This is a genomic window from Mycobacterium sp. IDUB_1 (genome assembly GCF_055419625.1).
Genome location: NZ_JBVAYA010000006.1, coordinates 172,323 through 228,280 on the forward strand (window position 1 = coordinate 172,323; position 55,958 = coordinate 228,280).

The following is a 55,958-nucleotide window of genomic DNA, read 5'->3' on the forward strand; positions in this document are numbered from 1 at the left end:
AGGACGGCCAGCGTGGTCGGGGCGACGGTGTGTGCCAGCGCAATACCGGCCATCAGCGCGCCGAGCACGCTGATGCCGGTGGCTGCGGCGGGGGCCGCTGCGGCGACGGCTGCCGGTGCGGCCGCGCGGTCGATCGCATGCCCCCAGCGCCGCTGCTGGGCGGCGGCGTCGGCGAGGATGCCGGGGAGGCGGCCGGCGACCCTCAGCTCGGCCGCATGCTCCAGTGCGAGGAGCGCTGCCGTGTCGCGGTCGGAATGGTTTTGCGCAGCAACGGCTTCAGCCTGCCGGGTGGCACGCGCCGCCACCGCTGGAGCGGCCACGCCTGCGAGCAGGAGGCTGGCGGCGAGCATGGCTGCCGCGGTCGGGGAGATCAGTCCCACGGTGATCACGGCGGCGATCCCGAGAACGCCGGCGACGCATATCGGCACGACGGCACGCACCAGCACGTCGGCCACGTCGTCGACGCCGGCGCCGATGCGGGCGACGAGATCGCCGCTGTGCCTTCGGGTCACGTCGTCGTCCGGGACGGCGGCCAACCGCGCGAACACGCGTTCGCGGGCCGAGGCGGCGGCTCGCAACGCGGTGTCATGGGAGGCCAGCCGTTCGCAGTAGCCGAACACGCCGCGGGAGATCCCGAAGGCACGCACGGCGACGACGGCGATCGTCAGGTCCAGGACGGGGGGCATCTGCCATGCGCGCGTGATCAACCACGCCGACACCCCGGCCAGGGCCAGCGCGCTGCCGAGCGAGAGGATGCCGAAGGCGATCGCCAGCAGCAGGCGTGACAGACGCGGTCGCAGCAGGTCATACACCCACATGTGCAGGCACCCCCATGTCGATGACGCTGTCGCCGATCGCCAGCACCGTGTCGCGGTGCCCCACCACGACGACCGTCGCACCGTCGGTGGCGCGGGTGCGGATCGCCGCCAGCACAGCGTGTTCGGTCTGCTCGTCGAGATGTGCGGTGGGTTCGTCGAGCAGCAGCACCGGCGCCGGCGAGCCCAGGACGCGGGCCAGCCCCAGCCGCTGACGCTGTCCCAGTGACAGGCCGACCCCGTTCTGCCCGATCCTGGTGTCCAGGCCGTCGGGCAGGTCAGCGAGCACGTTATCGAAACGTGCTGCGCGACAGGCATCCTCGAGATCGGGCAGTGGCCCGAAGAGCTCGAGGTTCTCGCGCACGGTGCCGGGGATCACGACAGGGCGGTGCGCCAGCCACGCGACCTGGCGCCACCACCACGTCGGGTCGAGGTCGGCGACGTCGACACCGTCGATCCGCACGCGGGCATCCGATGCCTGATCGAGTCCGAGCACGGCCTGCAGCAGTGTCGACTTGCCGCACCCGTTGGGTCCTGTCAGGACGGTGATCCGGCCCGGTTCGGCGAGTAAGGCGGGCCTGCCCACCGCGATGGTGACCGCGCCGCTGTCGAGGACGCGAGAGCCGGCCTGCGACGGCTGGACGGAGTCGAGGAACGCGAACGCGGCCTGCACTGCGGTCTTGCCGTCCTGCGCGCTGTGGAAGGCCGCACCCACCCGGCGCAGCGGCCAGAACACCTCGGGGGCGAGCAGCAACGCGGTCAGCGCGGTCGCCAGCGGAATGTGGCCGTACACCAGTCGCATTCCGACGCTGACTGCCACCAGGGCCACCCCGAGAGTGGCCAGCAGTTCGAGCACGAGCGCGGACAGGAACGCGATGCGCATCGTGGCCATCGCCGAACGGCGATGCGCCGCACCCAGTTCGGCGACCTTCGCGATCGCCCCCTCGGCGCGGCCCAATGCCCGCAGCGTCGGCAGTCCCGCGACGAGATCCAGCAGGCGGGCCTGCAGCGTGGTCATCGCGGCCAGTGCCGCCGCCGACCGGTCCTCGGTGGCCAGACCGATGAGGATCATGAAGATCGGGACCAGCGGCAGGGCGACGAGCACGATCGCCGCGGCCTGCCAATCCACGAACGCGATCACGACGACGGTGGCGGGGGTCAGGATCGCCGCGAGGAACAGCGACGGCAGGTAGGCGGTGAAATACACACGGAGACCGTCGAGTCCACGGGTGATGACGGCGGCCGCGTCGTCGCGGCGCCGCGCCAGCTCCCGCGGGGGTGCGTCCGTTGCGGCGCGCAGCACCTGGTCACTCAGGTCGGCGATGACGTCGCTGGCGCCGTGCTGTGCCAGCCGACCCTGCTGCCACTGCGTCAGGACGCGGACGATCCACAGCGCGGCCAGCAGCGTGATCGGGGCGGCCAGCGCACCGACGGTCCGGGACGCCGGGTCGGTGATGATCCGGGCGACCAGGCCGGCGAGCACCACAGCCGATCCGATCGTGGCGCCGGCGATCACCACCCCGCACACGGTGGTGGCGACCAGGAACCGGCGCATCGCCACCGAGACCCGCCACAGCCGCGGGTCGATCGGGGCGCGCGAACTCGTCGTCAGGACGTGTGCCTCGTCAATCCGATGGAGGCCGGGATGGCCGCGGCGGTGATGCGCTGGCGGAACACCCAGTACGTCCACGCCTGGTACCCCATGACGAGGGGGAGCAGCGTCAGCGACGCCCAGCTCATGATCTTCAGCGTGTACGGCGTCGACGAGCCGTTGTAGATGGTCACGTTCCAGTCGGGATTCAGGGTGGAGGGCAACAAGTTCGGGTACATCGAGCCGAACAGCAGCACCGCGACTGCGGCCACGACGATCATCGTCGCGACGAATGCCCGGCCCTCGCGCTCACCGCGCCACACCAGCGCGACGGCGCCCAGAAGTGCGACCACCGCGACCGCCAGCGCCCACCAGGTCCACGACTTTCCGTGTGCCAGCTGTGTCCACAAGCCGAAACCGCCGGCGAGCACGACCGCGGGGGCGGACAGGATGCGGCCGAACCGGAAGGCGTCCTCGCGCACCGGGCCTGAGGTCTTCAACGCCACGAACACTGCGCCGTAGAACGCGAACAGCGACGCGGTCGCGAGCCCGCCGAGCAGTGTGTAGACGCTGACGACGTCGGTCAGCGTGGCCTGCGAACGCCCGTCGGCGTCGATCGGGAGGCCCTGCACCAGGACGGCGAACGCGACACCCCAGAGGATGGCGGGTAGCCAGGACCCGGCCGCGATGCCGATGTCGGCCCAGCCGCGCCACCGGGGATCGTCGATCTTGCCGCGCCATTCGATGCCGACGACACGCAGGATCATGCCGACCAAGATCGCCAGCAGGGGCAGGTAGAGCGAGGAGAACACCGTCGCGTACCAGACCGGGAACGCGGCGAACATCGCTGCGCCCGCAGTGATCAGCCAGACCTCGTTGGCGTCCCACACCGGTCCGATCGTGTTCAGCGCGGCCCGGCGATGCTGCTCCGAATCGCCCTGCCCGACCGCGCCGAACGGGATCATCAGCATGCCGACGCCGAAGTCGAACCCTTCCAGGACCAGGAAGCCGAGGAACAGCGCCGCGATGAGGAAGAACCAGAGTTCTTGCAGTCCCATGGTTTTCGCGTCCTCTCAGTAGGCGAACGACAGGGGAGCGACGTCGTCGGAGCTGGGTGGGGCGGGCGGGGCCGGTTCCGAATCGTGGTCCTGGGGACCCTCGACGACGTAGCGGCGCATCAGCCAGAACCAGACCACCGCCAGAGCGCCGTAGAGGAGCGTGAAGGTGCCCAGAGAGAACAGCACCAAACCCACGGAGTGCCCGGAGACGCCGTCCTGCACCGTCATTCGCACCATCTGGTCGCCCGTCGGGTTGGGTACCACCACCCACGGTTGGCGGCCCATCTCGGTGAACACCCAGCCGGCCGAGTTCGCCAGGAACGGCGCCGGAATGGTCAGGATGCCGAAGCGGCCGTACCAGCGCTGGTCGGGAATGCGTCCGCGCCGGGTCAGCCACAACGTGGCGAGGGCGAACGCGACGGGGACCATGAGCAGACCGATCATGGCGCGGAACGCCCAGTAGGTGACGAACAAGTTGGGTCGGTAGTCGCCGGGCCCGAACTTCTCCTGGTACTGCTCCTGCAGATCCTGCACGCCCTGCAGCGTCACGCCGCTGAACTTGCTCTCGGCGAGGAACGGCAGCACGTAGGGCACCTCGATGAGGTGGCTGACGCTGTCACAGTTGTTGTGGGTGCCGACGGTCAGGACCGAGAACATGGGGTCGGTCTCGGTGTGGCACAACGATTCGGCCGAGGCCATCTTCATCGGCTGCTGGACGAACATCAGCTTGCCCTGGATGTCGCCGGTGAAGAACAAGCCGCCGGCCGCGACGAGCGCCACGACCGAGCCGAGCATCGCGGCGGGCCGGTACATCGCGCGGCTGTCTGCGGGGCCGTCAGAGCGCTTCGAGCGCACCATCAACCAGGCCGAGACGCCGGCGACGAACGCGCCGGCAGTCAGAAAGGCGCCGGTGACGGCGTGCAGGAACGCCCAGATCGCGGTGTTGTTGGTCAGCAGTGCGGCGAAGTCGGTCAGCTCGGCGCGGCCGGTCTCGGGGTTGAACTTCGCGCCGACGGGATGCTGCATGAACGAGTTCGCGGCGATGATGAAGAACGCCGAGGCGTTGACACCGAAGGCGACGACCCAGATGCACGCCAGGTGCAGCGCGCGAGGCAGTCGGCTCCAGCCGAAGATCCACAAGCCGATGAAGGTCGATTCGAAGAAGAAGGCGATCAGACCTTCGAACGCCAGTGGCGCTCCGAAGATGTCACCGACGAACTTCGAGTACTCGCTCCAGTTCATGCCGAACTGAAACTCCTGGACGATGCCGGTGGCGACGCCGATCGCGAAGTTGATCAGGAAAAGCTTTCCGAAGAACTTCGTGAGCCGGTACCAGGCCGTGTTGCCGGTGACGTGCCAGACCGTCTGCATGACGGCGATCAGCGGCGCCAAACCGATGGTGAGAGGGACGAAGATGAAGTGGTAGACGGTCGTGATGCCGAACTGCCACCGCGAGACGTCCAATGCGTCCATGTGCCACTCCCTCGTCCACCCACACTCTACGACAGAGTGTAGTAGCGCGGTGGGCTCTGCGGGCTAGGGACTTTCGACCCTGGTCTGAGGGCCTGTGTGCTCAGGGCCGTGTGCGACTGCCTTGCGCAATCCGATCGCCGAGGCGACCTCGAAAACGCCCAGGACGATCAACCAGATGCCGACCACCATCGCCAGGGTGGCCAGTGAGGTGAACGGCGAAGCAAGCATGACCACACCGGCGATCAGGCTGACCACGCCGATGACGATCGCCCAGCCACGTCCGGGAAGCGTCGGATCGCTGATCGCCGAAACGGCCGTGGCCACGCCGCGGAAGATGAAGCCGATGCCGATCCAGATGGCCAGCAGCAGGATCGAGTTCTGCAGGCTGCGGAAGCACAGCACTGCGAGGATCAGCGCTGCCGCTCCGCTGACGAACAGCAGGACCCGACCGCCGGCCGACACGTGCAGGCTGAAGGCGAAGACGACCTGCCAGATGCCCGAGATCAACAGGTAGGCGCCGAAGAAGATCGCGGCGACGACGATGGTGATGGCCGGCCACGCGAGAACGCAGATGCCGAGGACCACCGCGAGGACGCCCGAAATCAGCGCCGTCTTCCATAAATGCGCAAGCATGCTTGGGGGAGCAGGGGTTTCCATCCGCGCAGTGTGGCACAAGCGGTGTCGCAGATTCGGGATAGCTCGCGTTCCCCTGCTACAGCGTTACAGCTCCACTACTGTTCCGTTACCGGCGCTGCGCGCCGGGTCATCGGTCGTTAACGTCCTTGGCTGGACATGCCGGAAAGAAAGTAGAGGCGACTGTGTTGGGTGAAAAGCAAGACCGCCGGACCAAGATCTGGCGGGCTGTGGCGGTATTCGCCGCAACGGGAGCCCTGGCGTTGTCGGGCTGTGCCAGCGGCGGCGACTCGGGCGGCGGTGGCGGCAGCTCGTCGACCAGCGCCGCTCCGGCGGAGAAGGTGGAAGAGATCGCCAACACCGTGCCCGAGGCCATCAAGTCCTCCGGCAAGCTGGTGATCGGGGTCAACATCCCCTACGCCCCGAACGAGTTCAAGGATGAGAGCGGCAAGATCGTCGGCTTCGACGTCGACCTGATGAACGCGATCGCCGGCACGCTCGGCCTCACCCCGGAATACCGGGAAGCCGACTTCGCCAAGATCATCCCGTCCATTCAGCAGGGCACCTTCAACGTCGGGATGTCGTCGTTCACCGACAGCAAGGAGCGCGAGCAGTCGGTCGACTTCGTCACCTACTTCTCGGCGGGCACGGCGTGGGCGCAGAAGCTGGGCGCCGGCATCGATCCGAACAACGCGTGCGGCAAGAGGGTGGCGGTGCAGGCCACCACGGTCCAGGAGACCGACGAGCTGCCGGCCAAGAGCAAGAAGTGCACCGACGAGGGCAAGCCGGCGATCAGCATCGTGCCGTTCGACGGCCAGGACGCGGCCACCAATGCGGTGGTGCTCGGCCAGGCCGACGCGATGTCGGCTGATTCGCCGGTGACGCTGTATGCGATCAAGCAGACCAACGGCAAACTCGAACAGGCCGGTCAGACCTTCGACTCGGCGCCCTACGGGTGGCCGGTGGCCAAGGGCTCGCCCCTGGCGCAGTCGCTGCTGCAGGCTCTCGAGCATCTGATCGAGAACGGCAAGTACAAGGAGATCGCCGGGAACTGGGGCCTGGAAGCGGGCATGATCGACAAGCCCGTGATCAACGGCGCGGTCTCCTAGGCGAAAGCGAAACTGATGAGTGATGCCGGCGCGCCGCCGCAGACCATCGACGCGGTACCGCTGAAGCACCCGTGGCGGTGGGTGGCGGCGGCCGTCATCCTCATCCTGGCCGGCCTGTTCGTCTACGGGGCGGCCACCAATCCGGCCTACCGATGGTCGGTGTTCGCCGAGTACCTGTTCGACAAGCGGGTGCTGACGGTCGGACTGGTCAACACCCTGCAGCTCACCGTGTACTCGATGGTGCTCGCCGTCGCGCTCGGAGTGCTGCTGGCCGTCATGCGGCTCTCGCCCAACCCGGTGTTCCGCTGGGTGGCGTGGGTGTACCTGTGGATCTTCCGCGGCACCCCGATCTACGTGCAGTTGGTGTTCTGGGGCCTGATCCCGACGATTTACCAGCAGGTGCGCCTCGGGGTGCCGTTCGGCCCGTCGTTCTTCCAAGTCGACCTGCAGAGCCTGTCCATCCCGTTCCTGCTCGCCACGTTGGGCCTGGCCCTGAACGAGGCGGCCTACATGGCCGAGATCATCCGCGCGGGCATCTCGTCGGTGCCCGAGGGCCAGCTCGAGGCGTCCACCGCGTTGGGAATGTCGTGGGGGCTGGCGATGCGGCGTACGGTGCTGCCGCAGGCCATGCGGGTCATCATCCCGCCCACCGGCAACGAGGTCATCAGCATGCTGAAGACCACCTCGCTGGTGACCGCGGTGCCGTTCACCTTGGACCTGTTCGGCATCACCGCCCGCGAGATCGCCGCGCGCACCTTCGAACCGGTGCCGCTGCTGATGGTGGCCGCGTTCTGGTATCTGGTGGTGACCAGCATTCTGATGGTCGGCCAGTTCTACCTGGAGCGGTACTTCTCCCGAGGCGCGTCACGCAAGCTGACGACCAAGCAACTCGAGGCGCTGGCCAAGGCGCAGGCAAGTACAGGTGGGATGTGACACAGGCAGCAGAGTCGGCAGTGGAGTCGGTCAAGCCCATGGTGAAGGCCGAGCTGGTGTGCAAGGACTTCGGCGCGCTCAAGGTCCTCAAGGGCATCACGCTGGAGGTGCAGAAGGGGCAGGTGCTGGTGCTCGTCGGGCCGTCGGGCTCCGGCAAGTCGACGTTCCTGCGGTGCATCAATCACCTGGAAACGGTGACCGCGGGCCGGCTCTACGTCGACGGCGAACTCGTCGGGTACACCGAGCGCGGCGGCAAGCTGCACGAGATGAAGCCCAGCGAGGTCGCCAAGCAGCGCCGCGAGGTGGGCATGGTGTTCCAGCACTTCAACCTTTTCCCGCACCGCACCGCACTGGGCAACGTCATCGAGGCGCCGATCCAGGTCAAGGGCGTGAACAAGGCCAAAGCCAACGCGCGGGGCAAGGAACTGCTCGACCGGGTGGGGTTGGCCGACAAGGCCGGCGCCTACCCGGCTCAGCTGTCGGGCGGACAGCAGCAGCGGGTGGCGATCGCCCGTGCCCTGGCGATGGATCCGAAGCTGATGCTGTTCGACGAGCCCACCTCGGCGTTGGACCCCGAACTGGTCGGCGAGGTTCTCACGGTGATGAAGACTCTCGCGTCCGAGGGCATGACGATGGTGGTGGTCACCCACGAGATGGGTTTCGCGCGTGAGGTCGCCGACGAGCTGGCCTTCATGGACGCCGGCGTCGTCGTCGAGCGTGGTGACCCGCGCTCGATCATGGCCAACCCCCAACACGAACGGACCCAAGCGTTTCTCTCCAAGGTGATGTAGCGCCGGATCCGGTCACCCCGCTCTGGCGGGCTGCCCAGGTGTTCCGGCTCCTCAGCTGCCTCTACGCGCTGGGCTTCGGCCTCGCGGTCAACGACGAGCTGGCCCGGCCGCTCGGCGGCTGGGTGGTCTTCGCGGCGCTGGTCGGCTGGAGCGTGGCGTGCGCGGTCGCCTACCTGCAGGGGTTCGGCCGCCGTCCGGCGTGGGTGCTGGCCGAGCTGGCGGTCGTGGTCGCCCTGGTGATGTGTACCGAGTTGGTCGCCTCGGATGCGTGGATCGCCGACAACCAGTCGCTGCCGACGACACTGTGGGCTACCAACGCGACGATCTCGGCAGCCATCCTGTTCGGTCCGGTGGGCGGCATGCTGACCGGTCTGGTGGTGATGTCGCTGAGCGCTGTGCTCAAGGGGTACGTCAACGTCGACGTGAGCCGCAACGCCACGATCGTCATCGAGCTGGCGGTGGGTCTGGCGATCGGGATGGCAGCCCAAACCGCACGGCGCGCGCACGCCGAACTGGAACGGGCCGCCCGGTTGTCCGCGTCGGTCTCCGAACGCGAACGGTTGTCCCGCCATGTGCACGACGGCGTCTTGCAGGTGTTGGCGCTGGTGGCTCGTCGGGGTCATGAGATCGGCGGTGAGGCAACGCAATTGGCGGAGCTCGCCGGTGAACAGGAGCGCGCGCTGCGACGCCTGGTGGTGGCGGGGGACCAGACCGCCGGCGGCGGAGCGCAGGCCGACCTCGCAGCGATGCTGCGTCGCCGGGCCACCGACCGGGTGTCGGTGAGTGTGCCCGCACACGCGGTGCTGCTGGAATCCGCGGTCGCCGACGAGCTCTGCGCCGCGGTCGGCAACGCGCTCGACAACGTCGAGGCGCACGCCGGCGACGGTGCCCGCGCGTATGTTCTGCTGGAGGACATGGGCGACGCGGTGACGGTGAGCGTGCGCGACGACGGTGTCGGAATCCGTGACGGGCGGCTCGCCGAAGCCGTGGCGGAGGGCCGCATCGGTATCGCGAAATCTATTGTGGGACGGTTGGATTGGTTGGGCGGCCGGGCGGAGTTGCACACCGGCCCGGGGATGGGGGTCGAATGGGAGCTGACGGTACCGCGATCACGGTGATGGTCGTCGACGACCATCCGATCTGGCGCGACGCGGTGGCGCGGGATCTGGCCGACGACGGTTTCGAGGTGGTCGCGACGGCGGACGGGGTGGGTTCTGCCGCGCGCCGGGCCGCAGTGGTCCATCCCGCGGTGGTGGTGATGGACATGCGGCTCTCCGACGGCGACGGCGCGCAGGCCACCGCACAGGTGCTGGCGGTGTCACCATCGTCGCGGGTACTCGTGCTCTCGGCGTCCGACGAACGCGACGACGTGCTGGAGGCCGTCAAGGCGGGAGCCACCGGTTACCTGGTCAAGAGTGCCTCGAAACAGGACCTCGCCGACGCAGTGCGGGCGACGGCCCAGGGCCGGGCGGTGTTCACCCCGGGCCTGGCGGGTCTCGTGCTGGGGGAGTACCGGCGCATCGCGCGCGACGAGCCGGGCCCCGCACAACCGAGCCTGACCGAGCGGGAGACCGAGATCCTGCGCCACGTCGCGAAGGGGTTGACCGCCAAGCAGATCGCCACCCGGCTGTCGCTGAGTCACCGCACCGTGGAGAACCACGTGCAGGCCACGTTCCGCAAGTTGCAGGTGGCCAACCGCGTGGAACTCGCGCGCTACGCGATCGAACACGGGCTCGACGAGTAGTTGTACTCATCCGCTGTGGGCATTCGATTGCCACCATGGCGTCATGACCGAACCGCACGCCCCCGTCGTCGCCCGGTTGTCCGCGGAGTTCACGACGCTCTCGCAGCAGCTGGCCCGGGTCTCGGCCGACCTCGCCGAACTCGACCGAATTCTCTCCGCGCGGCCTGCACAGCCACTGTCCTCACCTCCCCGCTACGCGCCGGCGCCGATGCCTGCCCCGGTGCCCATGCCGGTAACCCCGCCTCCCGCGTGGACACCCCCGGCACCTCCGCGGGAGCGTTCCGAGGGCTGGATCGGCAAGCTGCTGGCGGTCGCCGGTGTCGCGGTGACGCTGATCGGTGTCGTGCTGCTGCTCGTGCTCGCCGCCCAAGCCGGCATCTTGGCGCCCGAGTTCCGCGTCGCCGGTGGGGCGGTGCTCGCCGTCGCGCTGGTGGGTGCGGGATGGCGGCTCCACGGCCGTCCCGGAGGGCGCGTCGGCGCGATCGCGCTGACGGCCACCGGGATCGCGGCGGGCTACATGGACGTCATCGCCGTCACGACGATCTACGGATGGGTTCCCGCGGTGGTGGGGCTTCTGCTGGCCTCGGCCGTCGGCGGTGCGGGCCTGACGCTCGCCCGCCGCTGGGACTCCGAGCAGCTCGGCCTGCTGGTGCTCATCCCGCTGACCGTGCTCGCTCCGGTCGTCACCGATGGCGACACCCTGCTGTTCGTCGGCTTCATGCTGGCGCTCGCCGCCGCCTCGCTCCCGGTGCAACTGGGCAAGGACTGGGGGTGGCTGCATGCGGCGCGTACCGCCGCGGCGACGCTGCCGCTGCTGTTCGCGCTCGTGGTGCGCCACATCGACGGGCGAGACGACCTCTGGGTGGCCGGCGGCTGCGCCATCGCCGCGGTGCTGGCCGTCGTCGCGGCGGTGATCCTGCTGCCCGGCTCCCGTCGTGCGGCCGCCCTTGCGCTGCTGACCGCTGCGGGGGTGACGCCGCTGCTGTGCGTCGGGTTGGTCGTCGAGCGCGTGGTGGCCGCCCTGATGATCGCCGCGCTGGCGGGCGTCCTACTGGCCATCGTGCTGGTCGGCGATCAGCTGCCGGGCATCGCGGGCATCGCCCGCCGGGTGTTCTCCGCCCTGTCCGCAGTGACCGCCCTTATCGCGGTGACTGTCGCCTTCGACGGACCGGTGGCGGGCCCGGTGCTGCTCGCGATGGCCGTCGTGGTGGCGGTCGCTGGGCGGCGGGACATCGTCGCCCGCTGTGCCGCAGGACTTTTCGCCGGCATCGGTGCGCTGATGCACCTCGCCTATGCTCCGCCGAGCACCGTCCTCTCCGCATCCGCAACTATGGAGACCGCAGACGCGTCGACCCTGGTGTCGAGCGTGCTGATCGGAATCGCCGCTGTGACGATCGCGTGGTCGTGGTCAGGCCCGCAGCGCGCGGTCGGTGCGGCTGCCGCGGCCGGGGTCGTCGCCTACGCGGTGACGTCGTTCGCCGTCACCGCCGGTGTGCTGATCGGTGGTGAGGGCCACGGCTTCTTCGCGGGCCACATGGTCGCGACCATCTGCTGGATCGCGATGGCGGGGGCGCTGCTCGGCCACGCCGTGCGTCTCCCGCGGGTCGACCGGTCGGTGCCGATCGCCGGGGGTCTCGGTCTAGTGGGCGCCGCGGTGGCGAAGCTGTTTCTGTTCGACCTGGGCACGCTCGACGGGATGTTCCGGGTGGCGGTGTTCATCGTCGTCGGGCTGATTCTGCTCGGGATGGGAGCGGGCTATGCGCGGCTGCTCGAGCGCCAGGACCAGGTGACGACCGACACGCACTAGACTGGATTGAGTCCAGAAAAGGAGATGTTGTCATGGGTATGAACACACTGTCGCAAACACGGCGGACCGACGCCGAGATCGCCGGCTTCCAGGCATCACCCGCACTGACCGAGGCGCTGCAGCGCGTGCTCGTCGACGTCATCGAACTGCACCTGCAGGGCAAGCAGGCGCACTGGAACGTGGTCGGCACCAACTTCCGCGATCTCCACCTGCAGCTCGACGAGGTCGTCGACTTCGCCCGCGAGGCCAGCGACACGGTCGCCGAACGCATGCGCGCGCTCGATGCGGTGCCCGACGGCCGCTCCGACACCGTCGCCGCGACCACCTCGCTGCCCGAGTTCCCCGCTTTCGAGCACAGCACCGCCCAGGTCGTCGACCTCGTCGCCACGCGCATCTACGCGGTCGTGGCCACGCTGCGGGACGTGCACGACGTGGTCGACGACGAGGACCCCAGCACCGCCGACATCCTGCACCAGCTGATCGACGGGTTTGAGAAGCTCGCGTGGCTGCTCAAGTCGGAGAACCGGAAGGTGTGACCGCGGGAGCCCGATGTCCCACCAGATACCAGGTGTGCATCGGGCCTTTGCCTTTCACGTCGACGATGCCGCGCTCTTCGAGCACGAACCGGTTTCGCAGCCGTTCGTACACGTCGTCGGGCACCTGGATCCTGCCCTCGACGTCTGTGGTCTCCATGCGCGAGGCGATGTTGACCGCATCGCCCCACACGTCGTAGAAGAACTTCCTGGCGCCGACGACGCCGGCCACCACCGGCCCGCACGCCATCCCGATCCTCAGTGGCACCGCCCGTCCCTGGGCGTCGGTGAGTCCCGAGACGGCGTCGGCCATGTCGAGTGCCAGTGAGGCAAGAGCCTCCAGGTGATCGACACGTGGAGTGGGGATTCCGCTGACCACCATGTAGGAATCCCCGCTGGTCTTCACCTTCTCGAGCCCGTGCTGGTCCACCAGCGCGTCGAGATCGGTGTAGAGCCGGTCGAGGAAACGGACGAGTTCGGCCGGGGCGGTGTCGCTGGCGCGTTTGGTGTAACCGGCGATATCGGCGAAGAGGATGGACGCGTCGTCGTATTTGTCGGCGATCACCGAGCGCGCCGGATCCTTGAGCCTGTCGGCGATGGTCACAGGCAGGATGTTGGCGAGTAGCCGTTCGGAGCGCTCGTACTCGGCCTCCATCGCGCGTTCGGCGCGCTCGGTCTCGCGCAGCGTGTACCAGAGCGTCGCCACGATCATCACGACCGACGACACCACCGATGAGATGAAGCCGACTCTGAGGAACCACGAGGGACCGAGGCCGCGATCGTCGGGCACGGTCAGCTCGAGCACGATGATGAGGACGACTCCGGAGCCGGCGATCACCGAGGCCAATGCGATCCGTTCGATGCCCAGCACCAGGACGGTCAGCGACGCGGCCACCAGGAAGTAGAACTGAAGCCCCGAGTCGGTGCCCATCGTGTAGCAGAAGAATCCGACCGAGACATACGCGAAGACCACGAACGTCACGGGTGCGACGACCTCGCCGAGCGGACAGAGCCGCGGGATGCTCAGGAAGGCGAGCCCGCACAGGATGTTGACGATGCCCAGCCACGCGAACCCGCCGCCGACGACGACCTGGAACGAGCCGAACAGTAGCGAGACCGCAGCGGCGATCCATCCAGCGATGGTCAGCACCCTGACCCGGCGCGACACCGCCTCGGCGCGGTGGCGGCTGAGCGAGGTCGCGCGTCCCTCGAGTGCCACCTCGGGCACGCAGACGGATCGCACGTTGCGCACGGTGCGGAGCTTATCGCCGATCACGGCGATAGCCTGCTCGAATGACGGGTATCGCGTGCTGCCAGATCGATCCGCGGATCGGTGACCTCGACGGCAATGCCGAACGTATCGCCGCGGCGATCGCCGACGCTCGGGCGGCCGGCGCGGACATCATCGTGCTGCCCGAATTGGTCACATCGGGATACATGCTCGCCGACGATGCCGAGGCCCGCTCGGTGGCGCAGACTCCCGATGACCCCCGGTTCGCGGAATGGGCTGCGGCAGCGGGGGATTCGTGGGTCGCACTCGGGTTCTGCGAACTGGGCGAGGACGGCGTGCTGTACAACAGCGCGGCGGTGCTCGATGGGGGCGGGGTATCGGCGGTCTACCGCAAGACCCACCTGTGGGACCGGGAGAAACTGATCTTCACCCCCGGACGCGATCTGCCACCTGTCGTGCAGACCCGACACGGGACGGTGGCCGTGATGCTCTGCTACGACCTGGAATTCGCGGAATTGACCCGCCGAGCCGTCGTCGACGGCGCTGACCTCATCGTCGCGCCGGTCAACTGGCCGCTGTTCCCGCGTCCGGAGGGCGAACATCCCGGTGAGGTCATCACCGCGATGTCGACCGCACGCACCAACCACGTCGCCGTCGCAGCGTGCGACCGTGCCGGTATCGAGCGCGGTCAGCGTTGGACGGAGGGCACGGCGATCGTCGGCGCCGACGGCTGGGTGGTGGCCGAGGCCGGGCCGGGGGCGGCTGTCGCGATGGCCGACCTCGATCTGTCTCTGAGCCGCGACAAGAACCTCACCGAGCACGTTCATCTTCTCGACGATCGTCGGTTGGACCTCTACTGAGCAGCAGGCGGACGCCCACCGCCACCTGCCACCCGATGATCGTGTAGATCGCCACCCGTTCGGACAGTCCCCGGGGCAGATCGGTGGCGATCAGCGCGCAGGCAGCGATCAGGCCGAGGGCACCGAGCCCGTAGCCGAGGACGCGGGAAACGCGTGAGCGGTCGGGGAGTCCGATGATGGCGGCCGCAAGGAGTGCGAGGTTGCCTCCGACGATCGCCGCCGTCGCACCCGCGACATGAAGTAGCTGGGCAGGCTGGCTGCCTCCGCTGGGGACCAGGCCGACGACGACCGAGCCCGCCCCGTACAGGCACGCGAACACGGTAAAGGTCAGCGCGCCGCGCGCAGGTCGCACCGTCGCGACCAGCGCGGCTGCAGTCACGACGAACGCCATGCCCTGCACACGGAACGCGGCGTTCATCCACCACGACAGCGGTGACGTCGGGCGTCCCAGATCGCTCACGACGTTGCCCAGGTAGCTGTACGCAGGCACTCGCGCCGCTGCGATCGCTTCGACCAGCAGATAGCTGATGCCTGCGGTCACCGCCAATACGCCAGCCACACGGCGTACGGGCGTCGGGCGAAAACTGCGCACAACACCAGCGTGCCAGCCGTGGCGTCCCTTGGCGCACGTGTTCGCTTGCTGAAATAGCGACATCACGCGCAAATGTGAGTGGCCCCCGTGGGACGGCTTGCGTCGGGCGCGGGGGCGTACCGCCACATCCTCGATCTCGATCATAATTTGCTGAACCTGCATGACCGTGCTACTTGTTACTGCTAGATTCCTATTAATGGAGCTCAGGGAGGGTTCCTAAATTTGATCGGGGGAGGGTCTCGGTGGGAAATCAGGTCACTGGTGCGCGCGTCCGAAAGCGCTCAGTTCAGTTCGCGGGGAGCATTGTCGTCGGTGCGTTGATATTTGCTCCCGTTGCTCGCGCGGTCGAGGTCGCTCCGTGTCCCGAACAGGGGTGCAACGGCGTGACGGCGCTGCTGGTGGGTGGGCAGGGGTCCTATGCCACGCTCACCGAGGATCAGATGGAATCAGCGTTCGGGGGGTACTTCCGCCCCTACGACCAGCGCACCAGCGTTCCATTCCCCGGCGACGCCGACTTCTCGCAGTCCATCCCGGTCGGTGCGACGAATCTCTACAACGCGGTCGTCGCCGCCAAGACCAACAACCCAGACATCGTGCTGACCATCGGCGGGGTCAGCAAGGGAGCGCCCTCGGTACTCGAGGCGCTTCGTCAGGTGGAGGCGACCCGTGAGGCCGGCGGTGCGGTCCCCGACGCCGAGCACATGAACGTCATGATCTACGGAGCGCCGAGCCGCCTCTACTACGCCGGGGTCAAGTACCGGCCCGACATTCCCGTCACCCCGTATGACGTGTACATGGTGTCGGCGGAGTACGACGGTGTGGCAGACATGCCCGACAACATGCTCAACATCCTCGCTGTGCTCAATGCGATGCAGGGCGCGGACCTGCTCCATGTCGACGCGGCGTTCAACACGGACTTCGAGAACGACCCCATGCGCTACAAGGTCGAGTCGAACGCCGACGGCGGCACGGTGACCACGATCCTGATCCCGTACAACGATCCGATCCTGCCGCTCCTGCATCCGATGCTCGAGGCGGGCGCGGACCCGGCGCAGCTGGCGAAGATGAGCGCGATGCTGAAGCCGATCATCGACTCGGCCTACAAGCGCAACAACGTGGTCGAGAAGAAGAAGTGGCAGACGGGCATCGTCACCATCCCGCTGCCGGAAGCGGCGCCGTCGACCGCCAACGGGACTTTGAAAGTCAGTGTGCCGGTGGAGGACTCGCAGGAGGCCGTGAAGACCGCCGAGCGTAAGACGTTGTCGGACTACGTGGGCAAGCACCGCGCGCCGGATGCCGACGGCGACGGTGCCGACACCGCCAAGGTCACGAAGAACGTCATCAAAGACCTCAGCGACACCATCAAGACTGAGGTGAAGAAGCTGACGACAAAGAAGGACAAGAAGGACACGAAGGAGGCCGCGCCGGAGAAGAACGAGACGGCCGGCGCCCCTTCGTCATCAGAGTCCGGTAACAGCACCGGATCGGACAGCTGACCGCTCCAGCTCTCCCGGGAAGCCCCGCCTCCGTCACGGAGGCGGGGCTTCTTGTTCAGGTGCCCCGGGTGATGTGGTGCCCCCGGTGAGATTCGAACTCACACTGGACGGGTTTTGAATCCGTTTCCTCTGCCAGTTGGGATACGGGGGCTTTGTCGACAACACTGCGGCCTACAACACTGCGGGTAGCACGTCGCGCGGCGCCGTGCGGCCTCTCACCTTAGAGGATGGCCCCGCGCTCGCTCATTCGGGCATCGCCGGACACAATGTGGGGCATGACTGCGTCCCCGACAGATGCCGCCGCGCCGCACCGAGTTCTCATCGCCGAGGACGAGGCGCTGATCCGGCTCGACCTGGCCGAGATGCTGCGCGAGGAAGGCTACGAGATCGTCGGCGAGGCCGGCGACGGCCAGGAGGCCGTCGACCTGGCCGAATCCCTGCGTCCTGATCTGGTGATCATGGACGTCAAGATGCCACGGCGCGACGGTATCGACGCGGCCGCGGAGATCGCCGCGAAGCGCATCGCTCCGATCGTCATCCTCACCGCCTTCAGCCAGCGCGATCTCGTCGAGCGCGCCCGAGATGCCGGCGCGATGGCCTACCTGGTCAAGCCGTTCAACATCACCGACCTGATCCCCGCCATCGAGGTGGCGGTGAGCCGGTTCAGCGAGATCGCCGAACTGGAGAAAGAGGTCGCGAACCTCTCCGACCGCTTGGAGACCCGCAAGCTGGTGGAGCGCGCCAAGGGTTTGCTGCAGAGCAAGCAGAACATGACCGAACCCGAGGCGTTCAAGTGGATTCAGCGGGCCGCGATGGACCGTCGCACCACGATGAAGCGCGTCGCCGAGGTGGTCCTCGAGACACTCGACCCGCCGGCCGCGGAAGCCGCCACACCCGCCGAATGACGGCGAAACAGCACCCCGTCCGTTAAGACTGCGTTTCCGGAACCGCCGGATATCGAATCCGGACCCCGGATGCGCGCCACGCGTTCCTCAACATCGCGCACCACGGCGATGCGTTGGTTATGGTCGTCGGCGAAGCACCGCCGCCAACGCCGTCCGGGGGAGGCACGTCGGTGTCGATCAACACATGAACCGGAGGTGGGACGTGCGCGGTCGCGTGGCACGCAATGCATTTGCTCTCGGGAGCGCGAGCCTGATTGTGCTGGCTTTGGCCGGCTGCAGCCAGGGTGCGCCCGAGGAGCAGGCGGCGCAGGCGAATCTCAAGATCGTCGAGAAGGTGCAGATCGACGAGAACGGCGCGGAGGTCAAGGCTGCCGGCGGTGCGGCGCCGGCCGATCCGGCCGGTGACGGCAAGGCCACCTGCCCGCCGGTGTCGATCGCGATGGCCGGGGCGCTCAACGGCCCCGACGCCGCGCTGGGCATCAACATCAAGAACGGCGTGCAGCTCGCAATCGACAAGCACAACGCCGCCAACCCGGGCTGCCAGGTGCAGCTCAAGCCGTTCGACACCGAAGGTGACCCGCAGAAGGCCACGGCCATCGCACCGCAGATCGTCGACGACCAGTACACGATCGGCCTCGTCGGACCGGCGTTCTCGGGGGAGACCAAGGCCACCGGCGGCGTCTTCGACCAGGCCGGTCTCGTCGCCGCCACCGCATCAGCGACCAACGTGACGCTGTCGGAGAACGGCTGGAAGACCTTCTTCCGCGGCCTGGCTAACGACGGTGTGCAGGGCCCCTCGGTCGCCAACTACCTGAAGAACACGCTCAGCAACAAGAAGGTGTGCGTCGTCGACGACAGCACCGACTACGGCCTGGGCCTCGCGCAGGCGGTCCGCGACACGCTCGGCCCAGTGGCCGACGCGGCGTGCAACATCTCGGTCAAGAAGGGCGACAAGGACTTCTCGGCGGCGGTCACCCAGGTCAAGGGTGCGGCGCCTGACTCGGTGTTCTACAGCGGCTACTACGCCGAGGCGGCACCGTTCATCCAGCAGCTCAAGGACGGCGGCTTCGAAGGCAAGTTCGTCAGCGCCGACGGCACCAAGGATCCGGAGTTCGTCAAGCAGGCCGGTGAGTCCTCCAAGGGCGCTCTGCTGTCCTGCCCGTGCGGCCCGGCCACCGGGGCGTTCGCTGACGAGTACACCAAGAAGTTCAACCAGGAGCCCGGCACCTACAGCACCGAGGGCTACGACCTGGGCACGATCCTGCTCAAGGGCATCGACTCGGGGGCGATCACCCGTCCCGCGCTGCTCGACTTCGTGCGCAACTACGACGGCCAGGGCGTGGCTCGCAAGTACCAGTGGACGCCCGCTGGTGAGCTCACTACGACGCTGATCTGGATGTACGAGGTTCAGTAACTGTTGACGCGAAACGCGTCCGAGCTCGACGGCTCGGACGCGTTTTGCACTCTCCGAGGAGTTCGCCACGCCAATGCTCTTGGCCGCCAACATCAATTTCAACGTCGGGGCGCTGTTCGACAGCTTCTGGCAGCTCACGATCGACGGATTGTCCTGGGGCGCCATCTATGCCCTGGTGGCGGTCGGCTACACCCTGGTGTTCGGGGTGCTGCGGTTGATCAACTTCGCCCACTCCGAGATCTTCATGCTCGGCATGTTCGGCGCGTACTTCGCGCTCGACATGATCCTGGGCTTCACCCCCAGCGGTAACGCCTACAACAAGGGGGTGATGCTGACCATCGTCTATCTCGGCGTGGCGATGCTGTTCGCGATGCTGGTCTCGGGCGGTGCGGCCGTCGGTCTGGAGTTCATCGCCTACCGGCCGCTGCGTAAACGGCACGCCCGGTCGCTGACATTCCTCATCACCGCGATCGGAATGTCGTTCGTACTGCAGCAGTTCGTGTTGTTCATCCTGCCCAAGTTGATCCCGGGCTACGGCGGGCCGAACGCTCAGCAGCCGATCGTGTTGGTGCAGCCGAAGACTCAGTTCACCTTCTTCGGGGTGGCCATCTCCAACGTCACGATCGTCATCATCGTCGCGGCGCTGGTGCTCGCGGTGCTGACCGACATCGCGATCAACCGCACGAAGTTCGGCCGCGGTATCCGTGCCGTCGCCCAAGACCCGACCACCGCCACGCTGATGGGGGTGTCCCGGGAGCGCATCATCATGACGACGTTCCTGATCGGCGGTCTGCTGGCCGGCGCGGCCGCGCTGCTGTACACACTGAAGGTCCCGCAGGGCATCATCTACTCGGGCGGCTTCCTGCTCGGCATCAAAGCGTTCTCGGCCGCCGTTCTCGGCGGGATCGGCAACCTGCGCGGCGCTCTGCTGGGCGGCCTGATCCTCGGCATCATGGAGAACTACGGCCAGGCGGTGTTCGGTACGCAGTGGCGTGACGTGGTGGCGTTCGTGCTGCTGGTGCTGGTCCTGCTGGTGCGTCCGACGGGCATACTCGGCGAGAGCCTCGGAAAGGCACGAGCATGAACAGCGCCATGAGCGGCTTCATCTCCCGGGTGACGGACTGGTGGGACGGTCTGTCCCGTCCTCAGAAGTGGGTGTTCGGCGTCATCCTGTTCCTCGGCGTGGGACTGTCGCCGTTGTTCACCCCGCCGTTCATCGACACCCCCGGCATCAGCTTCGGCGGCACGATGGCGCAGTTCGCTATGGTCGCGATCATCGCGATCGGCCTCAACGTCGTTGTCGGACAAGCGGGTCTGCTCGATCTCGGATACGTCGGGTTCTACGCGGTGGGCGCCTACACGGTGGCGCTGCTGACCAGCCCGGAGAGTCCCTGGAACAGGATGGGGCCGACGGGCTTCTTCAGCGAGCCGTGGGCCTGGCTGTCGTGCGTTCCGCTGGCGATGGCCGTGACCGCGCTGACGGGGCTGATCCTCGGCTTCCCGACGCTGCGTCTGCGCGGCGACTACCTGGCGATCGTCACCCTCGGGTTCGGCGAGATCATCCGCCTGCTGGCCGACAACCTGGCCGACATCACCAACGGGCCCCGCGGTCTCAACGGGGTTGCCTTTCCGCACATCCTGGAGACGGAGAAGAATCCACGCGGGGTCTTCTCCGTGTCGAACTCCACCGGTGACGCGAACTACGGCACCTGGTGGTTCTGGGTGGGATTGCTGCTGATCGTCGTGATCCTGCTGCTGGTCGGCAATCTCGAACGCAGCCGGGTGGGGCGCGCCTGGATCGCGGTGCGCGAAGACGAGGACGCCGCAGAGGTGATGGGCGTCAACACCTTCAAGTTCAAACTGTGGGCGTTCACGATCGGTGCGGCGATCGGCGGGCTGTCCGGTGCGCTCTACGCCGGCCAGGTGCAGTACGTCGCACCCCCGACGTTCAACATCATCAACTCGATGCTCTTCCTGTGCGCCGTCGTGCTCGGTGGTCAGGGCAACAAGCTCGGCGTCATCCTGGGCGCGTTCATCATCGTCTATCTGCCCAATCGCCTTCTGGGCGTGCACTTCCTGGGCATCGACATGGGCAACCTGAAATACCTGTTCTTCGGTTTGGCGCTCGTCGTCCTGATGATCTTCCGGCCGCAGGGCTTCTTCCCGGCGCGTCAGCAGCTGCTCACCTACGGCAAGGCTGCCCGCAATCTGCTCAGAACCGGGCCGTCGGAGAAGGAGTCGGCGCAATGAGCATCGAGGACCTGGCCGGCGTGCACCGCGAGATCGCTGCCGACGAGGGCGAGGTGCTGCTGGCCACCAAGGACCTCACCGTGCAGTTCGGCGGTCTGACCGCGCTGGATTCGGTCACCTTCGACATTCGCCGTGGCGAGATCCTCGGCCTGATCGGGCCCAACGGCGCGGGGAAGACGACCTGCTTCAACGCGATCACCGGTGTCTATCGGCCCACCGCGGGATCGGTGACGTTCGACGGCGAGGTGCTCGGACGGATCAAGCGGCATCAGATCACCCGCCGGGGCATCGCCCGCACCTTCCAGAACATCCGGCTGTTCGGGGAGATGACGGCGCTGGAGAACGTCATGGTCGGTACCGACGCGCGGCACCGTACCTCGGTGCCGGGTGCCTTGTTCCGCTCGCCGCGGCACCGGCGCGAGGAGCGCTCGGCAATCGAACGGTCGGCGGCCCTGCTGCACTTCGTCGGCATCGCGCACCGGGGTGAGGAGAAGGCCAAGAACCTCTCCTACGGTGACCAGCGTCGCCTCGAGATCGCTCGCGCGTTGGCCACCGAACCGAAGCTGCTGTGCCTCGACGAGCCCGCCGCCGGGTTCAACCCCAGCGAGAAGTCGGCGCTGATCGACCTGATCCGCAAGATTCGCGACGACGGCTACACCGTGCTGCTGATCGAACACGACATGCGGCTGGTGATGGGGGTGACAGACCGCATCGTGGTGCTGGAGTTCGGACGCAAGATCGCCGACGGCCTGCCTGCTGAGATCCGCGAAGACCCCAAGGTCATCGCCGCCTACCTGGGAGTGCCCGATGACGAACTCAGCTGAGTCCCGGCCGGTGCTGCTGGAGGCCCGCGATGTCGTGGTGCATTACGGCCGCATCAAGGCGCTGCACTCGGTGTCGCTGACCGTGCACGAGGGCGAGCTCGTCACGCTGCTCGGTTCCAACGGCGCCGGCAAGACGACGATGATGCGAGCGATCTCGGGGCTGCTCCCGCTGACGTCGGGCTCGGTGTGGTTCGACGGGAAGGACGTGAGCCGGGTGAAAGCGCACCGGCGCGTCACTGACGGCCTGATCCAGGCACCCGAGGGCCGCGGAGTGTTTCCCGGCATGACGATCCTCGAGAATCTCGAGATGGGTTGCTACGGGCGCAAATTCGCTTCCAAAGCTGAGCATGACGAGAAGTTGGACTGGATTCTCGAGACGTTCCCGCGGCTGGCCGAGCGCAAGACTCAGGTCGGTGGCACGCTGTCCGGCGGCGAGCAGCAGATGCTGGCGATAGGGAGGGCGTTGATGGCCCGGCCAAAGGTGCTGCTGCTCGACGAGCCGTCGATGGGGCTCGCGCCGATGGTGATCTCGCAGATCTTCAAGATCATCGCCGAAATCAACTCCACCGGGACGACGGTGCTGCTCGTCGAGCAGAACGCCCAGCAGGCGCTGAGCCGCTCCGATCGGGCCTACATCCTGGAGACCGGCGAGGTCACCCGGTCGGGCGACGCGCGAGAGTTGTTGGCCGACGACAGCATTCGCGCCGCGTACCTCGGCGTCGCCTGACCCCTATTCGGCGAGCGCGCGTGTCTGCACGCAACACACCGAGTCTTTCCGTCGTTGTCCGCGCGCTCGACGCGGTCTGACCGCGCGCTAATCGACGCGGAAGCGCTCCAGCCGCGCGGTGGCACCCGAGGCCAGCGTCACGCGACTGCGTGGCACACCCAGATGTTCGGCAAGCACCCGGATGACAGCCTGGTTGGCGTCGACCGCGCGCTCACGCACGTAGATCGTCAGCGTGCCGTCGATGTCTGTTTCGACGAGCGGCCCCTTGGCGCTGCCGGGTTTGACCCGCACCGAAATGACGTCAGCCACCCGCTCATTCAGCCGCGAGCGCGCGCGCAATTCCAGCTTGGCGCGGCGTGTCGCGTGCAAACACGCGCGCTCGCCGAACAGCTAGCGGGCGACGACGACCGACGAGCCGTGGCCGAACAGGCCTTGGTTGGCGGTGACGCCCACGGTCGCACCCTCGACCTGACGGCCGGTGGCTTGACCCTTGAGCTGCCAGGTGAGTTCGCAGACCTGCGCGATGGCCTGCGCCGGAATGGCCTCGCCGAAGCTCGCGAGCCCGCCCGAGGCGTTCACCGGGATGCGTCCACCGATGGTGGTGGCACCGCTGCGCAGAAGGTTCTCCGCCTCGCCCTTCTTGCACAGCCCCAGGTGCTCGTACCAGTCGAGCTCCAACGCCGTCGACAGGTCGTAGACCTCGGCCAGGCTGAGGTCCTCCGGCCCGATGCCGGCCTCGGCGTATGCGGCATCGAGGATCTGGTCCTTGAACACCCGCTTCGGCCCGGGCACCACCGCGGTGGAATCCGTTGCGATATCAGGCAATTCGGGCAGATGTTGCGGGTACTGCGGCGACTGCAGGCTCACCGCGCGCACCGACGGAACCCCGGACGCCGAGCCGAGGTGCTTCTCGGTGAACGCCTTGCTGGCGACGATGATCGCGGCCGCGCCGTCGGAGGTGGCGCAGATGTCGAGCAGTCGCAGCGGATCGGACACCACGGGGCTGGCCAGCACGTCCTCGATGGTCGCTTCTTTGCGGTAGCGCGCGTTGGGGTTGTTCAGGCCGTGGCGGGCGTTTTTGACCTTCACCTGCGCGAAGTCCTCGAGCGTCGCCCCGTACAGATCCATCCGACGCCGGGCGAGCAGCGCGAAGTAGACGGTGTTGGTTGCGCCGATCAGATGGAAGCGCTGCCAGTCCGGATCGTTGCGGCGTTCGCCACCGACCGGGGCGAAGAAGCCCTTCGGCGTGGTGTCGGCGCCGATGACGAGCGCGACATCGCACAGCCCGGCCAGGATCTGCGCGCGGGCACTCTGCAGCGCCTGCGATCCGCTGGCGCACGCGGCGTAGCTGGACGTGACGGGAATGCCGTTCCAGCCGAGCTTCTGGGCGAACGTAGCACCGGCGACGAAGCCGGGGTAGCCGTTGCGGATGGTGTCGGCGCCGGCGACGAGCTGGATCTGCTTCCAGTCCAGCCCCGCTTCGGCCAGCGCCGCGCGGGCGGCGACGACGCCGTACTCGGTGAAGTCGCGTCCCCATTTGCCCCAAGGGTGCATACCGGCGCCGAGGATGTAGACGGGTTCTGGACTCATGCGATCCTCCAGGCGTGCACGATGCGCTCGGTCCCATCGTCGTCGACGTAGAGCGGCATCGTCGTCAGCTCCATCTCCATCCCGACCTTCAAGTCGGCGGCCAGCGTGCCCTCGACGACCTTGCCCAGCACGATCAGCCCTTCGTCGGCCAGCTCCACCGCGGCGACGGCGAACGGCTCGAAGGGATCCGGCGACGGGTACGGCGGTGGCGGCGCATATCGGTTCTCGGTGTAGCTCCACAGCGTGCCGCGCCGCGACAGGGGCACCTGCGCGAGATCGTCCCCGTCGCAGCCGGGGTTGGGGCAGTTGTTCTCGCGGGGCGGGAAGACGTAGGTCCCGCACTGATGGCACTTGGCGCCGATGAGGTAGGCCTCGCCAGAACCGTCGGTGGCGAACCAGCCCTCGACGGCGGGTTGCGTGGATGCTGACACGCGGTCAGCCTACCCAGTTCCGTCAAAAAACTGAAACGTGTTCCAGTTCGCCTTCACCTTGGGATCGGTAGCCGACACAGCGCGGTGCACTGATCGCACACCACGACGACACCAGGAGGCACTGATGGGGTTCTTCAAGAAGGCTTTCGACACCGCGGCCCGCGCTACACAGCAGGGGGTGGACCCGGCGATGTTCGGCGGACCCTCGACGCGTCCGGTCGCCGACGGCGATCCGATCTGGGCTCCGATCAACGGAATCTCGCTGGAGGACTACGCGAGCTTGTCGCGCGAGGCTCAGTCGCGCGGCATCGTGGACGAGGCCGGCATGCTGGCCCTGGCCGTCGAGCGCGGCTGGGGCGAGGCCGCCACGAAGGCGGCGCTCGACGGCTGGATCCAGCGTATGGGCCAGTCGATGGCCGTGGGCCGGCGGTTCCGCACTCTCCTGGGCTACTGAGGGCTCGTCGCGAGCAGGACGGCGAGCAGCTCGTCGGGGTTGTCGCGCATCAGGTTGTGCTTGCCGTCGAGTTCATGGGTGATCCAGGCGGGGTCCTCGCGCACGCGGTCGTAGGACAGGCTCAGCGGGGATTCTCCCGGCCAGTCGAGCGCGTAGACGTAGGTGCGCTGGCGGAAGCGGCCGAGGTCGCCATGCAGCCTCAGGCGCTGCAGCACCGATGCCAGCGGATGCGCGGTCGCGCGCGAGTCGAAGAACGAAAGCGGCGGCACGCCGAACCCGCTCTCGTCCACGCCGAGGTACCAGCGTCGTTCGTCGTCGTTGACCAGGTCCCAACAGGACTCGCCGTCGTGGGGGACCACCGCGTCGACGAACACCAGCGAGTCCACCCGCTCGGCGATCCGATCGGCGACGCCGGTGATCACCATCCCGCCGTAACTGTGCCCGACCAGGACGAGATCGTCGCTGGCGGTTCCATTGTCGATGGCGGCGACGACGTCGGTGATGTGGGTGTCGAGGTTCACACCGCCGCGCAGCACGTGGGCGCGTTCGGCGACGCCGCTGAGCGTGACGGCGACGACGTGGTGGCCGGCTTCGCGTAAGGACCCGGCCAGTTGGTCGAAACACCATGCGCCGTGGCACATTCCAGGCACGAGAACATAGGTGGTCATGAGGTGCTCCTCTCGGTGGCGGTGCGGTATCTCGTGGTGGCGCGGGCGATCGCATCCGAGGTCGGCTGCGCCGTCCGGTGCATCTCTCTGTTGGCGGCGACGACGGCCGCGGTGTGCGGCCGTCGGCGCGCCTCGTAGGTGCATAGTCCGTGTGCCGGATCCGCGACCAGCTCCTCGGCCAGTCCCCGGGCGTCGACGATCGCCTGGGAGGCTCCGTTCGCGCCGACGGGATACATCGGGTGGGCGGCATCGCCGAGCAACGTCACCCGATCGTCTCCCCACTGCGCCAGCGGGTTTCGGTCGACCATCGGGTATTCGAAGACCTCGGCGCTGTGCCGGGGCAGCGCCGAGGCATCGAGCCAGTCCAGCTCCCATCCCTCGACGTAGGCGGCGACCTGGTGAGGGTCGGCGGGTTGGTTCCACCGCGCGTGTCCGGGAAGGGGGCCGGGTTCTCCGTCGTCAGCCAACAGCACCCAGTTCACCAGTCCGTCGCCGATCGGATACGTCACCAGTTGGTAGGGGTCGCCGTACACGATCGCCATCGTGGTGCCGTCGAGGAACGCCGGGATCCGTGCCGCACCCCGGTACATCCGCACCCCGGACCACATCAGCGGGTCCGCCCCCGGATGCAGAACGCCGCGGACCGCGGAGTGGATGCCGTCCGCGCCGACAAGGCGGGCGGCGTGGAGATCGCCGCGCGCCGTGTGAACCACGATGCCCTCACCCGTGCGCGTGAAACTGTCGAGCGCGGCTCCGACGTGAATCGCGCAGGCGCCCAGTCGTTCTCGCGCGGCGGTCAGCAGCCTGTCGTGAAGCACCCCGCGGTGCACCGAACGTTGCGGGTGGCCGTACCCACCGCTCAGTCCAAGCGGTTCGGAGAAGAGATGCCGCCCCGTGGCGCCGTAGTACGAGATAGTTTGCGGTGCAACGGATATCAGCTCCAGATCCTGCCCGAGTCCGAGTGTGTCGAGCTCGCGGACGGCGTGGGGGAGCAGGTTGATGCCGACCCCGAGGGGTTTCAGGTCTGCGGCGCGCTCGACGACGATCGCGTCGATGCCGCGCTGGTGTAGCGCCAATGCGGCGGTGAGGCCGCCGATTCCGGCCCCGGCGATCACGACGGGTGCTGTGGTCATGTCTCCACCGTGGACCGGAACCACCCATAAGTCCAATACATCTTCATTCTGCTTCGTATAATCAACCGTTATGGAGCTACGTCAGCTCGAATACCTGGTCGCCGTCGTGGACGAGGGCAGCTTCACCCGGGCCGCACAACGGGAGCGGGTCGCACAGCCCGCGGTCAGCGCCCAGATTCGTCGTCTGGAGCGCAGGGTCGGTCAGCAGCTGCTGACGCGCTCGAGCCGTGAGGTGCGGCTGACCGAAGCGGGCGCGGCGCTGCTGCCCCACGCCAGGGCGGCGCTTGCCGCGGTTCGGGACGCCCAGCGTGCGGTCGACGAGGTGGCCGCCGTGGTCCGCGGCTCCGTGGCGATCGGCACGGTGACGCTTCACCCGGTCGACATCGCGGCGCTGATGGCGGACTTTCATCGAGATCATCCGCAGGTGGAACTCACCCTGCTCACGGACAACTCCGATGTGTTGCTCGACAAGCTGGCCGACGGTCGGCTCGACGCGGCGATCGTCTCGATCGCTGCGGATGCTGCTCCCGAGGGACTGGACTGCGCGGTGATCACCGACGAGATCATCGCGGCCGCAGTCGCCCTCGACCATCCACTGCGGCGCCGTGCGACATTGACGCTGCCTGAGCTGTGTGAGTTCCCGCTCATCTCTTTGCCCGTCGGGACCGGGTTGCGGTCCCGTCTCGACGAGGCGTGTGCGGTGGCCGGCGTGCGTCCCGGTATCTGCTTCGAGGCGACGAATCCGCTCGAGCTGGCCGAACTGGCCCGTCGGGGAATGGGAGTCGCGATCCTGCCCCGGTCGATGGTGCGCGGTGACGCCGGCCTGCACGCACTTCGGCTGACGCCGGTGCTGCGCGGTCGGTTGGTGTGGGCATGGCGCCGTGATGCTGCCGGTCCGGCTGCGCGCGCGTTCTGCGCGCTGGCGCGACGTGCGCTCAGGCCTGGAGACCGCGGATGAGCGCGTCGATGGTCTGAGCGAATGTCGCTGCCGCATCAGGTGTTTGGCTGACTCCGGCGAGTTCGAGCGTGACTGCGCCGTGCTGGCCGTTCCACATCGCCTGCGCCGCGTGCACCGGGTCGAGATCGGCCCGCAGGGGCAGCCCGGCGACCATGTCGACGAGGGTGCTGAACACTTCGCGCCCCCGGACCGTCACCGGCGATCCGGAGTCGGCGGCCGGGGATCCGGTCGCGAAGATCAGTGCGTAGCGAGCCGGATGGGTGAGTGCGAAACGGCGGTAGCCCTGCGTCGCGCGGCGCAGCCGGTCGGCCGGTGTGCCGTCGTCAGACCCCACGTCGATGGCCGCGGCAAGACCGTCGAAGGCCCGCAGCGCGAGCGCGGCGAGCAGTCCGTCCTTGTTGGTGAAGCGGTTGTAGACGCCCATCGGCGCCACCCCGGCTTCCCGGGCGACGGACCGCACCGTGATCGCCGCGGCGCCGTCGCGCTCGAGGACGGTCTCGGCCGCGCTCAACAGTGCGGCCGAGACCTGTTCGCTCGCGGTGCGGCGCCTGGCCACCGTCACGACTCCTCGGCGACGCCCCGGCGGGCAAGCCAGGCCAGCACGTCGTCTGCGACGTCACGCCAGCCGTGATCGATTGTCAGCGAGTGGCCCCGCCCGTCGAACTGGTGGAAGTCGGTGATCGCGTCCGTCTGGTACAGCCGGTGGGCTGCCTCGGCCGTCGAGCGCGGCACGGTGTGGTCGACCGATCCGGCCGTGATCAACAGGGGCCCGCGCGTCGCGTTCGCGGTGTCCACGGCGGCCGGTGAATGCCGGCGGAGATTCGCCGCGGCGGCTTCGAACAACGGCCTGCCGGGCGACGGGATCGACCACTGCTCCCACAGCGCATCGGACTCCTCGACCGTCAGCGCGTTGCCGAAGGCGTAGCGCCACTGCGCCGCCGTCAGCGCTTTGGCACGCCCGCGATTGAGCGGGTTGCCCAGCACGGGGAGCGCCGACCGCAATTGCGCGAGGGGCAGTCCCGTCACGCCCTTGATCGGGGCGGGGTCGATCGCGATGGCCGCAGCCGCCTTGTTCTCGCCGAGCAGTTTCTGAGCGATCAGGCCGCCGAACGAGTGGCCGATCACCACGGGTGGGGTGTCGAACTCGGCGAGCGCCTTCGCGAAGTGCGCGGTCAGCTCGTCGATACCGATGCCGGCCTGCGCCGCGGGGTTCTGCCGGGTTTCCTCGACCGTCGGCAGCTCACCGGGCCAGGCAGGCGCGATGGCGTGGTGACCGTGCTCGGCGACGTAGTCGATCCAGGGTTCCCACGCGGTGTGGGCGACCCACAGGCCGTGAATGAAGACGATGTTCGTCATGACGGGCTCCTGCTCGTTATAGAACGATGTTACATAACTTGACTTCCGCTGCAACCGCGCCGACCTGGCGTTCATTCCCGCCGGTCGACGTGTCGGTCGCGATGCCTAGAGTGAAGGCCGTGAGCCCAGCCAAGACCGCATCGGCGACCGATCAGAAACCCACCCTGATGCTGTTGGACGGCAACTCCCTGGCGTTCCGCGCGTTCTACGCCCTGCCCGCGGAGAATTTCAAGACCCAGGGCGGTCTCACCACCAATGCGGTCTACGGATTCACCGCGATGCTGATCAACCTGCTACGCGACGAGCAGCCCAGCCACATCGCCGCTGCGTTCGACGTGTCCCGCCAGACGTTCCGCAAGGAGAAGTATCCGGAGTACAAGGAGGGCCGGTCGGCCACGCCGGACGAGTTCCGCGGTCAGATCGACATCACCAAGGAGGTGCTCGGGGCGCTGGGCATCACGGTGCTGGCCGAGGCGGGGTTCGAAGCCGACGACATCATCGCGACGCTGGCCACCCAGGCCGAGAACGAGGGGTACCGGGTGCTCGTGGTCACCGGGGACCGCGACTCACTGCAGCTGGTCAGCGACGACGTCACGGTGCTCTATCCCCGCAAGGGTGTCAGCGAGCTGACGCGGTTCACCCCGGACGCCGTCGTCGAGAAGTACGGGCTGACGCCGACGCAGTACCCCGACTTCGCCGCTCTGCGCGGTGACCCCAGTGACAACCTGCCCGGCATCCCCGGGGTGGGGGAGAAGACCGCGACGAAGTGGATCGCGGAGTACGGATCGCTTCAGGCGCTCGTCGACAACGTCGACAAGGTGAAGGGCAAGGTCGGCGACGCGCTGCGCGCGCACCTGTCCAGCGTCATCCTCAACCGTGAGCTGACCGACCTCGTCAAAGAGGTTCCGCTGGCCCAGACACCGGACACGCTGCGAATGCAGCCCTGGAATCGCGACCAGATCCACCGCCTGTTCGACGACCTCGAGTTCCGGGTGCTGCGTGACCGGCTGTTCGACACGCTGGCCTCGGCCGATCCCGAAGTGGACGAGGGTTTCGAGGTGCGCGGCGAGGCCCTGGCGCCGGGCACGTTGGCGGGATGGCTCGCCGAGCGCGCCGACAGCGGGCGCTTCGGTGTCGCGGTGGTGGGCAATCACCTGGCGTTCGACAGCGACGCCACCGCGCTCGCGCTCGTCGCCCCGGACGGCGACGGCCGCTACATCGACACCGCCGCATTGACTCCCGAGGACGAGTCCGCGCTGGCCTCCTGGCTCGCCGACCCGTCGCAGCCGAAGGCGCTGCACGAAGCCAAGCTCGCCATCCACGACCTGCAGGGCCGCGGCTGGACGCTGGCCGGTGTCACCTCGGACACGGCGCTGGCGGCGTACCTGGTGCGGCCCGGCCAACGCAGCTTCACCCTCGACGACCTCTCGCTGCGATATCTCAAGCGCGAGCTGCGGGCCGATAACCCTGAGCAGCAACAACTCTCGCTGCTCGATGACAGCGACGGCGTCGACGACCAGGCCGTGCAGACCCTGCTGCTGCGCGGCAGCGCCGTGATGGATCTCGCCGACGCGCTCGACGAGGAACTGGCCCGCATCGACTCGTCGGCGCTGCTGGGCAGCATGGAACTGCCGGTGCAACGGGTGCTCGCCGCCCTGGAGACCGCAGGCATCGCCGTCGATCTGGAGATGCTCACCGAACTGCAGAGCGAGTTCGCCGGGCAGATCCGCGACGCGGCCGAGGCGGCGTACGCGGTGATCGGCAAGCAGATCAACCTCGGCTCACCCAAACAGCTGCAGGTGGTGCTCTTCGACGAGCTGGAGATGCCGAAGACCAAGCGCACCAAGACCGGCTACACCACCGACGCCGATGCGCTGCAGTCGTTGTTCGACAAGACCGGCCACCCGTTCCTGCAGCACCTGCTGGCCCACCGGGACGCCACGCGGCTGAAGGTGACGGTCGACGGGCTGCTGAACTCGGTGGCCGGCGACGGCCGGATCCACACCACGTTCAACCAGACGATCGCCGCCACCGGCCGGTTGTCCTCGACCGAGCCCAACCTGCAGAACATCCCTATCCGCACGGAAGCGGGCCGGCGAATCCGCGACGCGTTTGTCGTCGGTGCGGGCTACGGCGAGCTGATGACGGCCGACTACAGCCAGATCGAGATGCGCATCATGGCGCACCTGTCCCGGGATGCGGGGCTGATCGAAGCGTTCAACACCGGCGAGGACCTTCACTCGTTCGTGGCCTCGCGGGCGTTCGACGTCCCGATCGACGAGGTGACCGCGGACCTGCGGCGCCGGGTCAAGGCGATGTCCTACGGCCTGGCCTACGGGCTGAGCGCCTACGGTCTGTCGGCTCAGCTGAAGATCAGCACCGAAGAGGCCAAACAGCAGATGGACCAGTACTTCGACCGGTTCGGCGGTATCCGCGACTACCTGCGCGACGTCGTCGATCAGGCCCGCAAGGACGGCTACACCTCGACGGTGTTCGGCCGCAGGCGCTATCTCCCTGAGCTCGACAGCAGCAATCGCAACGTGCGCGAGGCCGCCGAGCGGGCCGCGCTCAATGCGCCCATCCAGGGCAGCGCCGCCGACATCATCAAGGTCGCGATGATCAACGTCGACCGCGCGATCGCCGACGCCGGGCTGACCTCACGCATGCTGCTGCAGGTGCACGACGAGCTGCTCTTCGAGGTCGCCGACGGCGAACGGGACGCACTGGAGGCGCTGGTGCGCGAACACATGGGCGCCGGCTATGCCCTCGACGTGCCGCTGGAGGTGTCGGTCGGGTACGGCCGCAGCTGGGACGCCGCCGCGCATTGAGCGTCTGCTATATATACAAGCCTACATAATTGGTGGGCTTGAGCAGGAGGCACGCGCGTGGCCGAGCACCCGTTCGACGAGTCGATTCGGCTCGAACCCGTCGAGGCCGGCGTCCTCCGCGGCAAGACCACTGCCGAATGGGCGAACATGGTCGGTCCCTTCGGGGGCGTGACGGCGGCCGTGCTGTTGCGCGCGATCGAACTGCACCCGGAGTGCACCGGTGAGCCCCTGGCGCTCACCGTCAACTTCGGGGCACCCATTGCCGACGGAGAATTCGACGTCGCCGCGCGCCCCGTTCGCACGAACCGGAGCAACCAGCACTGGTTCGTCGAACTGGTACAGGACGGCACGGTCACCACCACGGCGACGGCGGTGTTCGGCCTGCGGCGGGACACGTGGTCGGACACCGAGAAGCTCATGCCGCACGTTCCCGCGCCCGAGAACGTGCAGGAACGAGGGCTGCCGCCGATGATCGCGTGGGCCCGCAACTACGACATGCGCTTCATCGACGGCGCGGTTCCGGCGAAGGGTGCGGCGCCGGCAGACTCGTCGACCACCATGCTGTGGGCTCGCGATCGACTGGGACGCCCCCTTGATTTCGCCGCGCTCACCGCGGCCAGCGACATCTTCTATCCGCGGGTCTACCTGCGGCTGGGCGGGCCCACGCCGGCCGGCACGATCTCTCTGACCACCTATTTCCACGCTACGGGCCCCGAACTAGCCTCTGCGGGAGACGATTTCGTCCTCGGCTGCGCATCGGCCAACCGCTTTTCCGGTGGCTATTTCGATCAGTCCGCGCAGCTCTGGAGTCGTGCGGGCACGCTGCTGGCCACCACGCACCAGATCGTCTACTTCAAGACGTAGCGACTATGGCGGCTGGTGTCCGCGCACGATCAGCTCGCGCGGCCCCGTCGGCAGCCGCCAGTGGAAGGTGATCGCCGCCAGCCGCAGCAGCGTCGCCACCAGCGTGCCGACGGCGACGCCGATCCACTGCGGGCCGTAGTAGTCGATGACGACGTAGATCACCGAGCCCATCATCGCCGGAACGGCGTACATGTCGTCGGGCCCCATCACCACCGGCACTTCGCGCGCGGTGACATCGCGGAAGATGGTGCCCGCCAGCGCTGACACCATGCCGAGGAGAGCTGCGGCGAACCAACTGGCGCCGTGGTCGACCGCGAGCGCCGCACCGGACGTGGCGAAGAAGCCCATTCCGACTGCATCCAGCATGGCCACCGGGTGGTGGAGTCTGATGACCGTGCGCGCGAACAGCGTCGCCAGTGCGGCGGCCGCCAGACACACGATCACATCGGGCCAGCGCTGCAGGGACTGCGGTGGATCGATGTCGAGGAGGACGTCGCGCAGGACCCCGCCTCCGACGCCGGTCAGCACCGCCATCGCCGCGATCCCGAAAACGTCGAACCCCTTGCGGACGCCGAGGACGGCGCCCGACGCCGCGGCGGCAGCGATGCCGAGGTAGTTGAGGATGTGCTGGATCACCAGCAGAGTATGGCGCTCAGAACGCCCGGAAACCCGCCATGTGCTGTAGGGCGGGCGACGCGGCGCGGGCCGCGTACAGCGCGTAGGTCTCCTCGTGGAGCAGGGCGATCACGCGGTGGTCGCCGAAGCCCCGATCGATCCGGTCGCGAACGAAGGCCAGTTCGACGACCCGATGGGCGAACTGTCGAACCGAGGTCGCGGCGGCCTTCCCGCCGAAGCGGTGCGCGGTGTCGACGGCGAGCTTTCGTGTCTTCAGCGACCCCAGCCAGGTCGCCTCGTTCGGGCTGACCAGGCCGGCGGCGACCATCCCTGGCAGCTTGCCCGCCACCACGTGCTGCTCGCGCCGCCGGCTGCGCACGGCCAGCGTGATCGCCAGCGCGAAGACGGGCACCATCCACAGCGCGTACACCGCGAAGTAGGCGCCCGCCCCGAGCAGCGACGAGCCGTTCCACATCGCGTGCAGCAGGACCGCCCCCGCGTAGCCGAGCAGCAGCGCGCCGGCCTTGCCTGCGGCGGTGCGGCGATGCAGCGCGTACCAGACCCCGAAGGCCGTCATCGTGGTGAACAGGGAATGAGCGAACGGCGACATGATCAGACGCAGTGCCGCGGTCACTAGGGATTCGGCAACGGACTCTCCGCCCCCGATGTAGAGGATGTCCTCCAGCCATGCGAAACCCGCGCCGACCAGACCCGCATAGACCAGGCAGTCGGTGAGTGAGTTGACCTCGTTGCGTCGCACGCCGGTCATCATGATCAGCAGGAACACGCCCTTGGCGGCCTCTTCGGTCACCGGAGCACCCACGACGAGGGTCAGTGGGCTGATGTCTCCGGAGCCCGGGGGATGGACCCACGCCTCGAGCAGGATCTGCAGCACCGCGGAGATGACGACCGCCGCCGAGGTGCCCCAGAGGAAGGCGAACAGCAGCAGCCGGGGCGGCTCCGGCTCCCACCGGTCCAACCAGAGGTAGGACAGCACCACGACGGTCATGGCGATGCTCGAGAGCACGAAGCCGATCGAGGTGCCGACCGGGTTGACGGTGGTGAGGACGATCACGATGAGGCCGGCGACGGTGCCGAGTGCGATGAGCAGACCCAGGGGAGCGCCAACCCGGCGAACGCGTGTCACGCCCAGCACAGTAGTGGCTGCATGGGGCGGGTTTGTCCTGCGTGTACCCCGTCGAGTAACCTCGACAGGTACCTGTGCGTTCTATTCGCGGGTGCGATAAACAAAACACTCTCTGTCCCTACGATTGAACCTGTCCGGAGCAACCCACCACATGCCAAGTCCCTCCGTCACGTCTCCGCAAGTAGCCCTCAACGACATCGGCTCCGCGGAGGATTTCCTCGCCGCCATCGACAAGACCATCAAATACTTCAACGATGGCGACATCGTCGAAGGGACCATCGTCAAGGTGGACCGCGATGAGGTCCTGCTCGACATCGGCTATAAGACCGAAGGCGTCATCCCTTCCCGCGAACTCTCGATCAAGCACGACGTCGACCCCAATGAGGTTGTGTCCGTCGGCGACGAGGTCGAAGCGCTGGTCCTCACAAAAGAGGACAAAGAAGGCCGCCTCATCCTGTCCAAGAAGCGCGCTCAGTACGAGCGGGCCTGGGGCACCATCGAAGAGCTCAAGGAGAAGGACGAGGCCGTCAAGGGCACCGTCATCGAGGTCGTCAAGGGCGGCCTGATCCTCGACATCGGCCTGCGCGGCTTCCTCCCCGCGTCGCTGGTCGAGATGCGTCGCGTCCGCGATCTGCAGCCGTACATCGGCAAGGAGATCGAGGCCAAGATCATCGAGCTCGACAAGAACCGCAACAACGTGGTGCTGAGCCGCCGCGCCTGGCTGGAGCAGACCCAGTCCGAGGTGCGCAGCGAGTTCCTCAACCAGCTCACCAAGGGTGCCATCCGCAAGGGTGTGGTCTCCTCGATCGTCAACTTCGGCGCGTTCGTCGATCTCGGCGGCGTCGACGGCCTGGTGCACGTCTCCGAGCTGTCCTGGAAGCACATCGATCACCCGTCCGAGGTGGTTCAGGTCGGCGACGAGGTCACCGTCGAGGTGCTCGATGTCGACATGGATCGCGAGCGGGTGTCGCTGTCGCTCAAGGCGACTCAGGAAGATCCGTGGCGCCACTTCGCCCGCACCCACGCCATCGGCCAGATCGTGCCGGGCAAGGTCACCAAGCTGGTGCCGTTCGGTGCGTTCGTTCGCGTCGAGGAGGGCATCGAGGGTCTGGTGCACATCTCCGAGCTGTCCGAGCGCCACGTCGAGGTCCCGGACCAGGTGGTCCAGGTCGGCGACGACGCGATGGTCAAGGTCATCGACATCGATCTGGAGCGTCGCCGGATCTCGCTGAGCCTCAAGCAGGCCAACGAGGACTACAACAGCGAAGAGTTCGAGGCCTGGAAGTACGGCATGGCCGACAGCTACGACGACCAGGGCAACTACATCTTCCCCGAGGGCTTCGACGCCGAGACCAACGAATGGCTCGAAGGCTTCGAGAAGCAGCGGGACGAGTGGGAGGCCCGCTACGCCGAGGCCGAGCGTCGCTACAAGATGCACACCGCGCAGATGGAGAAGTTCGCTGCGGCCGAGGCGGAAGAGGCGGCCCGTCCCGCGTCCTCCAACGGCTCGTCGCGTTCCGAAGAGTCCGCCGGTGGTTCGCTGGCCAGCGATGCTCAGCTCGCTGCGCTGCGCGAGAAGCTCGCAGGCAACGCGTAAGTCAGTTCACGATCGAAGGCCCCGACTCACCGAGTCGGGGCCTTCGTCGTCTGCACCGCATTCGGCGAGGCGGCGCTGCAGGAATCTGCGCGCGGGCTCGGAGCCGTTGCGGCGCAAGGCTTCGCGATAGCACGTTGCAGCGTCCGCGGGTCGATCCGCCCGGCGGAGCAGGTCGGCACGGATGGTGACCGGCAGCGGTGATCGGGCCAACCGTGGATCGTCGGCCACCGCGGCCAGGGCGGCCAGCCCGGCCGCCGGGCCGTCGCGCAGGCCGATCGCGAGCGCACGGTTGGCGCGCACCACGGGCGAATCGAGAACGCCGAGCAACCGGTCGTAGGCCAGACAGATCGTCCGCCAGTCGGTCTCCTGCCAGGACGGTGCGGTGGCGTGTGTGGCGGCGATAACGGCCTGCGGCAGGTACGGCCCGCCGGAGCCAGCGGCGCTGCTCAGCAACTGCAGGCCGCGGGCGATCATGGCGCGATCCCAGCTCGGCCGGTCCTGTTCCTCGAGCGGCAGCAGCGCGCCGTGGCGGTCCACCCGGGTGCTGCGCCGCGAATCCTGTAGCAGAACAAGAGCATTGAGCGCGGCGATCTCCGCGTCGTGCGGACGGAATGCGTGCAGCTCGCCCGCCAGTCGTACGCCCTCGTCGCAGAGTTCGTCACGCACCGGCGACGGCCCGGCGGTGGGCCAGTACCCCTCGGTGAACACCGAGTAGACGCAGGACAGCACATGCGGTGTGCGCTCGGGCAGCAACTGGCTGGGCGGAATGCGCAGCGGGATGTTGGCGTGCCGGATCTTGGCCTTGGCGCGCGTGATCCGCGCCGCCACCGCGGTTTCGCTGTGCAGCAGCGCGCGGGCGATCTCGGGCACGGTCAGCCCGCTCACCAGCCGCAACGTCAGCGCGAACTGTGATGGCCGGTCCAGCGCGGGGTGGGCGCAGGTGAACATCATCCGCAGTTCGTCGTCGCGAATGCGATGCGGGACCGCCGGGCCATCGGTGCGCGCGATGATGTCGTCGAGCACGGCTGCCAATTCCTTTCCGGGCCGCAAGGATTCGCGCCGCAGACGGTCACGGGCCCGGTTGCGCGCGACCGTCACCAGCCATGCGCCGGGCGCGTCGGGCTCTCCGTCGCGGGGCCACACGCGCACGGCCTCCGCGCAGGCGTCCTGGACGGCGTCCTCGGCGACGGTGAGATCGCCGCACCAGCGCGCGATCGCAGCCACGGCCGCACCCCATTCCCGCCGGAAGACGCCGTCCAGATGCGCCACGGAAGCTACAGCCCTCCCGCACCGGCGAGGCGGCGCAGGATCACCGCGGAGGCCGGGATCATCGACGCGACTTCGACGGCCTGGTCGCGGTCCCCGGCACGGATCAGATAGAAGCCGTTGGCCACCTCGGCGCCCTCGGTGAACGGTCCGTCGGTCAGCAAGACATCTGAGCCGCGCACCCGCACCGTCGTCGCCGTCGTCGGCAGGTGCAGGGGCGCGCCACCCAGCACACGCTGACCCGCAGCAGGGCCGAGTTCTTCGTGCCGGCGCGCACCCTCCACCCACTCCGGTGTCCCCGGCTCGGTGAGCTGTTCGGCGGGTTCCAGCAGCAGCGCCAGCCAGTCGCCGCCGGTCGTCGGGGTGTCCGGCCTGTTCCAGTGCACCATCGGCCACACCTCGACGGCGCCGTACCGGGCGGCGGGCACCTGCCGGGCCAGCTCGAGCGCCTCGTCCAGGTTGTCTGCGTCGAAGACGTAGAAGCCTCCGGCCACCTCGGCGCCTTCGGCGAACGGGCCGTCCGTGATCACCGGACGGTCGGGCCCGCCATCGATGCGGACTGCCTCGGCGGCAGGGGACAGCGCGTCGCCTGCGGACAGAGCGTGAGCGGCGCGGGCGTGGAAGTCGCTGTACGCCTGCATCTCTGCGACGAGGTCGCCGGGGGAGAGTTCGCGTTCCGGGGTCTGCAGCAGTGCGAAGTAGTACATCGTGTTCCTTCACGGGTCGGGAGGGACCTGGTGTCCACTCTCTACCTGATCGACGAACTGCGCCGGGCCCGATCGACAGGCGCGCCAGAGAATCCTGACAGACTGTGTGGCGTGCTGCGTATCGGATTGACCGGAGGAATCGGGGCGGGCAAGTCGACGGTGTCGGCGACGTTCGACGAACTCGGCGGAATCGTCGTCGACGGCGACGTCATCGCCCGGGAAGTGGTGGAGCCGGGCACCGAGGGGCTTGCCAAGCTGGTCGAGGCCTTCGGGGAGGACATCCTCGCCGACGACGGATCGTTGAACCGGCCGGCGCTGGCCGCGATCGCGTTCAGCGACGACGAGAAACGCAAGACACTCAACGGAATCGTGCATCCGCTTGTGGGACAACGACGTTCCGAGTTGATCGCCGCCGCGGACGACGACGCGGTGATCGTCGAGGACATCCCGCTGCTGGTCGAATCGCAGATGGCGCCGTTGTTCCCGTTGGTGATCATCGTCCACGCCGACGAACAGGTCCGGGTCGAGCGGCTGATCGAACACCGCGGTTTCACCGAAGAGGACGCCCGGGCGCGGATCGCAGCACAGGCCACCGAGGCCGATCGCCGGGCCGTCGCCGATGTCTGGCTGGATAATTCGGGCACTGCCGATGAACTGGTCGGCGCGGCCCGCAGGCTGTGGCATGAGCGCATCCAGCCATTCGCCGACAACCTTCGCGCGGGCCGGCCCGCTCCGACCGAGCCGCGATTGGTGCCGCCGGATCCCGAGTGGCCGGCCCAGGCGCAGCGGATCCTGGCCAGACTGCGCACCGCGTGCGGGCACCACGCCTCACGCGTCGACCACGTCGGCTCGACGGCGATACCGGGCCTGGACGCCAAAGACGTCATCGACGTGCAGGTCACCGTCGCGTCGCTGGACGTCGCGGACGAGCTCGCCGATGCACTGCTGGGCGCCGGCTATGTCCGCACGGCGATCACCGAGGACATCGCTAAGGACACCGCCGAGGACATCGCCAAGGACACCGCGAAGCCCGGCGTCGACGGACAGTGGGGCAAGAGGCTCTTCTGCTCCGCAGACCCGGGCCGTCCGACCAACGTGCATGTGCGGGTGGACGGCTGGCCCAATCAGCTCTTCGCGCTGCTGTTCGTCGACTGGCTGACGGCCGACCCTGCGGCACGCGCCGAATACCTGGACCTCAAGCGCCACATCGCCGGGCAAGGCCACGCGACCACCGGGGACTATGCGGACGCCAAGGAGCCGTGGTTCGCCGACGCATACCACCGCGCGTGGACGTGGGCCGAGGCGTCAGGCTGGCGCCAGGACCCCTGAGCGCCGGCTCAGTCTCCGATTCGATCCGCATTCATGTGGATCGCCTCGCGGCAGTAGGCCGCGAAACCCGGCAGGCCGAACGAGTCGTCGTACCGGGCGACGTAGCGCGGGTCGCTGACGTACATGTCGCCCAACGTGCGGTGCATCGGAGGCGGGCAGTCGTAGAACCACCGGTTCACGTGTAGCCGGTGCTGCTCAGCCGCGTCCATCGCCGTCTGGGAGTCGGCGGGTAGCCCTGCGCGGAACGCGTCGGACAGCGCCGTCTCGACCGCCTCGCCCTCGGCTTTGATGCGGATCCAGTCCTCTTTGCCGTAGGACTTCGCGCGGCGCTGCGACTCCTTCCACTCGTCGGACTCACCGAACTTCTGCTCGGCTTCGGCCTGATAGTCGTCGAAGCCTTCCCCGAACAGCTCGCGCATGTCGTCGTCGGTCATGGGGGTGTTCGCCATTGCTTTCTCCAATGCCTGATCGATGGCCTCGACGAGGTCTTTCATCTCGTCGAGCCGGGACATGACGCGTTCGCGCTGACGTATCAAATGGCTGACCTCGTCACCCTCGTTCACCAGGCTCGCGATCTCCTCGAGAGGCAGCTCGAGCCGGCGATAGACGATGATCTGGGATAACCGCGTCAGATCGGCCGGGGTGTACACCCGGTAGCCCGAGGCGTTCCGTCGTCTCGGGGTCAGCAGCCCGATGTCGTCGTAATGGTGCAGCGTCCGGACCGTGATACCGAATCGCTGCGCGACCTCACCGACGGTGAGTTTTTCCACACCCATCTCCTGCGTCACGTAGACCAGGCTGCTGCCTCACGTCCCGTGAGGGTCAAGACCTACGTCGACGGCGGTGGCGCGGGCAGCGCTGCGTCTGCCGCGGGTTCCGCGGGTGGGGCCGGCTCGCCGCCGGCCGGGATGTCGAGGGGGGCGCCACACTGCAACGTGCCGTACAGCGGATCGTCCTTCACACGGAAGAACCGCGGTGCGATGAACTGGTCGGCCTGCGCCACGATCTGGTCGTCGACGAGGATCTCGCAGTGCAGATTGGACCCGTAGGGCCACTGGATCGAGATCTGCATGCCGGCGAGCTTGGGATCGGTCAGCACGGTGTTCACCTCGAACGTCTGCCCCGGCAGCATGGTCGGTTGCGCGCTGTTGACGTTCTGGTCGTCCTGCTTGTAGGCGACCACGGCGCCACGGGAGGTGCCGTCGGCGCGGGCGCGGTAGATCACGTTGTGCTGTTCCTGCGGCGCGGGCGGTGCGGCGCCGGGGGCTGCGGGGTCGGGGACAGCGGGGTCGGCTGCGGCGGTGGGGCCGCCGATCGGGACCATCAGCGCGCCGGTCGCGAGGATCGCGGCACCGGCTCTCGCCCAGGCGGTCCGGCTCGGTCTGCTCGATCTCACACCGCGGAGTCTATGCTCCGCGCCATGTCAGCGTGATGCCGACGGTTGCCAGCCACTGGTCGAGGTCGTAGCCGTGGCGGGCCAGGGCCTCGGTGGTGCGCACCGCGGTGTGGATCGCGCGTTCGGCGTGACCGGGGTCCAGCAGGCTCTCGCGGACCGCCGAGACGAGCTCGTCGACGTCGGTCACGTCCACCCCGCGGCCGGTACGCAGCACCAGATCGAGGTAGTGATCCTCGCCGCTCCAGAGGTGCGGGCCCGGCGTGTAGACGCCGACGTCGAGGTAGAAGTCCTGGTCTCGCTCGTGGCCGGGATGGAAATGGAAGACCGTCACCCGCAGATTCAGGGTCGGCAACAGCCACGACTCGAGGTAGCCGAACTGTGCCCGCCCGGGGGTGGGCCGGGCCATGTACAGACCCCAGGCGTGCACCGCGAAGACGTCGACGTCGCGCACGATGCCCTTCGGGTCGGTGTTGGTGCGGGCGACGAGATCGAAGGTCTCGCGTTTGGGCGGGTGGATGCCGACAAGGATAGGCGCCTCCCCGGGGAAGAGAAGTTGTCGGTGCCGGGTTCTACCCTGGTGAACATGGCTTTCGCGACTGAACACCCGGTGCTCGCTCATTCGGAGTACCGCCCTGTCGACCAGGTGGTGCGCGCGGGCGGTCGCTTCGAGGTGGTCAGCGAGTACCAGCCCGCAGGTGATCAGCCGGCGGCGATCGAGGCGTTGGAGCAGCGGATCCGGTCTGGTGAACGCGACGTCGTCCTGCTCGGCGCGACGGGTACCGGTAAGTCGGCGACCACGGCGTGGCTCATCGAGCGTCTGCAGCGGCCCACGCTGGTGATGGCGCCGAACAAGACACTGGCCGCCCAGCTGGCGAACGAGCTTCGAGAGATGTTGCCGCACAACGCCGTCGAGTACTTCGTCTCGTACTACGACTACTACCAGCCCGAGGCGTACATCGCGCAGACCGATACCTACATCGAGAAGGACAGCTCGATCAACGACGATGTCGAGCGGCTGCGGCACTCGGCGACCTCCAGCCTGCTCTCGCGCCGCGACGTGGTGGTGGTGGCGTCGGTGTCGTGCATCTATGGTCTGGGCACGCCGCAGTCGTACATGGACCGCTCGGTGGAGCTGAAGGTCGGCGACGAGGTGCCTCGGGACGGACTGCTGCGGCTGCTCGTCGACGTGCAGTACACCCGCAACGACATGTCGTTCACCCGCGGGACGTTCCGGGTGCGCGGCGACACGGTCGAGATCATCCCGTCGTACGAGGAGCTCGCGGTCCGCATCGAATTCTTCGGTGACGAGGTCGAGGCGCTGTACTACTTGCACCCGCTGACCGGCGACATCATTCGGCAGGTCGACTCGCTGCGAATCTTCCCCGCCACCCACTACGTCGCCGGCCCCGAACGGATGGCGCAGGCGATTTCCACCATCGAGGCCGAACTCGAGGCTCGCCTGGCGGAATTGGAGAGTCAGGGCAAACTGCTCGAGGCGCAGCGGTTGCGGATGCGCACCAACTACGACGTCGAGATGATGCGTCAGGTCGGATTCTGTTCGGGAATCGAGAACTACTCGCGCCACATCGACGGCCGGCCCGCCGGCTCCGCACCCGCGACGCTCATCGATTACTTCCCGGAGGACTTCCTCCTCGTCATCGACGAGTCCCACGTGACGGTCCCACAGATCGGCGGCATGTACGAGGGCGACATGTCCCGCAAGCGCAACCTGGTGGAATTCGGCTTCCGGTTGCCGTCGGCCGTCGACAACCGACCCTTGACCTGGGAGGAGTTCGCTGACCGCATCGGGCAGACGGTGTATCTGTCGGCCACGCCGGGACCGTATGAGCTCAGCCAGACCGGCGGTGAGTTCGTCGAGCAGGTGATCCGGCCGACCGGTCTGGTCGACCCACAGGTGATCGTCAAGCCGACGAAGGGTCAGATCGACGACCTGATCGGGGAGATCCGCCTGCGCACCGAGCGCGACGAGCGGGTGCTGGTCACCACGCTGACGAAGAAGATGGCGGAGGATCTCACTGACTACCTCCTGGAGATGGGCATCAGGGTGCGGTATCTGCACTCCGAGGTCGACACCCTGCGCCGGGTCGAGCTGCTGCGGCAGCTGCGGCTGGGGGAGTACGACGTGCTCATCGGCATCAACCTGCTGCGGGAGGGCCTCGACCTTCCCGAGGTGTCGCTGGTGGCGATCTTGGACGCGGACAAGGAAGGGTTCCTGCGCTCGCCGCGCAGCCTGATCCAGACCATCGGCCGTGCGGCGCGCAACGTCTCCGGTGAAGTGCACATGTACGCCGACAAGATCACCGACTCGATGAAAGAGGCGATCGACGAGACCGATCGCCGCCGGGCCAAGCAGATCGCCTACAACACCGAGCACGGCATCGACCCGCAGCCGCTGCGCAAGAAGATCGCCGACATCCTCGATCAGGTGTATCGGGAGGCCGACGACACGGACGCGGCGGTGGAGGTGGGCGGTTCGGGCCGCAACGCCTCGCGCGGCCGGCGCGCGCAGGGCGAGCCCGGTCGGGCGGTGAGTGCCGGGGTGATCGAGGGGCGCGACACCAGCAACATGCCGCGAGCCGAATTGGCTGATCTGATCAAGGATTTGACGGCGCAGATGATGGCCGCGGCGCGCGACCTCCAGTTCGAGCTCGCCGCGCGGATCCGCGATGAGATCCAGGATCTCAAGAAGGAATTGCGCGGCATGGACGCTGCGGGGCTGAAATAGCTTGATCTCAAGGGCTGTTGAGGTCCTACGGTCAACGGCGTGACTGACATCGACGCTGACGGGGCTGCGGTGGAGCAGCGGAACGCCGGGACATGGCGCGACCTCCTCGGGCCGCGGTATCTGGGTGCCTCCACGGTGCTCGCCGGCGGCGTGGCGCTGTACGCGACCAACGAGTTCCTCACGATCAGCCTGATGCCCAGCGCGGTCGCCGACATCGGCGGACAACGGCTCTACGCGTGGGTGACCACGGTGTATCTGGTCGGATCGGTGGTGGCGGCCACCGCCGTGCACGCGATCCTGATGAGGTGGGGACCGCGCCGGTCATACCTGCTCGGGCTCAGCATGTTCGGGGTCGGCAGCCTCGCGTGTGCGATGGCGCCCACCATGGAGCTGTTGCTCGTCGGCCGGACGGTGCAGGGCGCGGCCGGTGGCATGCTGGCCGGACTCGGATACGCCGTGATCAACACCGCGCTGCCGAGCCGACTCTGGACCAAAGCGTCGGCCCTCGTGTCGGCGATGTGGGGGGTCGGAACGCTGGTCGGGCCCGCTGCCGGCGGCCTGTTCGCCCAATTCGGTTCGTGGCGTTGGTCTTTCGGTGTGCTCGTGGTGATGACGACGGCGATGTCGCTGCTGGTGCCGGTGGCGTTGCCCAGCCGTCCGGTCGACGCGAGCCCGCCGGCGCGGGTCGGGGTCCCGGTGCGGTCGCTGCTGTTGCTCGGCACGGCGGCGCTGCTGGTCTCGGCGGCCGGGGTGCCGCATGACGCGCGGGCGACGGCGGCTCTGGTGGCTGCGGGCCTCGCGTTGATCCCGGTGTTCGTGATCGTCGACCGCCGGGCCCGGGCAGCCGTGTTGCCACCCAGCGCGTTCGCCCCGGGACCGTTGAAGTGGGTTTACCTGACGCTGGGCGTGTTGATGGCCGCGACGATGGTGGACATGTACGTACCGTTGTTCGGGCAGCGGCTCGGCCATCTCGCCCCGCTGGCGGCGGGATTCCTCGGCGCGGGCCTGGCGGTGGGGTGGACGGCGGGGGAGATCACCAGCGCGTCGTTGAGCAGGCCGGCGGTGATCGTGCGCGTGGTGGCGGTGGCCCCGCTGGTGATGGCGGCGGGTCTGACGGTCGGTGCGCTGACGCAGCGGCAGGACGCCTCGGTGTGGTTCATCGCGGCGTGGGCGCTCTCGTTGGTGATCACCGGATCGGGGATCGGCATGGCGTGGCCGCATCTGTCGGCGTGGGCGATGAGCAAGGTGCGTGATCCCGCCGAGGGGCCCGCGGCCGCGGCGGCCATCAACACCGTGCAGGTGATCTGCGGCGCGTTCGGGGCTGCGCTGGCGGGAGTAGTGGTCAACGTCTCCGATCGCGGTGATGCGACGGCCGCGCACTGGCTGTTCGCCGTGTTCGCGGTGCTGGCAGCCTCGGCGGTGGTCTCCGCCATCCGCAGCGGCCGCCCCGTGCCCGGTCAAGGATCACGGTGAGCACAAGCCTGGGCTGACGCGGCGCGGGCCGGCAGAGTAATGGGCAGTGCGGGTGTGGCTGAGTGGCTAGGCACCGGCCTGCAAAGCCGTTTACACGGGTTCAAATCCCGTCATCCGCTCAAAAAGGTTCGCGAGCAGTCGCCACTTTCCGTTACTGCTCGCGAACCTTTTTAGTTCCTGAACAGCCCAAATAGCCGCCTGTCGTTCGACTATTCATCGGTGTCCTCATCTGTTCGCAACTCGCCGTTATTGATCTTCGTGCATACCGTGCGTGTACCGGAGGCAGGTTCAGCAAACTTGTGGTTCGCGTTCCCCGCGCTGGACTCCGAGGGGCAGTGCAAGGCGTACATGGCGTGTACAACTTTGTTGTTGCACAACACTTTTCGGCCACCGACATGTTAACTTCTGCTCGCCGCGACCTGGCGGCACCGTAAGCCGGTCAACAAAGGAGCCGCATGTCCGATTTGTCCACCGTCCCCGCGCCTGCCGACGCGACCCGTACCGAACCCTGGGAACAGTGGGACGAGCACGACGACTGGCGACGGTTCTTCACCACCACCTCCGAACGGAATCTCCCCGGCGAACACCGCCGCGAAGGCTTCTCTGTCTCCCTGAGGGGCGAGCAGACTCGCATGGGCGATGTCACCCGATGGGCTTACGTGGACGCGTTAGGCGAGCGTTCGGCCGCTCAGCTCCGCGAGCTGGCAGCGGCCTACATGGACGCAGCCGATCAGTTGGACCGGCTTAACGCTGGACCGACGTAACCTCAATCGGGTGATCAAGGACCTGGCTCCCGCCATCGCAACAGTGCTAACAGCGTTAATGACGTACGTTCTAGGGCGATTAAGCGGGCGCGATTCTCGGGCGCGGCTATCGGCTGACATCGACATCCTAACTAAACTCAAAGGGCATCCCGAGCTTGAGCAACAGATGAGCGAGACTGTCCGATTGTCGGTCGCGCATCACCGAGCGCGAGAGGAAATGCGAATCAGAGACTATTGGACCAATCGCCTAGTGTTCGTATCCGCCGCTGGCTTGCTCACTGCTTTAGTGCTTATCGAAATCACAGAGCTGTTCGAGATGAATAAGTTCAAAAAGCCGATCATGTGGGCCGCTACAGGTTCTCTAGCTCTCGTCGCAGGTCTTTGGATCGGTGTTCTGATTGTTCGGGTGCCTATATGGCTACGTCAGTGGCGGGAGGCGCGGTCGGCCCGGTGAGCTTTCCTAAGGTCTCACCGGGACCGAACCTAGGCCGCGTGAAAAAGGACGCGGCACAACTATTAAGCCGCCACGCGACCGCCCTTGGGGTAAATGTCATCGCTTTCGTATCGCGTAGGGGCCGGGAAGCCCTCTGAAAGTTCCTGCCGGGCTTCTGCTCCCGGCAGGTGTGGCAGGTGCACCGCGAAGGTTACGGCGATCCATTCCCGCCTTTCGATGGGTTGGGATTGTCGGACGGTGCCCTTGCCACGCCGCGCAGTTCCAAAGCTGCGCGGCCCTGCGCCCGATCTAGCCGGGCGCAAACCTAATGCCGTGTACCGGAAGTGAGCAGCTTCTTAGCGTGCCCGCTCCCGATACCGATTAAGGACATACAACTCACTGACGGTCCAACCTTCAAAGCCGGGCCGGTAAGACACGCTGAACGGCCCCATCTGCTTCTGTGCCGTGATCTGTGACGGGTCGGTAACGAGCCGGGCGGCAGCGGACAGGATCACGGCCCGAACGTCGTCGTTCGGTTCCCCTGCCGTGAATCCCCGCCCCCTGGTGTAGCCCTTAGCCATTGCGCTGACGATGCTCAGAACAGCAGTAGCTTGCCCGGCGTCAACCTCGCGCCCCGTAAACGCCGTCAGATCAGTGGCTGTCGGCGCTGCCATGATTAAGCGCTCGGCGTCAGCACCGTGACAGCCTTGGGCTGCAACAGCGCCACGTCGAAACGCGTCGTCACGCGGATAGCCTGCGTGTCGTAGTTCGCTAGCGTGTCTTTCGCCAGGTAGACCTCAGAGTCGTTGTCACGGATGACGGCGACCTTGGAGAAATCGACCAGCGCCACGCGCGCCTTACCCGACACGTTCGGAATGTGGTTCGTGATGATCACGGGCAGGCCAAGCAGTTGGAAGCTCGTTCCGTTCTGGACCGTCTGCGGGTCAATCACATACCGCGCATCGCTCGCGCCAACCTTGATCTTGCGGAACGCGGCGAACGATGCCGGGGTCATCACCCAGTGCGTCGGGCTCACGAAATTGCCCTGAGCCGTCGCGAGCGCGTCAATCAGCGAATCCACGTCAGTGACATCGAGGACGCCGTTAACGATGCCGGTCTGCTTAAGGATGCCCTTGATCGTGTTCGATGTGCCCGCGCCGTCCCACAGCGCAGCGTCAAGCGCGTTAGCAACGTCGGTGACCAGACGCGTCTTAAGCACCGCGTCCAAGCCCTTGACGGCGCTGCCGCGCAGAAGCTCGTTCGACACAGGTAGCCACACCTTGATTCCTTGCAGCGTGGACGGTAGCGCGGTCACTTCATCGAATGTGACCGAACCATCCGAAATGAGCTGACCCTCGCCCACGAATCCGGCAGTCGTGCCCGACACGATGCGCGGAATGCGCACCTGCTGATTGCTGTCAATGATCTGCGGACCCGCCGCGAGAAAGGTGGACTGCTGCTCAAGAGGGGTGACAAGAATTTCTTGCACCTGAGACGCGAGCAGCGTGGTATTACTCGATGTAGTTTCAATTGCCATATTCAGTTGTTCCTTTGCGTATCAAGCTTTTATGTGGTCAATCGCCCGCCACCAGGACAGGCTTAGGAAAGGTGTGCGCACCTGGCGCACGATGGGGTTTAGCGCGTCGAGCGCCTTAGCCGCGCATGAGGCCGAGCAAGCTGACTTCGCCGCTGTCGGCGCTGCCACGGTTACCCTGTCCGGCGTCGCCGCTAGCCTTAACAGCCTTAAGGTAGGGCTTAGCTTCCGTTAGCTTGTCGATTGCGGCGCTGAGCTTTTCGGGGTCGGTTAGGTGCTCCGGGTCATACGGAAGCATCTCGGGATCGACGAGCCTGCCGGTAGCGGACACAAGGGCCGTGTGGACCTTCCGTGCTAGCGCCTCGGTTTCCTTGGCTTTGACGCGTGCGGCCGCATTCTCTTTCCGCAACCGCTGAATAGTTGCCTCGGCCTTATCGGTGTCTAGCTGTCCCTCTGACGTCTCATTTTCGTTATCGGCACCCTCGACGTCATCGGTGGGGTTTTCGTCGCCCTCCGGGCCGTCCTGCGGCCCATTCTGTGAATCGTCGGACACCTGGCCCGCATCAATCTCACTCATTTATGCAACTTCCTTAATTCCATCCGTCATGCGCTTCCCCTGATTGCCGTAGAACACGCCCATGCTGGATTCGTTTTGTTCTTCCTCGGCGCGTTCGGCCGCAATCTGAGCGATTTCCTCAGCCGTGTAGCCAAGCCTGCGCAGGGCGGCTGACTTGCTCAGAAATCCGGCCTGCACGCCTTTGGTCACAGCGTCCATTTCCGCAGCGACGGACGTAGACGACGGGTCACGCCACTGCACTTTCGCGTTTACCGATTCAACGGACACAGCACTGCGGACAGCGACCATCAGCCGCGCCACCTGTTCCCACGACCTGCCGAATACGGCTTGCCGCTGCTCGGCGCGCGCCGTCAGTGCGCTCTCGGCTGCCCGGATCGCTTCGCTGCTGGACGGGTTCTCGGTCGTGATGCCGACCATGTGCGCGGGAAGCGCTGATACCGCCATGATCTGTTGCAGCCAGATACGAACCGACGTTTCAAACCCCTTGAGGTCCGCGCCGTCGAGCTGGCCGAACTTCGTCGTTTCCTTCTCCGACCACATGGTGCGGTAACCCTCCGGAATGGGGTTCACGGTGTCCATGACCGGGTTGCCGTCGTTATCAAGTACCGGCGTGCCATCCGGGTTGAGCCGTGGCACTTCCGCTAGGTCGATACCGGTCACGTACCGGCGCGGGCGGGCGGTGAACTCCTGTGCCACCGCTAGATCAGCGAGCGTCTTATTCAGCCCGTCTACAAGTGGAATGAGGTCGTCAATCTCAGAGCGGCCACAGCCCAAAATGCGGTCCTGGTTGCAGAATCCGACGACCGGTACGGCGCGTAAACCGTGCTCGATGGTTTCGACAAGCTCGAAAGCCGTAGACGCCGCACCCGCAGTGTGTGCCCGCCACCGTTCGATCCGGTCGGGCAGATACACAACGGCCCACGTCTCGCCCTTGGCCTTATCGGCCCACCGTTTGACGGCACTCGTAATCCCACGCGTGGCCGGATCACGGATCGCCGCGACCTGCTGCGGGCTTTCCACCGTCACTAGGGGAGCGCCGTCCGGGCGCGCCCACACGATCACGTAAGCGTCACCAAACGTCAGCGCCTCACGATGCAGAACGGTGCTGGTTTGGTCCAGGTCGTTATCGAGCCAATCGGCCCACACGTCGGCACCGCGAAAACCGGTGACCTTGAGGCGCTCAGCCAAGCTCGACACGCTCAGGCCGGGAATGTTGCTCGCGATGAGGTCGAACGCTGGCAGCGCGATCCGCGCCTCAGCGCTTAGGTAAGCAAGCCGCTGCTTACCCTTGGCGTAGCGGTCAAGCTCCGTGTATCGGTGCTGCGGAGCGTCGAGCGTCTTAAGCAACTCGACGAGAAGATCAGAACTCATATTCAGTTGTTGTCTTTCTACGCGCCGCCGTAGCGTTTGCGTGGTTTCTGTTGGGCCGCAAGCCAAGTAGCCCGGCTATGCGCCATCATCAGTGCCGTAGCAAGGTCAATCTTCGGCGCGCTGCGAGACCGGCTGCCGTGCTTAGCAATGCGGATGCCCTTGTCTGATTCCTTGACCGTGGCGTTAAGAACGTGCCTCGTCAGGTCCTCGTCGCCCGAATGCGTAAACAACCCCGCCATCGCTGAACTATGCAGATCGTTGGTCGCCGCTGTCTGCCGGACAGGACTCTGCGCATAGGCCACCATCGGTAAGCCCTCAGCCTCAAGCACATGCGCTGAACGCGTGAAGTACGCAGGATCGAAAGCGACCTCACGGACCTTGTACCGCTTCGTCGCGTCCCTAATGACCTCTTCAACGTCCAAGATTGGCACTTGCCAGCCGTCGTCATCGAGGGGTTTCTCCCACACGGCGAGCGTGTCGAAATGCGGTTTCGCCGCCACGGTGCCAATCACAATTGCGGTGCTGTCGTCTTTAAGGCTCGCGTCCACACCGAGGACCACCTCAGCACCGTCCGAAACGGCCTGACCGGTGCTCAAATCGTTCCAGGTGTCGCGGTCGATGAAGGGATGCTCGTTCCCTCCGACAAACTGACACAACCTGGCGCGCCGAAAGTGCGTCTCACTCATCTTCGGCGGTAATAGCGCGCGTAAGGCGTCTCGGTGCAGGTAGTCGTCCAACGCGGGATTTGCCAACTCCCAGCAGTGTTCACACGACGGCGGGTGACCCTCAAACCCGGTCGCGCTGAACTCTCGGTAGACCTGGCTCAAGTCCTCCGGGTGCTCACTGGCGTAGGCCCGCAGGCGCGCAAGCACGTTATCGTCATTGGGTCCGGGCGTGCCGATACCGATAAGCGTGGACTGTTCTCGCTTGCCCTGCGCCAGGGCGATAACTTCCCACGTCTCGGGTGCAACACGTCCTATCTCGTCCACGATTGCCAGCGAGTAGTCCAGGCCCTCAAGGCTGGCCGGTGACGCCGGGAGACATGTGAACGACGCGCCCCTTGAAGGCACTACGAGCCTGTCCTTGAACACCTGGACACGGCTGGCAAGGTCGTCGTTAAGTTCGATCATGCGGGCCGCGACGTTGAACACGATGCCCGCCTGACGCTCATCAACAGCGGCGACGATCACCGTCGCACCCTCACCGCCGGTCATCAGCTCGTAAACGCCTAACGCCGCGACCAGCGTGGACTTGCCCTGACCACGCGGCAGACACCATCCGGCAACGCGCGGCTGGGGGTCAGCATCAAGAACCGTGCCGACCAACACGCGCTGCCACTCGCGCAAACGCAGCGGAACGACTCGCCGCGACTCACGAACCGTGATGAACTTCTCGCAGAATGCTGCGAAACGCGCTGAACCGTCCGACCGTGGCCGAAACGGCAACACGCTGTCATTGACGGCCCGTTTCGGGCCAGCACGCAAGATAACCTCCTTTTACCTGCACAGAAAAGGCGTCAGCTTGTTTCCTGTTGAAATATGGGGCACGGTCGGTGAGTGGGCTGCGTCCGTGTTAACCGGAACCTCAGTACTACTGGCATATCGAATACTTCGCATTGACCGCGAGGACCGCAGGCGAGCGCAAGCCGCCTTGGTTACCTTCGCCTGCGAAAACAAATATGACCTAGAAAGTGGGAGAGAGAACGGTGCTTTCGGACAGATCTACAATTACTCAAACGCGCCGATACTTTATGTTTCCGTGAGCGTGTCGCTCAGTGCGCGCTACGTGCTCGTGACCACGCCTTCTTGGAAAGAGATAGATCGCATTAGGGAAAATCCGAGCCTCTTCGTACACAATATTACGGATGTAAGTCCCGGATCAAACGCTTCTTTACCCCCGGAGACAACTCTTGATTTTGCGTTCGACTATCCCTTTTCGGTAGATGACGGCATCACCAACTTTAGGCTCCACTTCGATGACGCGAACGGTCGTAGGTGGCAGCGCGACATATCCGGCCACCTAAAGCTGGAACGGATAGGCCTAGCGGCGAAAACGAAGTACATCCTTCACGTCTTCCGCGCCCGTCGCCAGTACCAGGCTGGTAGACGAAAGTAATCGTCTGTGCGCTGGCTGACCGAGAGGAGCGCCGGGCCGGGTCGGGGTCACCCCCTGGTCGGCTATCGTTTTCCCAGGTCACAGCGTCGGTGGACCCCTGCGGCGCTGGTTGGCACTGTGGTGGCAAAATGTCGCATTGTGACAGACCGCTTGCCCGCTGATCTTGAGCAGATACTTGAGTACATCGCCATGATGGCGCGTGGTTACGGCAACCGGATGAAGTGGAACGAGGAAGCGAAGCTCAAGTCAGACATGATGAAGGTTCGGCACCGCTGGTCGGCTGACCGTGCGCCGGTCTCATTAGTGCGTGCCCGGTGCTTGGAGCTGGGCATGACTCAGGAAGACACTGAGACCATTGTGGAGTTCCTGCGGAAGACACAGGCGGGTAGGCGCTTGGTCCCTCAACGGTCCTATAGGGATTTCAAGTTTCCACAGCCTGTTGAGTAGCCGGAGTGTTGTGTGTTTACGTCACCCCTGCGGCGTAGCGTCGCGGCTATGGAGATGGTGAAGGTTGGTGACGACGTTGTAAGGCCCGGACACGAGGTCCTTACGCCTTCCGGTTTCAAGACGGTTTGTCACATCGGTCAGACATCGGACGCGGAGACGTGGTGTTACAACTTCGTCGGCGGCGCTCACATGATCGTCAGCTCATGCGACACGGTGTCTGTTTTTCGCGGTAGCCAGTCCACGCGGCCCGAGGACCAGTAGTCCCGCGATGGTCAGCGGGATTAACCCTTGGGTTACAACGGGGCGGCGCTGCGACTTGTGTGGCCGGTACATGCTGGAAAGCGATTCCAACGTGCAGCCGGTGACTAGTACGCGGTGTCCCTCACCCGACTGCGCCAACCACCGCATCCGACCCAGTAGCTACTACGACGTTGCCGAGGACTGACGACGGCTCAACCGTTTAGCGATGGAGTCGAGCACCTGTTGCCGTTCCTTATCGGTGCATCGGTTCCCGCGCGCTGCGTTGCATGAGCGGCAAAGGACCCGGCAGTTAAGTTCCTCGTGCGCAAGGTCCGGTCGCTCGGTCAGCGGTATCACATGATCGACGGTCAAATCTGTTATAGCTAAGCACAATTCACAGAAGGGACTTAGTCGCCTTAGCTTCTGGCTTAGCTTGCGCCACCGCCAGTCCGTCGCGGTCCTGCCCTTCGTGCCGGGCGCAAGCACCCGCTTGGGTGCGCAAGGTCGGCATCGGCTGCCCTTCACTATCAGCACACCGCAACCTAAGCAGGGCCGTTGCATTACCAGCCGTAGCGCTCAGCGGTGATAGCGCGGTGCTCAATCATGGTCGGTTGTCCTGTTCTACAAGGTCGATCATCGCGTCAGCGACAGCCACGGCCTCGTCCAAGCGAAACACCAGAACGTGCGTGAAACCGTTGTCAGCGCGTCGGCTGACTCTGATCCGGTTGCTCTCGCGCTTAACTGTGTAGGGCTGCCCGAACGCAGCGGGGACGGTGGTCACTTGCGCGTAATTGGGTAGCGCATGAGCGGTGGCCGCATACGCGCAGCTGCTTTAGCGGGCGCAATTGCCCCGGTGTTAACGGGCTTTAGCGTCGCGTTTAGCGCCGTGCGGAGTGTGTCGGCTTCTGCATCTGTCAGGCCCGCGATCACCTGGCCGTTGTTGGCAATAGTGAAGCCGTCGTTTCCGTCGATGACCACAATCACGGTTCCCCCTTCTGTGGTTAATGTGCAATTAGCCCGGCTCCTGGCATTTAAGCCGGGAGCCGGGCAAGCACGGTCAAAGTTTGAGTTAGGCCGCGTAAGCGGGCAGTCCCTGACTTATGCGTACATCGTTTGCGAACATCATCAGCAGCTTCGCCATCGCCGCTGCGTCGGTAGCCGACAGGGGAAGCGTGAAGCGGCCCTGCTTATCCTGTGCCTGAATGCCTATCATCGGCACACTAGGGTCGCCGCTGACACGCCCCGGAATGACCCGTAGGAACGTTGGCTCAATGGTGTACTCAGGCAACGTTTCTCGCGCCATCGGACTATCTCCTATCTGTGTATGGTGGCCGCTCAAGCTGCGGCCCTCTTGCTCTCAGTCGGCGTCCAACCCGGCAGGCTGTCAGAACCCGTGAATCTCGGCTCGTCGCGGCGCGACGGCGAGAACGGAAACGCACCAGGCGGCTTCCTGCGAACCACAAGCCCGTTCGGGCGCAGCATTCTCAATGCATCCCTCGCAGCAGCGACCTGGAAGTACTCCGGATCAGCGCGCCATGTCAGGTTGTCGCGCCGACAGTTGAGCAGGTCGCCGTCTAGGTGGTGAACGAGCATCCCGTTAGAGACGCACCGATTAGGCGACTCGGCGGGTTGATCGCCGGGCCACGACATCATCGTCTGGATGCGCGGCCAGCCGAGGAACGCGTAAGCGACCACTTCGTCCAGGAAGACTTGACCATGCGATTCGTAGGCCGGTAACAGGTTTCCGTAGTAGTTGTCACCAAGCGCCACAATTGGCATCCCGTTTCGAATCTGTGGCTGCACTTTGCGCATGTTCCTGTAAAGGAATCCGTAGCCGTTGATTTGCCATCCGTCCGCGCCCCAGACTTCCCGGCGCTCCCGCAATTCGGTAGGAGTAGCGGACTGGTTGGGCTGCAAAGGTGACACTTCGGAGAGCGTATTTTTACCCTTTAAAACAAGAGTATCAGTAGCCCCCCTGGATTTGCATATTTGCAAACTGGGCATGGCGCTAGCTGTCCGCAAACTGCTGTTCAACCCAGTTGTTCACGTCGGATCGACGATAACGCAACTCTTTACCGATGCGCGCAGCCTTCGGCCCCTTGCCGATCTGCTTCCAGTAGTAAGCGGTGGAGGTCGGAATGTTCAATTCGGCGCACAAATCGGCGACCGTCATCAACTGTGACATTTTAGGTGAATCTGTGATCTTTAGGTGTCGCGCCGGTCGCGACATTCCAGCCGGTGCCCCGTCCCTTTAACGGTCACTTGTGAATAGCACCTTCCGTTGGCAACTGTACGAACGAAGTGCTTCAAATCGAAGCGATACGGCGTCCGATTTCGAGACGGCGCGTCCCGGCTACTCGACACGGGTTCTGTGTGTACCGTCTTCCGGTATGCGTGAACCCGGTGTGAAGCTTCAAGACCTCTGGTATTCCCAGACCAACGGCAGGCCCGACCTCAGTCGCCCGACCGCCCGAAAGGGTAGGGGGAAGCGGTACCGGGTCACCGTCATACATCCCAGCGGCAAGATCGAGACTGCGCACTTCGCCCTCAAGAGAGACGCTGAGGCGCGCCAAAAGGAGGAGTCGGCCAAGCTGGTCACCGGCACCTATGCGTCCCGCAAGGCAGGTCGCGTGACCTTCGCTGAGATCGCTGAACAGTGGTACGAATCGAAGGCCGTCAAGGTGAAAGCGGGAACGCTCGACAATTATCGGAGCTTGCTGGACACACACGTCCTGCCCCAGTGGGGAGCTACGGCGGTGGGGGAGATCGACTGGCAGAGCATCCAAAAATGGGTCAACGCTCTCAATAAGGCCAAGCCGTCTAACCGTGGGGGCACGCTCTCGGCTTCGCGGGTCGTGCAGGCGTATCACGTGCTACGCGGCGTTCTGGACTACGCGGTGCGCGCCCGCCTGATATCGGGTAATCCAGCGACCAGCGTTGATTTGCCACGCAAGGCAAGGGCCGATAAGCGATACCTGACGCACCAAGAGTTGGCCGACCTTGCTTCCGGTTGCGGAGAGCTGGACGCCCTAGTGCTTGTGCTGGGCTATTGCGGCCCCCGGTGGGGTGAAGTCATCGCGCTAAACGTCGGCGACGTGGACTTTGATCGGGGACGTATAGACATCACAAAGGC

Annotated in this window: 55 protein-coding genes and 2 tRNA genes (2 of these 57 cut by a window edge); 27 read left to right on the forward strand and 30 right to left on the reverse strand. The window is 66.3% G+C overall.

Translation table 11 applies throughout. From position 1 onward, the window contains the following. The 5 genes from ACZYYX_RS27175 to ACZYYX_RS27195 all read right to left on the reverse strand — a co-directional run. Positions 1-818, reverse strand: partial view of an ATP-binding cassette domain-containing protein gene (locus tag ACZYYX_RS27175; RefSeq protein WP_463817933.1) — the 5' portion only. Its footprint begins 640 nt before the window's first position; 818 of the gene's 1,458 nt are visible here — the first part of the coding sequence; its start codon is at positions 816-818; its stop codon lies off the left edge, out of view. Then, complete coding sequence (cydD, locus tag ACZYYX_RS27180) at positions 805-2,370, reverse strand: thiol reductant ABC exporter subunit CydD (RefSeq protein WP_463818051.1); 1,566 nt, start codon at positions 2,368-2,370, stop codon at positions 805-807. Before cydD ends, ACZYYX_RS27175 begins: the two co-directional genes overlap by 14 nt. Before the next feature lie 53 nt (positions 2,371-2,423). Then, on the reverse strand, positions 2,424-3,464 hold the full coding sequence (gene cydB, locus ACZYYX_RS27185; RefSeq protein WP_463817934.1) for a cytochrome d ubiquinol oxidase subunit II: 1,041 nt from the start codon (positions 3,462-3,464) through the stop codon (positions 2,424-2,426). 15 nt (positions 3,465-3,479) lie between these two features. Next, a complete protein-coding gene (locus ACZYYX_RS27190; RefSeq protein ID WP_463817935.1) occupies positions 3,480-4,937 on the reverse strand; it encodes a cytochrome ubiquinol oxidase subunit I in 1,458 nt (485 codons plus the stop codon). A 63-nt stretch (positions 4,938-5,000) separates the two neighbouring features. Beyond that, positions 5,001-5,594 (reverse strand): HdeD family acid-resistance protein, encoded by a 594-nt coding sequence (locus ACZYYX_RS27195; protein ID WP_463817936.1) that lies wholly within the window; start codon positions 5,592-5,594, stop codon positions 5,001-5,003. Between the two features lie 161 nt (positions 5,595-5,755). Between ACZYYX_RS27195 and ACZYYX_RS27200 the strand changes: the two genes are divergently transcribed. From ACZYYX_RS27200 to ACZYYX_RS27230, 7 genes are read left to right on the forward strand one after another with little or no spacing between them, the layout of a single operon-like run. Next, positions 5,756-6,679 carry an ABC transporter substrate-binding protein gene (locus ACZYYX_RS27200; RefSeq protein WP_463817937.1) on the forward strand — a complete coding sequence of 308 codons (924 nt, stop codon included), beginning with the start codon at positions 5,756-5,758 and terminating at the stop codon, positions 6,677-6,679. A 15-nt stretch (positions 6,680-6,694) separates the two neighbouring features. Beyond that, positions 6,695-7,612: an amino acid ABC transporter permease gene (locus tag ACZYYX_RS27205; protein WP_463817938.1), complete on the forward strand. Its 918-nt coding sequence runs from the start codon at positions 6,695-6,697 to the stop codon at positions 7,610-7,612. Between the two features lie 38 nt (positions 7,613-7,650). Continuing rightward, the gene (locus ACZYYX_RS27210) at positions 7,651-8,403 is read left to right on the forward strand and encodes an amino acid ABC transporter ATP-binding protein (RefSeq protein ID WP_463818052.1); all 753 of its coding nucleotides are present in this window, start codon (positions 7,651-7,653) and stop codon (positions 8,401-8,403) included. 38 nt (positions 8,404-8,441) lie between these two features. Beyond that, positions 8,442-9,521 carry a MacS family sensor histidine kinase gene (macS, locus tag ACZYYX_RS27215; protein WP_463817939.1) on the forward strand — a complete coding sequence of 360 codons (1,080 nt, stop codon included), beginning with the start codon at positions 8,442-8,444 and terminating at the stop codon, positions 9,519-9,521. Continuing rightward, positions 9,491-10,147, forward strand: a complete 657-nt coding sequence (locus tag ACZYYX_RS27220; protein ID WP_463817940.1) for a response regulator — start codon at positions 9,491-9,493, stop codon at positions 10,145-10,147. Before macS ends, ACZYYX_RS27220 begins: the two co-directional genes overlap by 31 nt. Before the next feature lie 43 nt (positions 10,148-10,190). Beyond that, complete coding sequence (locus ACZYYX_RS27225; RefSeq protein WP_463817941.1) at positions 10,191-11,954, forward strand: DUF2339 domain-containing protein; 1,764 nt, start codon at positions 10,191-10,193, stop codon at positions 11,952-11,954. Between the two features lie 32 nt (positions 11,955-11,986). Next, positions 11,987-12,490, forward strand: coding sequence for a Dps family protein (locus ACZYYX_RS27230; RefSeq protein ID WP_463817942.1), 504 nt, complete (start codon positions 11,987-11,989; stop codon positions 12,488-12,490). Here ACZYYX_RS27230 and ACZYYX_RS27235 read toward each other — a convergent pair. Beyond that, entirely contained in the window at positions 12,465-13,763 is a 1,299-nt protein-coding gene (locus tag ACZYYX_RS27235; RefSeq protein ID WP_463817943.1) for an adenylate/guanylate cyclase domain-containing protein, read from the reverse strand. The two genes, ACZYYX_RS27230 and ACZYYX_RS27235, sit on opposite strands and share 26 nt — an antisense overlap. A gap of 17 nt (positions 13,764-13,780) precedes the next feature. On the opposite strand from ACZYYX_RS27235, the gene ACZYYX_RS27240 reads away from it, so the two are divergent. Next, on the forward strand, positions 13,781-14,578 hold the full coding sequence (locus ACZYYX_RS27240; RefSeq protein ID WP_463817944.1) for a nitrilase-related carbon-nitrogen hydrolase: 798 nt from the start codon (positions 13,781-13,783) through the stop codon (positions 14,576-14,578). On the opposite strand, the gene ACZYYX_RS27245 is transcribed toward ACZYYX_RS27240, so the two are convergent. Further along, the gene (locus ACZYYX_RS27245) at positions 14,529-15,119 is read right to left on the reverse strand and encodes a DUF998 domain-containing protein (RefSeq protein WP_463817945.1); all 591 of its coding nucleotides are present in this window, start codon (positions 15,117-15,119) and stop codon (positions 14,529-14,531) included. The two genes, ACZYYX_RS27240 and ACZYYX_RS27245, sit on opposite strands and share 50 nt — an antisense overlap. 434 nt (positions 15,120-15,553) lie before the next feature. On the opposite strand from ACZYYX_RS27245, the gene ACZYYX_RS27250 reads away from it, so the two are divergent. Continuing rightward, complete coding sequence (locus ACZYYX_RS27250; RefSeq protein ID WP_463817946.1) at positions 15,554-16,666, forward strand: PE-PPE domain-containing protein; 1,113 nt, start codon at positions 15,554-15,556, stop codon at positions 16,664-16,666. A gap of 74 nt (positions 16,667-16,740) precedes the next feature. Here ACZYYX_RS27250 and ACZYYX_RS27255 read toward each other — a convergent pair. Further along, positions 16,741-16,817, reverse strand: a tRNA-Leu gene (locus tag ACZYYX_RS27255). Between the two features lie 124 nt (positions 16,818-16,941). Here ACZYYX_RS27255 and ACZYYX_RS27260 point away from each other — a divergent pair. The 6 genes from ACZYYX_RS27260 to ACZYYX_RS27285 all read left to right on the forward strand — a co-directional run bounded on the left by ACZYYX_RS27260 (position 16,942) and on the right by ACZYYX_RS27285 (position 22,786). After that, complete coding sequence (locus ACZYYX_RS27260) at positions 16,942-17,571, forward strand: ANTAR domain-containing response regulator (protein ID WP_463817947.1); 630 nt, start codon at positions 16,942-16,944, stop codon at positions 17,569-17,571. A gap of 202 nt (positions 17,572-17,773) precedes the next feature. After that, positions 17,774-18,985 (forward strand): branched-chain amino acid ABC transporter substrate-binding protein, encoded by a 1,212-nt coding sequence (locus tag ACZYYX_RS27265; RefSeq protein WP_463817948.1) that lies wholly within the window; start codon positions 17,774-17,776, stop codon positions 18,983-18,985. 73 nt (positions 18,986-19,058) lie between these two features. Further along, the gene (locus ACZYYX_RS27270; RefSeq protein WP_463817949.1) at positions 19,059-20,069 is read left to right on the forward strand and encodes a branched-chain amino acid ABC transporter permease; all 1,011 of its coding nucleotides are present in this window, start codon (positions 19,059-19,061) and stop codon (positions 20,067-20,069) included. After that, positions 20,066-21,235, forward strand: coding sequence for a branched-chain amino acid ABC transporter permease (locus ACZYYX_RS27275; protein ID WP_463817950.1), 1,170 nt, complete (start codon positions 20,066-20,068; stop codon positions 21,233-21,235). The genes ACZYYX_RS27270 and ACZYYX_RS27275 overlap by 4 nt, the downstream gene beginning before the upstream one ends. Next, a complete protein-coding gene (locus tag ACZYYX_RS27280) occupies positions 21,232-22,059 on the forward strand; it encodes an ABC transporter ATP-binding protein (protein WP_463817951.1) in 828 nt (275 codons plus the stop codon). The genes ACZYYX_RS27275 and ACZYYX_RS27280 overlap by 4 nt, the downstream gene beginning before the upstream one ends. Beyond that, the gene (locus ACZYYX_RS27285; protein WP_463817952.1) at positions 22,043-22,786 is read left to right on the forward strand and encodes an ABC transporter ATP-binding protein; all 744 of its coding nucleotides are present in this window, start codon (positions 22,043-22,045) and stop codon (positions 22,784-22,786) included. The genes ACZYYX_RS27280 and ACZYYX_RS27285 overlap by 17 nt, the downstream gene beginning before the upstream one ends. Before the next feature lie 87 nt (positions 22,787-22,873). Here the strand turns inward: ACZYYX_RS27285 and ACZYYX_RS27290 are convergent, their stop codons facing one another. The 3 genes from ACZYYX_RS27290 to ACZYYX_RS27300 form a co-directional block, all read right to left on the reverse strand. Next, positions 22,874-23,095: a DUF167 domain-containing protein gene (locus ACZYYX_RS27290; protein ID WP_463817953.1), complete on the reverse strand. Its 222-nt coding sequence runs from the start codon at positions 23,093-23,095 to the stop codon at positions 22,874-22,876. Between the two features lie 81 nt (positions 23,096-23,176). Further along, on the reverse strand, positions 23,177-24,376 hold the full coding sequence (locus tag ACZYYX_RS27295) for a lipid-transfer protein (protein ID WP_463817954.1): 1,200 nt from the start codon (positions 24,374-24,376) through the stop codon (positions 23,177-23,179). Continuing rightward, positions 24,373-24,807, reverse strand: a complete 435-nt coding sequence (locus ACZYYX_RS27300) for a Zn-ribbon domain-containing OB-fold protein (RefSeq protein ID WP_335332358.1) — start codon at positions 24,805-24,807, stop codon at positions 24,373-24,375. The genes ACZYYX_RS27295 and ACZYYX_RS27300 overlap by 4 nt, the downstream gene beginning before the upstream one ends. Positions 24,808-24,931: 124 nt before the next feature. Between ACZYYX_RS27300 and ACZYYX_RS27305 the strand changes: the two genes are divergently transcribed. Beyond that, on the forward strand, positions 24,932-25,261 hold the full coding sequence (locus ACZYYX_RS27305; RefSeq protein WP_463817955.1) for a hypothetical protein: 330 nt from the start codon (positions 24,932-24,934) through the stop codon (positions 25,259-25,261). Here the strand turns inward: ACZYYX_RS27305 and ACZYYX_RS27310 are convergent. Together ACZYYX_RS27310 and ACZYYX_RS27315 are read right to left on the reverse strand one after the other, a co-directional pair. Then, on the reverse strand, positions 25,255-25,929 hold the full coding sequence (locus ACZYYX_RS27310; RefSeq protein WP_463817956.1) for an alpha/beta fold hydrolase: 675 nt from the start codon (positions 25,927-25,929) through the stop codon (positions 25,255-25,257). The two genes, ACZYYX_RS27305 and ACZYYX_RS27310, sit on opposite strands and share 7 nt — an antisense overlap. Beyond that, complete coding sequence (locus tag ACZYYX_RS27315; protein ID WP_463817957.1) at positions 25,926-27,062, reverse strand: FAD-dependent monooxygenase; 1,137 nt, start codon at positions 27,060-27,062, stop codon at positions 25,926-25,928. Before ACZYYX_RS27315 ends, ACZYYX_RS27310 begins: the two co-directional genes overlap by 4 nt. 70 nt (positions 27,063-27,132) lie before the next feature. Between ACZYYX_RS27315 and ACZYYX_RS27320 the strand changes: the two genes are divergently transcribed. Then, a complete protein-coding gene (locus ACZYYX_RS27320) occupies positions 27,133-28,020 on the forward strand; it encodes a LysR substrate-binding domain-containing protein (RefSeq protein ID WP_463817958.1) in 888 nt (295 codons plus the stop codon). On the opposite strand, the gene ACZYYX_RS27325 is transcribed toward ACZYYX_RS27320, so the two are convergent. Together ACZYYX_RS27325 and ACZYYX_RS27330 are read right to left on the reverse strand one after the other, a co-directional pair. Beyond that, positions 27,998-28,576, reverse strand: coding sequence for a TetR/AcrR family transcriptional regulator (locus ACZYYX_RS27325; RefSeq protein ID WP_463817959.1), 579 nt, complete (start codon positions 28,574-28,576; stop codon positions 27,998-28,000). The genes ACZYYX_RS27320 and ACZYYX_RS27325 overlap by 23 nt on opposite strands. A 2-nt stretch (positions 28,577-28,578) precedes the next feature. Continuing rightward, complete coding sequence (locus tag ACZYYX_RS27330) at positions 28,579-29,376, reverse strand: alpha/beta hydrolase (RefSeq protein WP_463817960.1); 798 nt, start codon at positions 29,374-29,376, stop codon at positions 28,579-28,581. Between the two features lie 101 nt (positions 29,377-29,477). Here ACZYYX_RS27330 and polA point away from each other — a divergent pair, with 101 nt between their 5' ends. Further along, the gene (gene polA, locus ACZYYX_RS27335) at positions 29,478-32,204 is read left to right on the forward strand and encodes a DNA polymerase I (RefSeq protein ID WP_463817961.1); all 2,727 of its coding nucleotides are present in this window, start codon (positions 29,478-29,480) and stop codon (positions 32,202-32,204) included. A 57-nt stretch (positions 32,205-32,261) separates the two neighbouring features. Then, positions 32,262-33,068 (forward strand): acyl-CoA thioesterase, encoded by an 807-nt coding sequence (locus ACZYYX_RS27340; protein ID WP_463817962.1) that lies wholly within the window; start codon positions 32,262-32,264, stop codon positions 33,066-33,068. 3 nt (positions 33,069-33,071) lie between these two features. Here the strand turns inward: ACZYYX_RS27340 and ACZYYX_RS27345 are convergent, their stop codons facing one another. After that, a complete protein-coding gene (locus tag ACZYYX_RS27345; RefSeq protein ID WP_463817963.1) occupies positions 33,072-33,704 on the reverse strand; it encodes a trimeric intracellular cation channel family protein in 633 nt (210 codons plus the stop codon). 16 nt (positions 33,705-33,720) lie between these two features. Further along, positions 33,721-34,830: a PrsW family intramembrane metalloprotease gene (locus ACZYYX_RS27350; RefSeq protein ID WP_463817964.1), complete on the reverse strand. Its 1,110-nt coding sequence runs from the start codon at positions 34,828-34,830 to the stop codon at positions 33,721-33,723. 151 nt (positions 34,831-34,981) lie between these two features. Here ACZYYX_RS27350 and rpsA point away from each other — a divergent pair, with 151 nt between their 5' ends. After that, a complete protein-coding gene (gene rpsA / locus ACZYYX_RS27355; protein ID WP_463817965.1) occupies positions 34,982-36,427 on the forward strand; it encodes a 30S ribosomal protein S1 in 1,446 nt (481 codons plus the stop codon). A gap of 6 nt (positions 36,428-36,433) precedes the next feature. On the opposite strand, the gene ACZYYX_RS27360 is transcribed toward rpsA, so the two are convergent. Both ACZYYX_RS27360 and ACZYYX_RS27365 read right to left on the reverse strand, forming a co-directional pair. Beyond that, positions 36,434-37,696: an RNA polymerase sigma factor gene (locus ACZYYX_RS27360; protein ID WP_463817966.1), complete on the reverse strand. Its 1,263-nt coding sequence runs from the start codon at positions 37,694-37,696 to the stop codon at positions 36,434-36,436. Between the two features lie 5 nt (positions 37,697-37,701). Next, a complete protein-coding gene (locus tag ACZYYX_RS27365) occupies positions 37,702-38,400 on the reverse strand; it encodes a YciI family protein (protein WP_463817967.1) in 699 nt (232 codons plus the stop codon). Between the two features lie 111 nt (positions 38,401-38,511). Between ACZYYX_RS27365 and coaE the strand changes: the two genes are divergently transcribed. Beyond that, a complete protein-coding gene (gene coaE / locus ACZYYX_RS27370) occupies positions 38,512-39,729 on the forward strand; it encodes a dephospho-CoA kinase (protein ID WP_463818053.1) in 1,218 nt (405 codons plus the stop codon). Positions 39,730-39,737: 8 nt separating this feature from the next. Here the strand turns inward: coaE and ACZYYX_RS27375 are convergent, their stop codons facing one another. The 3 genes from ACZYYX_RS27375 to ACZYYX_RS27385 all read right to left on the reverse strand — a co-directional run bounded on the left by ACZYYX_RS27375 (position 39,738) and on the right by ACZYYX_RS27385 (position 41,642). Beyond that, the gene (locus ACZYYX_RS27375) at positions 39,738-40,499 is read right to left on the reverse strand and encodes a MerR family transcriptional regulator (protein ID WP_463818054.1); all 762 of its coding nucleotides are present in this window, start codon (positions 40,497-40,499) and stop codon (positions 39,738-39,740) included. Between the two features lie 59 nt (positions 40,500-40,558). Then, positions 40,559-41,053, reverse strand: a complete 495-nt coding sequence (locus ACZYYX_RS27380) for a hypothetical protein (RefSeq protein ID WP_463818055.1) — start codon at positions 41,051-41,053, stop codon at positions 40,559-40,561. Between the two features lie 82 nt (positions 41,054-41,135). After that, positions 41,136-41,642, reverse strand: a complete 507-nt coding sequence (locus ACZYYX_RS27385) for a ribonuclease FAU-1 family protein (protein WP_463818056.1) — start codon at positions 41,640-41,642, stop codon at positions 41,136-41,138. A 66-nt stretch (positions 41,643-41,708) separates the two neighbouring features. Between ACZYYX_RS27385 and uvrB the strand changes: the two genes are divergently transcribed. From uvrB to ACZYYX_RS27410, 5 genes are all read left to right on the forward strand, one after another. Beyond that, on the forward strand, positions 41,709-43,871 hold the full coding sequence (gene uvrB, locus ACZYYX_RS27390) for an excinuclease ABC subunit UvrB (RefSeq protein ID WP_463817968.1): 2,163 nt from the start codon (positions 41,709-41,711) through the stop codon (positions 43,869-43,871). 39 nt (positions 43,872-43,910) lie between these two features. Beyond that, positions 43,911-45,344, forward strand: a complete 1,434-nt coding sequence (locus ACZYYX_RS27395; RefSeq protein WP_463817969.1) for an MFS transporter — start codon at positions 43,911-43,913, stop codon at positions 45,342-45,344. A gap of 48 nt (positions 45,345-45,392) precedes the next feature. Beyond that, a tRNA-Cys gene (locus ACZYYX_RS27400) sits at positions 45,393-45,463 on the forward strand. A 336-nt stretch (positions 45,464-45,799) separates the two neighbouring features. After that, the gene (locus tag ACZYYX_RS27405) at positions 45,800-46,108 is read left to right on the forward strand and encodes a hypothetical protein (protein ID WP_463817970.1); all 309 of its coding nucleotides are present in this window, start codon (positions 45,800-45,802) and stop codon (positions 46,106-46,108) included. Between the two features lie 10 nt (positions 46,109-46,118). Further along, positions 46,119-46,562 (forward strand): hypothetical protein, encoded by a 444-nt coding sequence (locus ACZYYX_RS27410; protein WP_463817971.1) that lies wholly within the window; start codon positions 46,119-46,121, stop codon positions 46,560-46,562. A gap of 655 nt (positions 46,563-47,217) precedes the next feature. Here ACZYYX_RS27410 and ACZYYX_RS27415 read toward each other — a convergent pair. The 8 genes from ACZYYX_RS27415 to ACZYYX_RS27450 all read right to left on the reverse strand — a co-directional run bounded on the left by ACZYYX_RS27415 (position 47,218) and on the right by ACZYYX_RS27450 (position 54,998). Then, positions 47,218-48,078 carry a phage major capsid protein gene (locus ACZYYX_RS27415; protein ID WP_463817972.1) on the reverse strand — a complete coding sequence of 287 codons (861 nt, stop codon included), beginning with the start codon at positions 48,076-48,078 and terminating at the stop codon, positions 47,218-47,220. 115 nt (positions 48,079-48,193) lie between these two features. Beyond that, positions 48,194-48,652 (reverse strand): hypothetical protein, encoded by a 459-nt coding sequence (locus ACZYYX_RS27420; protein WP_463817973.1) that lies wholly within the window; start codon positions 48,650-48,652, stop codon positions 48,194-48,196. Further along, a complete protein-coding gene (locus ACZYYX_RS27425) occupies positions 48,653-50,023 on the reverse strand; it encodes a phage portal protein (RefSeq protein ID WP_463817974.1) in 1,371 nt (456 codons plus the stop codon). A 17-nt stretch (positions 50,024-50,040) separates the two neighbouring features. Beyond that, on the reverse strand, positions 50,041-51,507 hold the full coding sequence (locus ACZYYX_RS27430) for a terminase TerL endonuclease subunit (protein ID WP_463817975.1): 1,467 nt from the start codon (positions 51,505-51,507) through the stop codon (positions 50,041-50,043). Positions 51,508-53,008: 1,501 nt separating this feature from the next. After that, entirely contained in the window at positions 53,009-53,386 is a 378-nt protein-coding gene (locus tag ACZYYX_RS27435) for an HNH endonuclease (RefSeq protein WP_463817976.1), read from the reverse strand. A 216-nt stretch (positions 53,387-53,602) separates the two neighbouring features. Further along, entirely contained in the window at positions 53,603-53,809 is a 207-nt protein-coding gene (locus tag ACZYYX_RS27440; RefSeq protein ID WP_463817977.1) for a hypothetical protein, read from the reverse strand. A 351-nt stretch (positions 53,810-54,160) separates the two neighbouring features. Continuing rightward, on the reverse strand, positions 54,161-54,751 hold the full coding sequence (locus tag ACZYYX_RS27445) for an HNH endonuclease family protein (RefSeq protein WP_463817978.1): 591 nt from the start codon (positions 54,749-54,751) through the stop codon (positions 54,161-54,163). A gap of 82 nt (positions 54,752-54,833) precedes the next feature. Continuing rightward, on the reverse strand, positions 54,834-54,998 hold the full coding sequence (locus ACZYYX_RS27450) for a helix-turn-helix transcriptional regulator (RefSeq protein ID WP_463817979.1): 165 nt from the start codon (positions 54,996-54,998) through the stop codon (positions 54,834-54,836). A gap of 217 nt (positions 54,999-55,215) precedes the next feature. Here ACZYYX_RS27450 and ACZYYX_RS27455 point away from each other — a divergent pair, with 217 nt between their 5' ends. Continuing rightward, positions 55,216-55,958, forward strand: partial view of a tyrosine-type recombinase/integrase gene (locus ACZYYX_RS27455; protein WP_463817980.1) — the 5' portion only. 439 nt of this gene lie beyond the right edge of the window; only the first 743 of its 1,182 coding nucleotides appear in the window; its start codon is at positions 55,216-55,218; its stop codon lies beyond the right edge, outside the window.

Excerpts from the sequence above, each read along its gene's own strand:
- cydD (WP_463818051.1), bottom strand. The coding sequence starts at position 2,370 with ATGCGCCGGTTCCTGGTCGCCACCACCGTGTGCGGGGTGGTGATCGCC.
- cydB (WP_463817934.1), bottom strand. The coding sequence starts at position 3,464 with ATGGGACTGCAAGAACTCTGGTTCTTCCTCATCGCGGCGCTGTTCCTC.
- ACZYYX_RS27190 (WP_463817935.1), bottom strand. The coding sequence starts at position 4,937 with ATGGACGCATTGGACGTCTCGCGGTGGCAGTTCGGCATCACGACCGTC.
- ACZYYX_RS27195 (WP_463817936.1), bottom strand. The coding sequence starts at position 5,594 with ATGGAAACCCCTGCTCCCCCAAGCATGCTTGCGCATTTATGGAAGACG.
- ACZYYX_RS27205 (WP_463817938.1), top strand. The coding sequence starts at position 6,695 with ATGAGTGATGCCGGCGCGCCGCCGCAGACCATCGACGCGGTACCGCTG.
- ACZYYX_RS27210 (WP_463818052.1), top strand. The coding sequence starts at position 7,651 with ATGGTGAAGGCCGAGCTGGTGTGCAAGGACTTCGGCGCGCTCAAGGTC.
- ACZYYX_RS27220 (WP_463817940.1), top strand. The coding sequence starts at position 9,491 with ATGGGAGCTGACGGTACCGCGATCACGGTGATGGTCGTCGACGACCAT.
- ACZYYX_RS27225 (WP_463817941.1), top strand. The coding sequence starts at position 10,191 with ATGACCGAACCGCACGCCCCCGTCGTCGCCCGGTTGTCCGCGGAGTTC.
- ACZYYX_RS27230 (WP_463817942.1), top strand. The coding sequence starts at position 11,987 with ATGGGTATGAACACACTGTCGCAAACACGGCGGACCGACGCCGAGATC.
- ACZYYX_RS27240 (WP_463817944.1), top strand. The coding sequence starts at position 13,781 with ATGACGGGTATCGCGTGCTGCCAGATCGATCCGCGGATCGGTGACCTC.
- ACZYYX_RS27260 (WP_463817947.1), top strand. The coding sequence starts at position 16,942 with ATGACTGCGTCCCCGACAGATGCCGCCGCGCCGCACCGAGTTCTCATC.
- ACZYYX_RS27270 (WP_463817949.1), top strand. The coding sequence starts at position 19,059 with ATGCTCTTGGCCGCCAACATCAATTTCAACGTCGGGGCGCTGTTCGAC.
- ACZYYX_RS27275 (WP_463817950.1), top strand. The coding sequence starts at position 20,066 with ATGAACAGCGCCATGAGCGGCTTCATCTCCCGGGTGACGGACTGGTGG.
- ACZYYX_RS27280 (WP_463817951.1), top strand. The coding sequence starts at position 21,232 with ATGAGCATCGAGGACCTGGCCGGCGTGCACCGCGAGATCGCTGCCGAC.
- ACZYYX_RS27285 (WP_463817952.1), top strand. The coding sequence starts at position 22,043 with ATGACGAACTCAGCTGAGTCCCGGCCGGTGCTGCTGGAGGCCCGCGAT.
- ACZYYX_RS27295 (WP_463817954.1), bottom strand. The coding sequence starts at position 24,376 with ATGAGTCCAGAACCCGTCTACATCCTCGGCGCCGGTATGCACCCTTGG.
- ACZYYX_RS27305 (WP_463817955.1), top strand. The coding sequence starts at position 24,932 with ATGGGGTTCTTCAAGAAGGCTTTCGACACCGCGGCCCGCGCTACACAG.
- ACZYYX_RS27310 (WP_463817956.1), bottom strand. The coding sequence starts at position 25,929 with ATGACCACCTATGTTCTCGTGCCTGGAATGTGCCACGGCGCATGGTGT.
- ACZYYX_RS27315 (WP_463817957.1), bottom strand. The coding sequence starts at position 27,062 with ATGACCACAGCACCCGTCGTGATCGCCGGGGCCGGAATCGGCGGCCTC.
- ACZYYX_RS27320 (WP_463817958.1), top strand. The coding sequence starts at position 27,133 with ATGGAGCTACGTCAGCTCGAATACCTGGTCGCCGTCGTGGACGAGGGC.
- ACZYYX_RS27330 (WP_463817960.1), bottom strand. The coding sequence starts at position 29,376 with ATGACGAACATCGTCTTCATTCACGGCCTGTGGGTCGCCCACACCGCG.
- polA (WP_463817961.1), top strand. The coding sequence starts at position 29,478 with ATGCCTAGAGTGAAGGCCGTGAGCCCAGCCAAGACCGCATCGGCGACC.
- rpsA (WP_463817965.1), top strand. The coding sequence starts at position 34,982 with ATGCCAAGTCCCTCCGTCACGTCTCCGCAAGTAGCCCTCAACGACATC.
- ACZYYX_RS27365 (WP_463817967.1), bottom strand. The coding sequence starts at position 38,400 with ATGTACTACTTCGCACTGCTGCAGACCCCGGAACGCGAACTCTCCCCC.
- ACZYYX_RS27380 (WP_463818055.1), bottom strand. The coding sequence starts at position 41,053 with ATGGTCCCGATCGGCGGCCCCACCGCCGCAGCCGACCCCGCTGTCCCC.
- uvrB (WP_463817968.1), top strand. The coding sequence starts at position 41,709 with ATGGCTTTCGCGACTGAACACCCGGTGCTCGCTCATTCGGAGTACCGC.
- ACZYYX_RS27405 (WP_463817970.1), top strand. The coding sequence starts at position 45,800 with ATGTCCGATTTGTCCACCGTCCCCGCGCCTGCCGACGCGACCCGTACC.
- ACZYYX_RS27415 (WP_463817972.1), bottom strand. The coding sequence starts at position 48,078 with ATGGCAATTGAAACTACATCGAGTAATACCACGCTGCTCGCGTCTCAG.
- ACZYYX_RS27420 (WP_463817973.1), bottom strand. The coding sequence starts at position 48,652 with ATGAGTGAGATTGATGCGGGCCAGGTGTCCGACGATTCACAGAATGGG.
- ACZYYX_RS27425 (WP_463817974.1), bottom strand. The coding sequence starts at position 50,023 with ATGAGTTCTGATCTTCTCGTCGAGTTGCTTAAGACGCTCGACGCTCCG.
- ACZYYX_RS27435 (WP_463817976.1), bottom strand. The coding sequence starts at position 53,386 with ATGCAACGGCCCTGCTTAGGTTGCGGTGTGCTGATAGTGAAGGGCAGC.
- ACZYYX_RS27450 (WP_463817979.1), bottom strand. The coding sequence starts at position 54,998 with ATGACGGTCGCCGATTTGTGCGCCGAATTGAACATTCCGACCTCCACC.